We start from the raw sequence: 57,671 nt of genomic DNA, 5'->3' as shown, positions 1-57,671 counted from the left end.
GATCGCGGCTGGGCGCGAGCTATCTGTTGCGCGTCGTCGCCGCATCGGCTGATCCGCGCGCCAGAGGCGCAACCCGCTATCTCCGCCATGGCGCTGGCAAGGGGCTGTGGCGCAGCTTCCTGGGCCAGCTTGCACAAGAGCCGGTCACGTCGAGCAATCAAGTCCGAATGATCGCGAGTGCGCGCGAGGTGTTCGCGGTGTTTGCGATGGCGATGGCCTCGGCATGAACGAGCAGGTCAATCTCACCAATTGCGATCGTGAGCCGATCCATGTTCCCGGCAGCGTCCAGCCGTTCGGCTTTCTGCTGGCGCTGGTGTCCGACTTCACCATCTGCATGGCCTCGGAGAACGCGCCCGACTATCTCGGCGGCGATATCGGGGGGCTGCTGCAGAAGCCGATTGCGGCGGTGCTGTCACCGGCCGGGGTGGCTGCGATCCGGTCGCGGGTCGATTATCTGAGCGGTCCCGATGCGGTCGAGCGCATGTTCGGCATCGATCTGCTCGGCAAGGGCCGGCTGTTCGATCTCGCCATTCACTTCTCCGGCGCCTATCTGGTCGTCGAGGCCGAACCGAGCCTGATCGAGTCCGGGGCGAATTCCGGCGAACTGGTGCGGCTGATGCTGGGCCGCATTCGCAAGACAACGAGCATGGCCGATCTCGCCCAGGAGGCGGCGCGGCAGCTCAAGCTGCTGACGGGTTTCGACCGCGTCATGGTCTACCGCTTCCATCCCGACGGCTCCGGCGAGGTGATCGCGGAGGTTGCCGGGCCGGGTCTGGAGCCGTTCCTCGGGCTGCATTACCCCGCATCCGACATTCCAAGGCAGGCGCGGCAGCTCTATCAGCGCAATTGGCTGCGCATCATCGCCGACATCAACGCCGCGCCCGCGCCGCTGCTCTCGACGCCCGTGCATAATGCCGGTCTGCTCGACCTGTCGATGAGTGTGCTGCGCGCCGTCTCGCCCATTCACATCGAATATCTGCGCAACATGGGCGTGGCAGCCTCGATGTCGGTCTCCATTCTGCGTGACGGCAAATTGTGGGGGTTGTTCGCCTGTCATCATTACGCGCCGCATCATCTGTCGTTCGAGAAGCGCACGGCCGCCGAGCTGTTCGGCCAGATGTATTCCTGGCTGCTCGAGGCGCGCGAGCGTGAGACCGACATCGCCTATGAGACGCGCGCGCATCACATCCAGGAGCGATTGATCGAGCGCGCCGCCGCGCAGGCGCACAGCAAGCGCGCCATTCTCGATTTCGTCGCCGACTACCGGCAGATGATCGAATGCGACGGCATCGCCGTCTGGTCCGACGACGAGATCACGCTCGACGGCGAGACGCCGACCGAGGCGGAGGTGCAGGATCTGATCGGCTTCATCAACCGGACGTCGCCGGGGCGGATCTGCGCCAGTGCCGAGATCGCGAAGATCTACGCCGCCGGCGAGGCGTTTCGCGCGCGCGCCGCCGGCTTCCTGGCGATTCCGATCTCGCGGACGCCGCGCGACTGCCTGATCTTCTTTCGTCGCGAGATGCTGCGCTCGGTCAACTGGGCGGGCGATCCCCACAAGACCTACTCCGAGGGGCCGCTCGGGGCGCGGCTCACGCCGCGCAAGAGCTTCGAACTGTGGCAGCAGACCGTGGCCGGGCAGGCGAAGCCGTGGACCGCGGCCGATCTGCGCATTGCCGAGAGCCTCCGCGTGACACTGCTAGAAGTGATCCTGCAACTGTCGGAGCTCGCCGCGCGCGAGCGCCGTGGCGCGCAGGAGCGGCAGGAGCTGATGATCGCCGAGCTCAACCACCGCGTCCGCAACATCCTCAGTCTCGTGCGCGGACTGGTCGCGCAGAGCAAGGACACGGCGAATTCGGTCGAGGAGTTTGCCGCCATCCTGGGCGGACGGATCCAGGCCTTGGCGCGTGCGCATGACCAGATCACGAATCTGAACTGGGCGCCGGTGGCGCTGCGTCATCTGCTGGAGTCGGAGGCGGGTGCCTATCTCGGTGCGCGGGCAGGGCGGGTGCGGATGGAGGGACCCGACGTCGCGCTCGACCCCAAGGCGTTCGCGACGCTCGCACTCGTCGTGCACGAGATGATGACCAACTCAGCGAAATACGGCGCGCTGGCCGACTCCACGGGGCAGGTGCAGGTGATCTGGCGTCTCGATCCCGGCGCAAGCCTGGTGATCGACTGGAAGGAAAGCGGCGGACCGCCGGTGCAGCCGCCGTCGCGCCGCGGTTTCGGCACCACCATCATCGAGCGCTCGGTGCCGTTCGATCTCAAGGGCGACGCCGAGATCCGTTTCGATCTGCTCGGAGTTCAGGCCCGCTTTGTCATTCCCGCCAATTTCGTTCAGATCGTGCCGGCGATCACCGGCGCTCCGGCGCATCATCACGCGAAGCAGGAGTCGGCGCGATTGTCCGGCACCGTGCTGATCGTCGAGGACAATCTGATCATCGCAATGGGAGCCGAGGTGATCTTGCTTGAACTCGGCGCGCGCCACGTCGAGACGGCGGCCTCGGTCAATCACGCGCTGAAGGCGATCGAACGGGCGCTGCCAAGCTTCGCTTTGCTCGATATCAACCTTGGCGCGGAGAGCAGTCTCCCTGTCGGATACAGGTTGAAAGAGCTGGGTGTGCCCTTCATGTTCGCCACCGGCTATGGCGAGCGCGCGCCGCTTCCGGCCGAACTGTCGGACGCGCCGATTGTTCAGAAGCCGTACACGCGCGAACTGATCGAAAAGGCGTTGTCAAAGTTCAAGTGAACGCCGGAGGGCGGTACGCGACGTGTCGCGGCGGCTATCGGACAACATGAATCGGTGGATACGCCGCTCACATCCGCGTGTTGTCCCGACCGGAACGTTGCAGGACGGCGACCGCCACGTGGGATATTCCAGCTGTTGCTGCGACAAAACAGCCCAAAAAAATTAGAACGTATCAAAAGGACACCGCCGTTCTAACATTGTTTCGACAAATGGAACCTCCGCAGCCTTATTCCGAACGAAGTCATCGTCGAAACGGCGGATCGGGGCGTGTTCAATCGTCGGAGGTCTGATGACGAAGCGAACGACGAGTTTGTTGCCGTGCGTCGCTGTCGCCGTGTTGGCGGGAGTGGCTGCGACAACGATCGAGTTTCAACCGGCATCGGCTGCTGACGAATGCCTGACCAAGCCGAAGGAGACTCCGGCAGGCAAGCATTGGTTCTACCGGATCGATCGCACGACGAAGAAGCAGTGTTGGTATCTCCGCGATGACGACCGCGCGTCACAGGGCGCCTCGCTCGTGACGCGGAAATTGGCCTCGCATCGCGATCGTACAGAGCTGTCGCAGTCGGCCGCCGATGCGCGGGCGGAAATCCAGCCGTCGCCGAGCCAGGCTGCTGACGATGTCAAGGTCACGTCGTCGACCCCGAGCGCTGCCGCCCGGTCTTCGGCAATGTTCCCGCCGGTTGCCGCTGCGTCGGTTGTCACGCCGCCTGCGGCAATGGCGCCCGCAGCCGCCGCGCCGACGAATGCTGCTCCGGCCGCCGCGGTGGCCGACTCGGCCGCCGGCGATTCGGCGCTCACATCGCGCTGGCCGGATTCGTCAGGCACATTGCAGGCGCAGCCGGCGCCGGCACCGCGTTCGAATTCCTATACGCTTGCTGCGGCGTCAAGCGACGCTGGTCCGGCCGAGACCGTCGCGCCCACGGCGTCGTCCCAGACCGTGGCCGAGGCTGCGCCGACGGCGTCGACCGGCGCGGGGCTTGACGACCCGGCGCGGACGCGGCTGTTCGCGTTCCTCGGTGCCGTCGCCGTCGCCGGCTTTTCGACGAGCGTGCTGCTCGCGCGCGCCCGCGCCAAGCGGCAGCTGCGCCTCGAGCCGGTGGCCGCGCGGCGCGTGGCCCGCTGGCCGGCCGAGCCGGAGCTCGATCGGATGCATCTGCCGCCGGTGGATCGATTCCATCCGGCACTGGCGCGCGGCGAACAGCCGGTCAAGCGCGTGTCGCAGGTCTCGATGGTGCCGCGCGACGACGTCCGCTATGACGATCAGTACGAGGTCGAGGATCTCCTGGCGCGCTATTCCGGCCAGGCACGCCGGAAGTCTTGAGCGTCAGGCCGCGGACATCTCGGCGCGGATCTCGGCGCGAAGCTCGTCGATCAGCTTGAGGCCGCGCGTCGTCTCCACGTGCCAGAACGTCCAGCCGTTGCAGGCCGGCAGCCCCTGGGCGACCGCGCCGATGCGGTGGATCGAACCGACCTTGTCGCCCAGCATGATGGCCCCATCGGCGCGCACCAGCGCGCCGTGGCGCCGCTTGGAGTCGACGAGCTTCGTGCCCGGCGAGATCATGCCGCGCTCGATCAGCTCGGAGAAGGCGACACGCGGCGCCTCGCGCGCGGTCATGAACGGCGCCAGCGTCGCCTCGGGCAGCGGCTCGACGGCGGCGATGCGCCGCTCGGCAGCCTCGGCATAGGTCTTGTCGCGCTCGAAGCCGATGTAACGGCGACCGAGACGTTTTGCCACGGCGCCGGTCGTGCCGGTGCCGTTGAACGGATCGATCACGAGATCGCCGGGCTTCGACGATGACAGCAGCACCCGCGCCAGCAGGCCTTCCGGCTTCTGTGTCGGATGGACTTTCTTGCCGTCCGCATCCTTCAGCCGCTCCTCGCCGGTGCACAGCGGGATCAGCCAGTCCGAGCGCGCCTGCACGTCCTCGTTGGAGGCCTTCAGCGCTTCGTAATTGAACGTGTAGCCCTTCGCCTTCTCGTCGCGCGCCGCCCAGATCATGGTCTCGTGCGCATTGGTGAAGCGGCGGCCGCGGAAGTTCGGCATCGGGTTGGATTTGCGCCACACGATGTCGTTGAGGATCCAGAAGCCGAGATCCTGCATGATCGCGCCGACGCGGAAAATGTTGTGATAGGAGCCGATCACCCAGATCGTCGCGCTCGGCTTCATCAGGCGCCGCGCGGCGAGCAGCCAGGCGCGCGTGAAGTCGTCATAGGCGGCGAAGGAGGAGAACTTGTCCCAATCGTCGTCGACCGCATCGACCTGCGATTCGTCGGGACGCTTGAGCTCACCCTTGAGCTGCAGATTGTATGGCGGATCTGCAAACACCAGGTCGACGGATGCGCCTGGCAGTTTCGACATCTCGGCGACGCAGTCGCCGACGATGATTCGTTGCTCTTCAAGAGTCTGAAATTTAGTGCGGGGCGCCCTTGCAGACGCCCCGCGACGCGACTCAACCATGACTCAAGAACTCTGACTCAGGCGACGCTGTCGGCGACGCGGGACCTAACAACCGACTGCCCACACATTGACCCGGCAAAGTAAAAATGGACTTAATCGGGAAAATTTTTCGCATCTCAGCGCATGTTTTCATCACGCGCATGAGCGATGAAGAGCGGCCCGACCACGCGCGGCATCAGCCGCGCAACGCGACGATCGCGAAGGGTTTTTCGCGATGCTGCGCGCGAAAAGCGGTGCCAGCGGGTGCGGCGCCTGCGGCGGTTGATTTGCCGGCGCTAGGCAAAATTTGCCGGCCGGGTTATTGATTAACACAGTGGAAATTTTACCTGTTTGCCGCGTTGGCCATTTCGCGCAGAGCCGCGCAAGAATCGTGAGGAAAAGCCGCCATGCGTTACGATGATTTCCGTCGCAGCGACGACATCGACGACCGTCGCGACGAAGGCGGCGGGATGGGCGGCGGTATGGGTCTGCCGATCGGCGGCGGCGGGCTCGGCATCGGCACGATCATCGTGCTCGGCCTGATCGGCTACGCCTTCGGCATCGATCCGCGCATCCTGATCGGAGGAGCCGAGATGCTGAGCCATGGCAGCGCGCCGAGCTATCAGGCCGATCGCCGCTCGCCCGGTAAGACCGGGGCGCCGAAAGACGAGATGGGCGACATGATCGCCGGCGTCCTCGGCGAGATCGACGATCGCTGGAGCGAGATCTTCCAGGCCAGCGGCCAGAGCTATACCGGGCCGAAGATCGTGCTGTTCCGCAACAGCACCAATGGCGGCCGCTGCGGCATGGCGCAGTCGGCGATGGGGCCATTCTATTGCCCGCCGGACCGGCAGATCTTCCTCGACACCAGCTTCTTCCGCGAGGTGGAGACGCGCTTCCGCGGCTGCTCGGGCAACGCCTGCAAGTTCACGGCGGCCTACATCATCGCGCATGAAGCCGGACACCACGTGCAGAATCTGCTCGGTATCCTGCCGCGCGTGACGCGGATGCAGCAGCAGGTCGGCAGCAAGGCCGAAGCGAACGCGCTGCAGGTCAAGGTCGAACTGCAGGCCGACTGCCTCTCCGGCGTCTGGGTCAATCGCGAGGAGAAGAAGCGCCCGGGTTTCATCGAGGAGGGCGACATCGACGCCGCGCTGACCACCGCCTCCGCGATCGGCGACGACACGCTGCAGCGGAAGGCGACCGGGCGCGTGGTGCCGGATTCGTTCACCCACGGCTCGGCCGCACAGCGCAAGCGCTGGTTCATGGTCGGCTACCAGCAGGGCACGGTGCAGGCCTGCAATACATTCGGCGCCAATTCGCTGTAAGGAGTCGCGTGATGGCGATCGACGAGAGCAAGAGCTTCATCCCCCTCAACATCGCCGTGCTGACGGTGTCGGACACGCGTTCGCTCGCCGACGACAAGTCGGGCACGACCCTGAGCGACCGCTTGACTGCCGCAGGTCACAGACTGGCCGCGCGCGAAATCGTCACCGACGACGTCGAGAAGATCCGCACCGTGGTGCGGGCGTGGATCGCCGATCCCGGAGTCGACGTCATCATCACCACTGGCGGCACCGGCTTCACCGGTCGCGACGTCACACCGGAAGCGATCGAGCCGCTGTTCGAGAAGCGCATGGACGGCTTCTCGATCGCCTTCCATCTGCTGAGCCACGCCAAGATCGGCACCTCGACCATCCAGAGCCGCGCCACCGCGGGCGTCGCCGGCGCCACCTATATCTTCTGCCTGCCGGGATCCCCCGGCGCGTGCCGCGACGGCTGGGACGGCATCCTCGCCGCGCAACTGGATTACCGTACTCGGCCCTGCAATTTCGTCGAGATCATGCCGCGGCTGGACGAGCACCTGCGCCGGCCGAAAGCGCAAGGCGCGACGGCGTAGGGGCGCGCCGCCAGCACGAGACGGCCGGGCGGAGAGGTCAATCTCAACGCGTTGGCACGAATTCGAACGCGCCACCGCCTTCGATCGCCGCGCCGACCAGTCCTCCGACTACATTGGCTGCGTAATTCTTTGTTCGTGGTACGACGACCATCTTGTAGGTCTTTCCCGGAACAGCGGTGAAGCGATAGCTCGATGATCCCGGCGTGGACCAGGTCGACACCTTGATCTCCGTGGGGCCGGGGGCGATCGGACCGTTGAAGCTCTCGCCACGGCCGAGGCTCGCCACCTTCGTGCCGTTGATCTCGATCGCGGCCGGCGCGGCCAGAAAAAGCAGATCTGTCGAACGCGTGATGGCGACGGTCGCGCTGCCTTTGGGCGCGGCGTGAGCCGCTGTCGAGGCGGCATCTGCGACGGCAAGCACTGCGACTGCCAACAGCGCGGCCGCAATGGATCGACGCGAGAGTCTCATGGTTCAGATGCCCCCGTTCACATGCCTTCGAAAACGCCGGGCACACGACGTCGATATTGGAACTAATCAATCCCGAGATGAGTGTAGTTGTAGTCGGTGCGTTGAATTGCCTGCGGTTGAGCTCGTCGCCGGCGGCGCAGCGTTACAGTGTCAACGTCCAGGTCTCGCCGATGAGCTCGACGCCGAACGAGGCGTGCGGCTCCTCCGCGATCTTGCGGAAGCCGGCCCGAGCGTAGATGTCCCGCGCGGTGGTGAGAATGCTCTGTGTCCACAGCTCGATGGTCTTGTAGTGCCTGTCCCGGGCGAAGCGGATGCATTGTTCTGTCAGCGCCCGGCCGACGCCCAGCCCCCGGGCCTTCTTTTCGACCAGCAGCAGCCGTAGCTTGGCGATGTCGTCGCTGCCCTTGACCAGGAAGATCGAGCCGACCGGCTCGCCGGCGAGCTCGGCGATCCAGCAGTGCTCGCGGTCCGCATCGTAGGACCGGAGGAACTGCGCGCCGATCTCGGCGACCAGCGCCTCGAAACTGGCGTCCCAGCCATATTCCTCCGTATAGACGGCGCCGTGCCGCGAGATCACCCAGCCGATGTCGCCGGCGCGATGGCTGCGCAGCAGAACGGCTGGACGCGTCTGCGACGGCGGCTCCAGCAGGTCTTCGATCGTGGCCATTGCGCCGACGAGCCGCTGGCGCGAGGGCGCCGGCAGGTCCGCGAGCATTGCAGCGATTTCCTGCTGCGAGCTGCGGTCGAGCTTGGCAAAGGCCTGGCGTCCCTTGGCGGTGAGGCTGAGCTGCTGCTGCCGGCGGTCCGATGGCAGCGGCGTGCGGCTGATCAGGCCCTTCTCGTCGAAGCTCTGCACGATGCGGCTGAGATAGCCGGCGTCGAGACCAAGAAGAACGCCGATTTCCTTGGCGGTGGTCGTCTCGCGATGAGCGAGCTCATAGAGCACCCGCGCTTCGGCGAGCGAAAACGGACTGTCGAGCAGGTGCTGGTCGAGCGCGCCGAGCTTCCGCGTGTAGAAGCGGTTGAAAGCGCGAACGGCGGCGACGGAGTGGTCGGTCGGCTGAGCAGGCATGGTGCACCCTTTTCAATGCTTGCCATTGTCAACAAATCTGTTGACGTTGGCAAGTATTGTTTGGGGCTAGACCATGACGATCCGGCTGCGCAGCGTGGTGCGGGAGGCGCGGCCGAGCTGTCGCAACAGTCGCGTTTCGGCGCGTTTGGAGTCGGGCCTGTAGCCGCCGACCTGGCGGTAATGCTCGCGCGCGATCAGCAGGCCCTGGTCGCCCAGCGGGCCGATCACGACCCGTGCGACCGCCCGCAGGCGGTCGCGCAGGCTCACATTGGCGTAGGGGGAGAGGGCATAGCGGAACACGCCCGCGCGCGGCCGTCCGGCCGCTGCCACGCTCTGCACGAACTGCATGGTCTCATCGATCCAGCCGGGATCCAGCACGGCGCCTGCCGGCAGAAACATCAGCCAGGGCGCGCGCGCCTGCGCGGCACCGGCCGCGAGTGCGGCGGCGGGCGAGCCCAGGAACGTCATGAAGTTGCAGCCGGCGACGTCGGCGACGCGTTCCATGACGCTGGGGTCGGGAGAACGGTCGACCAGCAGCACCTCGCTGACCACGCCAGCGGCTGCTCCCGGCACCAGCGCGGAGAGGGTCGCGACCACCGGCTGTTCGGCTCCCTCGGTCGGGATGATCACGCTCAACATAGGCCTGGCATCGTTGTTTTCAGCACCTCTGCCAGAGTTGTTATCACTTTGTCATATGCAAATCAGCCCGTTGCAGTGCGGAATTTTGCGGCACCCCGGACGGAGTACCGCACGGAGCGAATGTCACGCCGACAGCCGTCGGACGGGCTGCAGGTCACCGCGGCGCCAGGCCGCGACCTCGGCGAGCTCGGCGTCCGGACGCGCGGTCACGATCTCCAGGCGGCCGCAATAGACGCGGCCCTGATCGCCGTCGATCGTGACCCAGTCGCCTCTGGCAATCGCGGTCGTGCCGAGCAAGGCACGCTCAGCGCCGCCGCTGACCGTCAATGCGGGACATCCGACGATGCAGGGCCGACCGAGCTGGCGCGCCACCAGCGCCGCATGCGCGGTGCGCGCACCGACCGTCGTCACGACGCCCGCGGCCGCCGCGAAGCCGGCGATATCGGCGGTCGAGGTGTCCGGGCGCATCAGGATGACCGGCTCGCCGCTGTCGGCCAGACGCTTTGCGGATTCCGAATCGAAGGCCGCGCGCCCCACCGCGATCCCGCCCGACGCCGCAATGCCGGTCGCGGCGGGTTCGCCGGCTGCGACCAGCGACGTCTCGACGAGTTGCTCCAGATCGATCTCTTCCAGACGCTGCAACGCCTGCTGCGGCGAGATCACCCGCTCATGCACTAAGTCGACGGCGATCTTCAGTGCCGCACGGGGGGTGCGCTTGGCGGCGCGGGTCTGCAGAATCCACAAGCGGCCGTCTTCGACGGTGAACTCGACATCCTGGACGTCGCCGAATTCCGTTTCGAGCCGTCGCAGCACCGCGACGAGCTCGGTCCGCAGGTTCGGCAAGGCGCGCGCGATGGTCTCCTCGCTGTCCGGCGTGCGGCGTCCGGACACGACATCCTCGCCTTGGGCGTCGAGGACAAGGTCGATCATCGGCAGTTTGGCCCCGGTCGAAGGATCGCGCGAGAACGCGACGCCGGCCCCCGAGGCGAGGCCGCCATTGCCGAACACCATGGCCTGTACCGTGACGGCGGTGCCCGGCAGGTGTTCGAGATTTTGCAGCTTGCGATAGGTCTGTGCGCGTTCGCTGGCCCACGACTGATAGACGGCGCGGGCCGCGGCATGGAGCTGGCCTTCGGCATCCTCCAGCCAGCCGTCGCTGCCGGTCTCGACCAGTGCCTGCTCGTCGGCGGCCAGCCGCGCGATGGCTTCGCTGTCCAATTCGCGGTCCGTGGCGACGCCCTCCTGCGTCACCAGATCGCGGCACAGCGCCGTCAGTCGCGTGGCCTCAAGGCCGAGGACGGTTTCAGAGAAGCTCTCGATCAGCCGGCGGCGGCAGTCGAAGGCGAGGCGCGGCCGTCCGGTGCTGCGCATCAGGCCGCGCGCGGCGGCTGACGTGCAGCCGACATTGAGGACGGTGTCGAGCATGCCGGGCATCGATCGCGCCGCGCCGGAGCGGACCGAGACCAGCAACGGCTGGCGATGATCGCCGAAGACGCGGCCGGTCGCCTGTTCCAGAAAGCGAATGCCGCTGCGCAGGCCGTCGCGTAGCCGCTGCTCGGCATCGGCCTGATTGGCGATGATGTCGGCACAGAGATCCACGGGAAGCACGAAAGCGGGCGGCACCGGCAGTCCCAGCGCGGCCATCCGGGCGAGATTGGCGGCCTTGGCGCCGACCGTTTCAGCCGAGCAGGGGACGGTGTCTTTGCCGAAGATGCGGACGATGGACATGGCAGTTCCTAACCTGCGAGATCGATCAAGATGTATTGGCGCAGCAGATGTCCGAAGCTGGCCATGCGGTCGGTGGCACGTTCGACGGCCCGCGCCAGCTCCAGCGCGGCCAGCGACGTCGCGACGTCGAAAGTGCCGGTGAAGACCAGGGTGGTGATCCTGCGCTCCTGTGCGTCGGCGGCGTGCTCGGCGTCCATCAGGCGCAGCACGGCGGCGAGCGCATCGTCGGAATCGACGCGCCGGCCCTCGGGTACGTCTGCAGCCGCGGCGAGGCCGCTCGCGGCCGCTTCGATCGCGCCGATCGCAACGTTGCAGAGGTCGGCCAGCGCGGCCAGCAGGTCGGCCGGCATCGCGGCCGGGGCGAGCGAGGCGATGAAGGCTGCCTGTTCCAGTTCGTCGACGGTCTCCTCGACCCGGTCGACGAGTTGCGCGATCAATGGCTCGGCGTTGAGGCGCGCAATCTCCTGGCGGGCCTCGATCGCAATGCGGTCGGCCTTCTGCTCGATCCGTGCGGCGCGGGCGGCCAGCAGTTCGCGTCCGCCGGTCAGCCCGGACTGAAACGCCCCGAGATCGCGGCTCAGTGCGGCGGCGATGTCATGCGCCAGCCCAAGCTGGCGCAGCACGATGCCGAGCAGCGCGCCGTCGGCCCGGTCGAGATGCCGCACCAGATCAGCCTCGATCTGGTCACGGACCACACGCACCGAGCGGCCGGCGAGCAAGCCCTCGGTGGCGTCGCGCAACGCCGCCTTGAGAAACTCGATCGCAGTGGTGCGGCCCAGGGCGCGGTCCAGGCGTTCGCCGAAGCCGATGCGGTTGGGCGCCGCGTTGCGCACTGCGCCGCCCAGCAACTCGCTGCCGCCGAGTTCGAGGAATGCGCGATGGCCGATCCGGTTGCGGGCCGCCCAATCGAGGATCTTGAGAGCGTCGTCCTTGGAGACCCACGTGCGCAGCAATTTGCGCGCCTTGTTCCAATCGATCAGAAACACCAGCGCGGCGCCGAGAGCTGCAAGGAACTCATCGCGCGCCTGCAGATCGGCACCATGAAATTGGCCGGTGACCAGCACGAAGGCGTTCTCGTCGGCCAGACCCGCCCCGGTGCGCCGATCGAGGCCGCTCCAGCTGGCCGCGAACGCATCGAACAGGCGAATGAAGAACTTCGCGCGCGCCTGATGCACGTCGGTGTAGGTGACGGTGACTGACCGTCCGTCGACCGCGATGACCATCACATGAGCGTCGGTCGTGCCGATGTCGTTCTGGATCAGCAGCCGGTCGCCGGAGCGGGTCGCCATCGTATCGAGGCCGGGGTGGTCGAATTTGAGTGCGCGCGTCGCGTTCAGGCCGCGCATGAAGGCGACAATGGCGCTCCTGTCTTCAGCCGCGACGCCGTAGACATGGGCGCCGTCGATGATTTCCTCGGCGCAGTCGGCGGCGATGCGGTTGAGGGCCTTGTGCAGGTCCATCACCAGCCGGTGCAGGCTGTCCGACTCGTCCTGAGCAGCGGTCAGCCACGCCACGCGCTCGAACGCGATATCGTCGCTCGCCGTCAGAAGACCGGCGCGCTGCATCGTGTCGAGCCGCCGCTCGGCCGCGTTGCCTTCGGTGCTCCGTCCGGCCTTGACCGCGCGGATCATGGCCCGCGTGTCGCTTTCAATGTCCTGGACCAGCCGGGCAAGACCGGGCGCAGCAAAGCGACCGGATGTGGTGGCATGCGCGCCGCCGATCAAACTCGCGAGCTCGGCCGGCGCGATGTTGGCGGCTCGGCACTCGGCCGAGAGATCAGTGGGCCGCGGCTCCGGCGCATGCGCATGTTGCGCGGCGGCTTGCAGCGCGCTCAGGCGCACCTTGACGCGGTCGTTGGCGGCGAGTCCGTCGGCGATCAGCGACGGCAGCAGGATGTCGGCTTGGCCGAGCTCCTTGATGATCTGAGATTTCATGACGACATCGATCAGGTTTCGATGCCGTCATGGTGTCGCAACGCCACATCGCGGGCATTGCGCTAGATCATTCATGAAAACGTCACATCAGTAGGCGCTGCTACTCAGTCGCCAGCCTCCGCCGGAGTCGTTCCGCCTGTACTGTTGGGCCAGACCCAATCGCGGATCGCAGGCATGTCCTCGCCGTGCTCGCGGACATAGCGCGTGTGTTCGATCAGCGCGTCGCGGAATGTCTGCTTCACATGGGCCGCCGAGACGCTGAGCCCCGGCACGCGCTCGATGACTTCGATGGCAAGGTGGAAACGATCGAGTTCGTTGAGCACCACCATGTCGAATGGCGTCGTCGTGGTGCCTTCCTCGATGAAGCCGCGCACATGCATGCCGGCATGATTGGTGCGGCTGTAGGTCAGGCGATGGATGAGATGTGGGTAGCCATGATAGGCGAAGATGACGGGCTTGTCGGTCGTGAACAGGCTGTCGAAATCGCGGTCGCTCAGTCCGTGCGGATGCTCAGTGTCGGGCTGCAAGGTCATCAGATCGACGACGTTGACGACGCGGATCTTGAGCTCGGGCAGCGCCTTGCGCAACAGGTCGACGGCGGCGAGGGTCTCCAAGGTCGGGATGTCTCCGGCGCAGGCCATCACCACGTCGGGCGCTGCGTCGGCCGGCTCGGTGCCGGCCCATGACCAGATGCCGATGCCGGCATCGCAATGCGTCGCCGCCTCCTGCATCGTCAGCCATTGCGGTGAGGGCTGCTTGCCGGCGACGATCACGTTGATGCGGTCATAGGTGCGCAGGCAGTGGTCGGCGATCCACAGCAGCGTGTTGGCATCGGGCGGGAAGTAGATGCGGACGATATCGGCCTTCTTGTTGGCGACGAGGTCGACAAAGCCGGGGTCCTGATGGCTGAAGCCGTTATGGTCTTGGCGCCAGACGTGAGAGGTCAAGAGATAGTTCAGCGACGCGATCGGCCGGCGCCACGGCAGATGGCGCGACACCTTCAGCCATTTGGCGTGCTGGTTGAACATCGAATCGATGATGTGGATGAAGGCTTCGTAGCACGAGAACAAGCCGTGGCGGCCGGTGAGCAGATAGCCTTCCAGCCAGCCCTGGCAGAGATGTTCGCTCAGCACCTCCATGACGCGGCCGTCATGGGCGAGGTGGACGTCGTAGGGCTCGATGCCTTCCATCCAGACCCGCTCGGTGACGTCGAACACCGCATCCAGCCGGTTCGAAGCGGTCTCGTCCGGGCCCATGATGCGGAAGTTTCTCGCATCCGCATTCAGCGTGATGACCTCGCGCAGGAATTTTCCGAGCTCGCGCGTCGCCTCCGCGATGGTCTCGCCCGGGGCGCGCAGCGCGACGGCGAAAGCGCGGAAGTCCGGCAGCTTGAGCTCGCGCTTCAACAGCCCGCCATTGGCGTGCGGATTGGCGCCCATGCGGCGCGTGCCCTTCGGCGCCAGCGCCTGCAGTTCCGGCACCAGCCGGCCCTGCGTGTCGAACAGCGTCTCCGGCTGATAGCTCTTCATCCAGGCTTCGAGCAGCGCGAGATGCTCCGGCTTGCCGCGCGGATTGGCGATCGGCACCTGGTGCGCGCGCCAGAAGCCTTCGACCTTGAGGCCATCGACCTCTTTCGGCCCGGTCCAGCCCTTCGGGCTGCGCAGCACGATCATCGGCCAGCGCGGGCGGTGGATCACCGCATCCGGCAGCCGCGCATTCTGCTGGATCGAGCGGATGCTGGCGAGCGCGACATCGAGCGCGTCCGCCATCTGCCTGTGCATCGCCTGAGGCTCGTCACCCGCGACGAACAGCGGCGCATAGCCATAGCCTTCGAACAGGCATTTGATCTCGGCGTCGCTCATGCGGCCGAGCACGGTCGGGTTGGCGATCTTGTAGCCGTTGAGATGCAGGATCGGCAGCACCGCGCCGTCATGGGCCGGGTTGAGGAACTTGTTCGAATGCCAGGACGCGGCGAGCGGGCCGGTCTCGGCCTCGCCATCGCCGACCACGCAGGCGACGATCAGGTCGGGATTGTCGAACGCGGCGCCATAAGCATGGACCAGCGCATAGCCGAGTTCGCCGCCTTCATGGATCGAGCCCGGCGTCTCCGGCGCCGCATGGCTGGGGATACCGCCGGGGAAGGAGAACTGCCGGAACAGTTTTCGCAAGCCGTCCGCGTCGCGCGTGATGTCCGGATAGATCTCGCTGTAGGAGCCTTCGAGATAGGTGTTGGCGACCATGCCCGGGCCGCCATGGCCGGGGCCGCAGACATAGATGACGCTGAGATCCTGCATCCGGATCGCGCGGTTGAGATGCGCGTAGATGAAGTTGAGGCCTGGTGTCGTGCCCCAATGGCCGAGCAGCCGCGGCTTGATGTGCTGCGGCTGCAGCGGCTCGCGGAGCAGCGCGTTGTCCAGCAGGTAGATCTGCCCGACCGAGAGATAATTCGCCGCGCGCCAATAGCGGTCGAGCAGGTCGAGGTCGTCGGCCGTGTGGGTCTGCTGGGGAGAAGTGGTTTGCATGGGAGCTCGCTTGCCATTCGTTTCGCGCCTGCGGGAGAGTGCATTAGAGTAACGCCGCACCGTCCCGTTCCAGCCCGGCTGCAGGATAGAACGGGAATGTGATGGCTGGCCTTGCGCCGCCTCAGACGTCCGCTGCGGGGATTGTTCTTTATTGTTCTTGTAATGTTCTTCTTATGTGCTATGTCTTGGCCATGAGCCGAGCATCTTCACATGCCCTCAAGCGCCCGCCGGTCCCGGTGCCCTCCGAGCCGGTGGGCGCGCCTTCCTCGGGTCTTGAAAAAAGCAGTCCCGAGAAGGACTTTCCCGAACTCGCGGTCGCCATCGAACGGGGCCGGCGCCGTGGCCGGGGAGCGCAATCCAATGCGAGCGGCCGCTATGAGGCGGAGGCCCGCGTTGTGTTCGACGACGGCTGGCAGAGCCTCGAGGACTTGCCGCCGTTCAAGACGACGGTCGCGACCGACACGTCGCGCAAGGTCATCACCCGCAACGACTCGCCGGACATCGGCTTCGACCGCTCGATCAATCCGTATCGGGGCTGTGAGCATGGCTGCGTTTATTGCTTCGCGCGGCCGACCCACGCCTTTCTCGGCCTCTCGCCGGGCCTCGACTTCGAATCCAAGCTGTTCGTCAAGCCGGATGCGCCCGCCCTGCTGGAGAAGGAACTGGCGGCCAGCGGCTATGAGCCGCGGATGATCGCGATCGGCACCAACACCGATCCCTATCAGCCGATCGAGCGTGAGCGGAAGATCATGCGCGGCATCCTCGAGGTGCTGGAAAAGGTTGGCCATCCCGTCGGGATCGTGACCAAGTCGGCGCTGGTGATGCGTGATGCCGACATCCTGGCGCGGATGGCCAAGAAGAACCTGGCGAAGGTTGCGATCTCCGTGACCACGCTGGATCCGAAGCTGGCGCGCACCATGGAGCCGCGGGCCTCGACACCCTCGAAGCGGCTGGAGGCGCTGCAGGCGCTGTCGAAGGCGGGCATCCCGACGACCGTGATGGTGGCGCCGGTGATTCCGGCGCTCAACGACAGCGAGATCGAGCGCATCCTCGATGCCGCCGCCCATGCCGGTGTCAAGGAAGCCGCTTATGTGCTGCTGCGGCTGCCGCTGGAGGTGCGCGACCTGTTCCGCGAATGGCTGCTCGAGCATTATCCGGATCGCTACCGCCACGTCTTCACCTTGATTCGCGACATGCGCGGTGGCCGCGACTACGACTCGCAATGGGGCACGCGGATGAAGGGGACCGGACCGATGGCCTGGATGATCGGCCGCCGCTTCGAGATCGCCTGCGAGAAGCTCGGCCTGAACAAGCGCCGTACCAAGCTGACCACCGATCATTTCGTGCGGCCGAAGGGCGGCGGCCAGCAGCTGAGCCTGTTCTGAGGTGGACGGAGGTCGCGCCATGAGTGCACAATCCGTCGTCCCGCGCTTCACCGTCATCACGCTCGGCGTGGCCGAGATGCGGCGGAGCATCGCCTTCTACGCGTCGCTTGGGTTCGCCAGGAAATTCCAAGCGACGGGCGAGGCGGTGGCTTTCTTCGACACCGGGGGAACGGTGCTGGCCTTGTACCCCTGGGACGCGCTCGCGCACGATGCGGGCGTGCCGGACGCGCCGCGGCCACAGGCGTTTCGCGGCGTCACGCTGGCCTGGAACTGCCGCTCGGAGGCCGAGGTCGATGCGGCGCTTGCGTCGGCGGTGGAAAAGGGCGCGAACTTGCTGAAGTCGGGGCAGCAGACCGATTATGGCGGTTACAGCGGCTATTTCGCCGATCCGGACGGTCATGTCTGGGAGGTGGTGACGGCGCCGGGGATCGATGTCGGCGAGGATGACCGGGTGCATCTGCCGGCCTAGCCGGTCCGCGGACAGGGTGCGAATAGCGGGGAATTGAGCCGCGTTCGGGTTGCGTCGCCGCGGGCCGTTCCGCACCATCACGGCCATGATTCGAGACCAAGCCAAAACGCCGGGCAGGGCGAAATCGGCCGCTGCTGCAAAGGCCAGTCCGGCTGCGAAAGCCACCGGCAATCAGGCCGCCCAAAGCGCTGCAGGCAAGCCCGCCGCCAAGCCCGCCACCAGCAAGTCCGGCAAGGGCGTCATCGCCGTGGCGCCGCCGAGCTTCCGGCGCGAGCGCGCGCTGTTGAAGCAGGGCATCTGGCCGGTGGCCGGGTGTGACGAGGCCGGCCGTGGTCCGCTGGCCGGCCCCGTGGTTGCGGCCGCGGTGATTCTTGATCCCAACCGCATCCCGAAGGGCCTCGACGATTCGAAGCGGCTGAGCGCCGAGCAGCGCGAGGCGCTGTTCGACAAAATCTGCAAGACATCGGCGTTCGCGGTCGCCTTCGCCTCGCCGGCGCGAATCGATCGCGACAACATCCTGCGCGCGTCGCTCTGGGCGCTGTCACGCGCGGTGAGGGCGCTGCCCGAGGCACCCAAGCACGTGTTCGTCGATGGCCGCGACCGAATCGACGTCGACTGCCATTGCGAGGCGGTGATCGGCGGGGATGGGCTGGTGATGTCGATCGCGGCGGCCTCGATCGTCGCCAAGGTCACGCGCGACCGGCTGATGTGCGCCTTGGCGCAGGATTGCCCGGGCTACGGCTTCGAGCAGCACAAGGGCTATGGCGTGCCCGAGCATCTCGCCGCGCTGGATCGGTTGGGGCCCTCGGTACATCACCGCAGCCTGTTTGCGCCTGTAGTGGCGGCGCGGCGCAAGCATCAGCCCTGGGCCGACGTGCCGGAGCCCGATCTCTTCGCGGACGTGACGGTGGTGACATCCAGCGAAATCGCGCTTGGCGCCTGATGCCGGTTGCCTCGACGGCGCCGCGGTCTTAATAGTTTTGCCAGCCAACCAGCACGAAGTGTCACTCCTCGCAGCGGGGGCGGTGTTGTGCGCCTCGATCATGCGGTATCGATTGCGGGCGTCGGACAACGCGGCTGCGGATGAGGGACGGTCCTGCCGGCCTCCTCGACGTCCCAAGCGATCCAGCCGTTCATGCGTTTCACGTCACTGGTTGTCGAACTGATCCGCGCGCGGCCTCGGCTGGTCGTCGTCATCGTGGTGCTGTGTCACGCCCTTCTCTGGCTGGGCATCGCGCTGCTGTTCTACCGCAGCCCTCCCGGCCAGCTCGCGATGTCGATTGCCTTCGGACGGGAGTACCAGGTCGGCACCGATCTCGGGCCGCCGCTGCCGTTCTGGCTCGCGGATATCGCCTATCGCTTCGCCGGCAATCATCTGTTCGGCGTGTATGTGCTGGCCGCGCTGTGCTCGGCCGTGACCTTCTGGGTGATCTATCTGCTCGCCCGTGCCATCGTCGGCGGCCAGCAGGCGGTGCTTGCGGTGCTGTTGACGATGACCGTCACGGCGTTCGGGGCGCCGACACTTGAATTCGGGCCGGACGTGCTCGCGCGCCCGCTGTGGGCGCTGCTGCTGCTGCATAGCTGGCGGATCCTCGGCCAGGGCCAGCGCAACGCCTGGTTTGCATGGTCGATCGAGGCGGGTCTGCTGCTGCTCACCACGCCCGCCGCCGCCGGCCTGCTGCTGCTGCTCGCGGTCTTCACGGTGTCGACCGCCGAGGGCCGGCAGGTGCTGCGATCGTTCGATCCGCTGTTCGCGCTGCTGGTCGTGCTGGCGCTGGCGCTGCCTTACCTCATCTTCGTGTTGCGTTCCGACAGCGTGGGGCTTCCGGCCCTGCCGGTGCTGGCGGAGCTCTCGGCGCGCGCCTGGCATTGGCTCGCTTTGGCCGGCGGATTGCTGCTGGCGATCTCCGCCGTGCTGCTCCTCGTGGTGCTCGACGCCGGCTGGTTCGCCCGCGGTGAAGCCGATTCTCCGATCATCTACCGCCGGTCGGTGCCGGCGCTGGCCCGCGACTTCGCCTATTGCTTCGCGATCGCACCTGCCTTGGTCGGCAGCCTGATCTCGGCCCTGTTCGGCCTTCCCACCGTGTTGGGCGGGACCGCCGTCGCCCTGACCATGGTCGGCCTCGCCATGGTGGTCGCCTCGGGCGATCTGATCTATCTGCGGCGCCAGCGGCTGCTGCGCAGCGTGTGGGCCGCAGCCGTGGCCGCGCCCGCAATCCTGGTCGCCGGCAGCGCGGTGATCGTCCCGTTGCTCGGCGATGGCGAGGTCGCGACCGCGATGCCCGCGCGCGACATCTCCCGCTTCTTCGTCGAGAGCTTCGAGCGCCGCACCAATCAGAAGCTGCAGGCCGTGGCCGGCGATCCGCAGCTTGCCAGCCTGATTGCGCTCGGCCGCCGCCGCGCGCATCTGTTCCTGGACGCCACGCCGCAGCGGACGCCGTGGATCAGCCCAGCCAGGTTTGCCGAAACCGGAGGCGTCGTGGTGTGGCGTGCCTCCGACACGGTCGGCACGCCGCCGCCGGAGCTTGCCCAGCGCTTTCCAGGCCTGGTGCCGGAGGTGCCGCGCAGCTTCGACTGGCTGATCAACGGTCGCCAGCCGCTGCTGCGGATCGGCTGGGCGATCGTGCGGCCGAAGGCGCCGTAGCCTTTCCGCCAGCGACGTCCGGCGAGCGGACCGTAATGCTCTCCGCGTCATTGCTTCGTCGCTTCGCTCCTCGCAATGACGGCGAAGACGGTCGTCAGACCGCCATCACCTTCGCGATCGCGCGCAGGTCCTGCCAGGACAGCCGCTTGTAGGACGGCGAGCGCAACAGATAGGCCGGGTGGAAGGTCGCGATGGCGCGGATGGTGCGCTTGCCGGTGTCGTAGTCACGCCATTTGCCGCGGCTGCGCATGATGCCCTCGGTCGTACCGAGGATCGCCTGGGTCGACGGGTTGCCGAGCGTCACCAGCACGTCGGGATCGACCAGCTCGATCTGGCGGCGGATGAAGGGCAGGCAGATCTGCGTCTCCTGCGGCGTCGGCGTGCGGTTGCCGGGCGGCCGCCATGGAATGACATTGGCGATGTAGACCTTGCTGCGGTCGAGCCCGATCGCGCCGATCATGCGGTCGAGCAGCTTGCCGGAGCGGCCGACGAACGGCAGCCCTTCGATGTCCTCGTCACGGCCCGGCGCCTCGCCGACGAGCATGATGCGCGCCTGCGGATTGCCGTCGGCGAACACCAGCCGCGTCGCGGTCTGCTTCAGCGCGCAGCCATCGAAATTCTCCAGCAGTTCGCGCAGCGCCTCCAGGGTCGGCGCCGTCAGCGCCGCCTCGCGGGCAGAGGCAATGGCGGCCTCCGGTGGGGGCGGCGGTTCGCCGCGTGGCGGAATAATCGCCGGTGCCGGCAACCGGCCGGCTGGCGACGCTGCCGCCGGACGAGCCACGGCTGCGGCAGGCGCCGGCGCCGCCTCGGGCTCGACCAGGCGATTGATCGGCTCGTCGGCCAGCGCGCAGTCGACGCCCGCCTCCAGATAGAAGGCGAGCAGTTGCCGGACGTCGGGGAGGGGCTCGGGGATCATCATGATGGTCTGTTGCAACAGTCTACGCCGCCTTGGCGCATGGCGGAATGCATTTACGTGGTTGTCCTGCCCCGAAAAATCGGAAACAAGAGCTTGGAATAACCCAAAAAAGGGACGGAACGCCCTAGTGTTCCGGCGCCAGCCTCCGCTCCCCTTCAGGATCACCTCCAGCGGACGGCCAACGCCTTCGGAACCCTAGTTAAGTCATTGTCGCTATTGCAGCTCTCCGGGTTTGACCTTTGCTTGCGCCAGGGGGCTGCAAAGGCCACATCCACTGCACCAGCCGGGCCTGAGATCGAAAAGACATGAGCACCGAAGAATTACCCGAGCGCGAATCCATGGAGTTTGACGTCGTCATCGTTGGCGCCGGCCCCTCGGGCCTGACCGCCGCGATCCGGCTGAAACAGCTCAATGCCGACCTCACCATCGTGGTCGTCGAGAAGGGCTCCGAGGTCGGCGCGCATATTCTGTCGGGGGCCGTGATCGATCCGCTCGCGCTGGACAAGCTGATCCCGGACTGGCGGTCGGACGACGATTGCCCGCTGAAGACCCAGGTCAAGGACGACAAGTTCTTCTGGATGACCGAGAGCGGCGCGATCAAGCTGCCGGGCTTTGCGATGCCGCCATTCATGGACAATCACCATTGCTACATCGGCTCGCTCGGCAATGTCTGTCGCTGGCTGTCGCGCAAGGCCGAGGCGCTCGGCGTCGAGATCTATCCGGGCTTCGCGGCAACCGAGGTGCTGTATGACGAGCAGGGCGCGGTGCGCGGCATCGCCACCGGCGACATGGGTATTGGCAAGGACGGCAAGCCGAAGGCCTCGTTCACGCGCGGCATGGAGCTGCTCGGCAAGTACACGCTGTTCGCGGAAGGCGCGCGCGGCAGCCTGTCCAAGCAGCTGATCGCGAAATTCGCCCTCGATGCCAAGAGCGAGCCGCCGAAATTCGGCATCGGCCTGAAGGAAGTCTGGCAGATCGATCCCGCCAAGCACCAGAAGGGACTGATCCAGCACTCGTTCGGCTGGCCGCTCGACATGAAGACCGGCGGCGGCTCGTTCCTCTATCACTACGACGACAATCTGGTCGCGGTCGGCTTCGTCGTGCATCTGAACTACGACGATCCTTACCTGTCGCCGTTCGAGGAATTCCAGCGCTTCAAGACGCATCCCTCGATCCGCGGCGTGTTCGAAGGCGGCAAGCGCCTGGCCTATGGCGCGCGTGCCATCACCGAGGGCGGCTATCAATCGGTGCCGCGGCTGTCGTTCGCCGGCGGCGTGCTGATCGGCTGCGCGGCAGGCTTCGTCAACGTGCCGCGCATCAAGGGTGTGCACAATGCGATGGGCAGCGCCATGCTGGCGGCCGAGCATGTCAATGCGGCGCTCGCGGCCGGCCGCGCCAATGACGAACTGGTCGACTACGAGAACGCCTGGCGCTCATCGCCGGTCGGCGAGGACCTGTTCAAGGTCCGCAACGTCAAGCCGCTGTGGTCGAAATTCGGCACCGTGCTCGGCGTCATCCTCGGCGGCTTCGACATGTGGTGCAACACGCTCGGCTTCTCGCTGTTCGGTACGCAGTCGCATGCCAAGCCGGATCGCGCGACGCTCGATCCCGCCAAGGCGCACCAGCCGAAGCCAGTGATGAAGCCGGACGGCAAGCTGACCTTCGACCGGCTGTCGTCGGTATTCCTGTCCAATACGAATCACGAGGAAGACCAGCCGGTGCATCTGAAGGTCGCCGACATGGCGCTGCAGAAGAGCTCCGAGCACGACGTCTATGCCGGCCCGTCCAACCGCTATTGCCCGGCGGGCGTCTATGAGTGGGTCGAGGACGGTGCCAGCCCGCGCTTCGTCATCAACGCGCAGAACTGCGTCCACTGCAAGACCTGCGACGTCAAGGATCCCAATGGCAACATCACCTGGGTTCCTCCGGAAGGCGGCGGGGGGCCGAACTACGAAGCCATGTAGCGCAATTCACGCACGATTGCGTGAGGCGGTCGCCCCTGCGGGGGCGACCGGCCACGATACGGCCATACTGCCGCGGTTTGACGCAGGTCACCTTCGTCAAAGGGGCTCGCGGCTGACCCGAATATCCTGCAAATCCTTGCGGTTGGCCGCCAAACGCGGCATTGTCGGCGCCTTGAAGAGCGGCCGACCGGGTTCGCGTCCGATACGACCATTCCTTTCCAACAACCAGAGCGCACCGTGATGTTATCCATTCGCAATCGCTGGACCGCAATTGCCGTTGCCGCCGTGCTGCTTCCGGGCGCCGTTCTGGCCCAGACGCCAGATCACCCGTCGGATAACAGCGCGAAGTTTCCCACCGGCGTCGATCTGAAGTCGCTCACCACCTCCGGCAGCTATCTGGCGGCCCGCCATGCCAGCGTCGAGCGCGATGCCGCTTCCGCCGCCGCGTTCTACCGTTCCGCGCTGCGCAGCGACCCCAAGAACAACGAGCTGCTCGATCGCGCCTTCATCTCCTCGGTTGCCGATGGCGACATCGAAGAAGCGGTCAAGCTGGCCGAGCGCATCCTCACCGTCGACAAGTCGAACCGCATCGCGCGTCTCGTCGTCGGCGTGCAGGACATCAAGCAGAAGAAATACGCGGCCGCGCAGACCAACATCAATCAGTCGGTGCGTGGACCGATCACCGATCTCGTCGCGACCCTGCTGTCGGCCTGGGCCGCGGCCGGCGCGGGTGACGCCAAGACCGCGGTCGCCAATATCGACAAGCTGACCGGTCCGGAATGGTATCCGCTGTTCAAGGATCTGCATGCCGGCATGATCCTGGAGCTGGCCGGCAAGGAGAAGGAGGCCGGCACGCGCTTCGAGCGCGCCTACAAGCTCGACGATTCGATGCTGCGGATCACCGAGGCCTATGCGCGTTGGCTGTCGCGCAACAAGGATGCCGCATCCGCCACCGCGATCTATGAGGCGTTCGACAAGAAGCTCGCCCGTCATCCGCTGGTGCAGGAGGGGCTGCGCGACACCAAGGCAGGCAAGAAGCTGCCGCCGCTGGTCGATTCGGCGCAGGCCGGCGCCGCCGAGGCGCTGTACGGCATCGGCGCGACCTTGAGCCGCCGCGGCGGTGAGGATCTCGCGCTGGTCTATCTGCAGCTCGCGCTGCACCTGCAGCCCAGCCATCCGCTGGCGCTGCTGTCGCTCGCCGATCTCTACGAGACGGTGAAGAAGCCGCAGATGGCGATCAAGGTCTATGAGCGGGTGCCGGCGAGCTCGCCGCTGAAGCGCAACGCGCAGATCCAGCTCGCCACCGATCTCGACAGTGCCGACCGCAGCGACGAGGCGATCAAGATCCTCAAGGACGTGATCGCGCAGGATCCGAAGGATCTCGAGGCGATCATGGCGCTCGGCAATATCGAGCGCGGCCGCAAGAAGTTCGCCGATTGCGCCAAGACCTATTCGCTCGGCGTCGACTCGCTGCCGGCCAACAACGACAAGGCCAACAGCGTCTATTACTACTATCGCGGCATCTGCCTGGAGCGCTCCAAGCAGTGGCCCAAGGCCGAGGCCGACATGCGCAAGGCGCTCGAGCTGCAGCCCGACCAGCCGCATGTGCTGAACTATCTCGGCTATTCCTGGATCGACCAGGGCGTCAATCTCGACGAAGGCATGAAGATGATCAAGCGCGCCGTCGAGCAGCGCCCCGACGATGGCTACATCGTCGACTCGCTCGGCTGGGCCTATTACCGCATCGGCAATTACGAAGAGGCGGTGAAGCATCTCGAGCGCGCGATCGATTTGAAGCCCGAGGATCCGACCATCAACGACCATCTCGGCGATGCCTATTGGCGCGTTGGCCGCAAGCTGGAAGCGAAATTCCAGTGGGCCCATGCCCGCGATCTGAAGCCGGAGGCCGAGGAGCTGCCGAAGATCGAGGCCAAGATCCAGAATGGTCTGACCGACGATCCGGCGCCTGCGGCGGCGAGCGCGGACACCAAGGACGCGCCGTCCGACGCCAAGAAGGACGACGGCAAGGGCGGTTAGTTCGTCCGATCATGGTTTGAGCGCGATTGCGGGCTCCTCGGTTTGCCGGGGAGCCCGGATGATTTTGATGGAGCATGTGGCGGTGCTGGCCACGCTCGTTTCGGCCGCGGGCCGAGAGCGACACCGGACCCCGCCACCGAGAATGTTGGGGGCATTGCGCCGATGTTGGCGTCCACGGTCACCGGCGCGCCGCTGCAGGAGCAGGGCCGTGCCAAGGTCAATCTGACATTGCGGGTCGTCGGCCGCCGCGTCGACGGCTATCACGATCTCGAAAGCGTCGTCGCCTTCGCCGATTGCGCGGATCAGCTCACCCTGGTCCCTGGGCCGGAGCTGACGCTGACCACCACCGGGCCTCTTGCCGCGGCCTGCGGTGAGACCTCCGACAATCTGGTGCTGAAGGCGGCGCGCCTGCTGGCCGAGTCCGTTCCCGGCCTGAAGCTCGGTGCATTCGAATTGGAGAAGGTGCTGCCCGTCGCGGCCGGCATCGGCGGCGGCTCGGCGGATGCGGCCGCCGCGCTGCGGCTGCTCGCCAGACTGAATGGCCTCTCGCTTGATGATCCGCGTCTGCAGGCGGTGGCGCTGAAGACCGGGGCCGACGTGCCGGTCTGCGTGCCCTCGCGGGCCTGCACCATGACCGGCGTCGGCGAGAATCTGCAGCCGCTCGCGCTGCCTGTCCTGCCCTGCGTGATGATCAATCCGCGCGTGCCGGTGGCGACCAAGGACGTGTTCCAGGCGCTCGGTCTCAAGCCGGGTGATCTCCTGGTTGGCGTGACCGACGTTCTCACCGCGCCGTCCTGGCCAACGGCTGGGGCGTCCATCGGCGATTGGGTCTCCGCGCTCGACCAGGTCAAGAACGATCTCGAGCCCCCGGCGCTCAAAGTGCAACCGATCATCGGCACCGTGCTCGGCGCGCTGCGCGCAAGCCACGGCGTGCTGCTGGCCCGGATGTCCGGCTCCGGTGCGACCTGCTTTGCGATCTATGGCAGCGAGGCCGATGCAAATGCCGCGGGCGCACAAATCAGCGCTGATCACCCGGAGTGGTGGGTGCACGCGGGCACTCTGAGTTAGCTTGCGCAGCCGTCATTGCGAGCGAAGCGGCTAAGCGAAGCAATCCAGAATCTTTGTCGCGACCCTGGATCGCTTCGTCGCTTCGCTCCCCGCGATGACGGTGAGTGGAGCTACGGTGCTCGTCAATCAGCCCAGCCGTCGCCCGGCTTGACCGGGCGATCGAATATTCCAGAGGCTGTCGTGTCGATCGAGACAGGGCGGCGTAGTGGAGACCGCGCCTGCGCGTGGCATGACCCCCGCGATGGAGGCGGCAGGCGAACGAACTAATGCGACCTCGCCAGACAGAACGCGACGACCTGCTCGAGTGCGGTCTTCATCGGCGAGGCCGGGAACAGCGCCAGCGCGTCGACGGCCATGGCGCCGTAATGATGGGCGCGGCTGATCGTGTCCTCCAGCGCGCGGTGCTTGTTCATCAGGCCGATGGCGTGGTCGAGATCGGAATCACTGATCTCGCCGCGCTCCAGCGATTTGATCCAGAAGGCACGCTCACTGTCGCTGCCACGGCGGAAGGCGAGCACCACCGGGAGCGTGATCTTGCCTTCGCGGAAATCGTCGCCGACATTCTTGCCGAGCTTGGCGGCCTTGCCGCCATAATCGAGCACGTCATCGACGAGCTGGAACGCAATGCCGAGATTCATGCCGAACGAGCGCGACGCGGTCTGCTCGGCCTTGGGACGATCGGCGAGCACCGGGCCGACCTCGCAGGCGGCGGCGAACAGCTCGGCGGTCTTGCCGCGGATCACGGCCAGATATTCATCCTCGGTGGTCGCGGTGTTCTTGGCGGCGGCGAGCTGCATCACCTCGCCCTCGGCGATCGTGGCCGCCGCAGCCGACAGAATGTCGAGCGCGCGCAGCGAACCGACTTCGACCATCATGCGGAACGCTTGGCCGAGCAGGAAGTCGCCGACCAGCACGCTGGCCTCGTTGCCCCAGAGCATGCGTGCGGACAATTTGCCGCGGCGCATTTCGCTCTCGTCAACCACGTCGTCATGCAGGAGCGTCGCGGTGTGCATGAATTCGACCGCCGCGGCGAGCTTGACATGGCCGTCGCCGGCATAGCCGGTGAGATGCGCCATCGCGAGCGTCAGCATCGGCCGCAGCCGTTTGCCGCCCGAGGAGATCAGGTGGTTGGCGACCTCGGGAATCATCGTCACGTCCGAACCGGTGCGTGACAGGATCGTGGCGTTGACCCGTTCCATGTCGGCTGCGACCAGGCCGACCAGCCCATCGATGGAAGCGCCCGATGGACTCTCGAAAGGTACGATAACCGCCACGCTGGTCTCCAATTTTGCTATTCTGTGTCCGACAATAGAAACTGCGGCCGCAGGCGGCAAGGGCGGACACGGAACCTTGACCCAACCCCACCCAGCCGTGACCGAAGCCTGCACGGAGACATAACGGTTGAAGGAATTGGTTCGGACCAACGATATCGTGCTGGTTTCGGCTGTTGGCGCGCTGCTCGACGGCGCTGATATCCACCATCTCGTGCTCGACCAGAACATGAGCATCATCGAGGGCTCGCTCGGCATTCTGCCGCGACGGATCCTGGTTCACGAGGACGACAATCTGCAGGCCCGCCGGCTTCTCACCGACGCAGGGCTCGGGCATGAACTCCGTCCCGATGAGTGACGCGGCCGCGATTTCCGAAGATGCCGTGCTCGGCGGCCGATTGCGGTTGAGGCAGCCGACCTCGGGTCATCGCGCCGGTCATGACGCCATCCTGCTGGCCGCGGCAACCGCCGCGCGTCCCGGCCATCGCGTCGTCGATCTCGGTGCGGGCGTCGGAACCGCCGGGCTGGCGCTGGCATGCCGCATCGGTGGTGTCGCCCTGACGCTGGTCGAACGCGAGCCTGAGCTGGCGCGCCTGGCACAGCACAATGCACGCGCCAATCAATTGCCTGCTGATGTGGTCACGCTGGAAGTCGGCGCGGACGCTGCGGCCTTTGCCGCGGCTGGGCTCGGCCCCGACAGTGTCGATGTCGTGCTGATGAATCCGCCGTTTCACGACGCCGCGCGTCACCGCGCCTCGCCGGACGTTGCGCGGGCGACGGCGCATATGGCGACGGCAACGACATTGGAGGTCTGGACCCATGCCGCGCGCCGGATGCTCAAATCCGGTGGCGTGCTGACCTTGATCTGGCGGGCCGATGGTCTCGGTGAGGTGCTGGCGGCGCTGGCGCGTGGCTTCGGCAGCTTCGGGGTGCAGCCGGTGCACGGGCAGGCCGGGAGGCCGGCAATCCGTATCCTGGTCAGGGCCGTTAAAGGAGGGCGGGCACCCCTCCAGATCTGGCCGGGGGTGATGCTCAATGAGGCAGCAGGTGTGCCTCATGCAGATGCTGTGCGTGTGCTGGAGGGGCAGGGGGCGCTGGCCTTGGCTGGCCTTGGGGCCCCCTGAACGGTTGATCGAGGTCGCGCGTTATTGCGTCTGCGCTTCGGATGGGCGTTCAGTTACCGTCGTGAAACGGATCGCAGTCAAGAGAGTACCGATCAGCAGCATCAACAGGTAGACCTTCATGCATTCCTCCGCCGCACTCTGCAACTTGGCTCGCCGTGCAATTGCCCAGGGGATTGCAAGGCTCGTTCCAGCCCATTGAATGGCAGTGCCGCGATAAAAAGTGGTTAATCCGAGGTAACAGAATGGTGGACAATTTGACACAAGCCGGCGCTGCAGAGGGGCCTTTGGATCGGTTGAAGGCGCTGCTTCCGGCGCGGCTGCGCGGCGCACCGGTCGTGCCCGTTGTCCGCCTCTCCGGCGTGATCGGCGCGGTGACTCCGCTGCGTCCCGGGCTGACGCTGGCGGGGGTCGCCAAGATGCTGGAGCGCGCGTTCGCGATGCGCAACGCCAAGGCGGTGGCGCTGGTGATCAATTCGCCCGGCGGCTCGCCGGTGCAGTCGCGCCAGATCTATCTGCGGATCCGGCAGCTCGCGGCCGAGAAGAAGCTGCCGGTGCTCGTCTTCGTCGAGGATGTCGCCGCGTCCGGCGGCTATATGATCGCTTGCGCGGGCGACGAGATCTTCTGCGATCCCTCGTCGATCCTCGGCTCGATCGGCGTGGTCAGCGGCTCGTTCGGATTGCAGGACCTGATCAACAAGATCGGCATCGAACGTCGGCTGTATACGGCCGGCGAGCACAAGGCGATGCTCGATCCGTTCCTGCCCGAAAATCCCGACGCCGTGGCGCGGCTGAAGAAGATCCAGCGTGAGATCCACGCGCTGTTCATTTCGCTGGTGAAGGAGAGCCGCAACGGCCGGCTGAAAAGCGCCGACGACGTGCTATTCACCGGCGAGTACTGGGCCGGCGATACGGCGGTGACGCTCGGTCTTGCCGACGGCATCGGCGATCTCCGCGCCGTGTTGCGTGCCCGGTTCGGCGACAAGGTGGCGATGCCCGTGGTGGCGCCGGCCGCCGGATTGTTGTCCGGGCTGCTCGGACGCCGGTCGCCGGGGGCCGGCAGCCTGGCCTTCGGCTGGGCCGGATTCGCCGAGGAACTGATCTCGGCCGCCGAAACCAGGGCGATCTGGGCCAGATTCGGGTTCTAGGCCGTCGTCCCGCGCTGTTTTGCCCCCCCGCGATCCGGATTGCAGCGGGAACCGGGATCGGCGAGAATACGAATCGGGGGTGGCACTCATGATGGACAAGGATCGACCAATGCCGCCGTTCGTTGCATTCGCAGGTATGGTGGGCGGGCTTGCCGTGGTTCGCTGGGCCTACAAGACCGCGCAGAAGATCAACCGCGAGCTCGAAGAAGCGCGGCTGTCGCGCGTCGCCGAGGCGGCCCAGACCGCCGAGATCAAGACCCTGCGCCGCGATCCGGTCACGGGCGCCTATCGGCCCGGCTGACCTCACGACCTGAGCCCGACTGGCGGCACGCTGGCCGCCCGGCCACGATTCCTATTGCCTTGATTCCTGGTGGCCTCGCCGATACGGTCCGCGCGCTTTTCCGACCCCCGCGCGAAAGACCGATACCGACGATGGATTCGCTGCCTCAGCACATGCGCCCGGAACGTTCGTTCCAGGGCTTCATCCTGGCCCTGCAACGGTTCTGGGCCGAGCAGGGCTGCGTGATCCTGCAGCCCTATGACATGGAGATGGGTGCCGGCACCTTCCATCCGGCAACGACCCTGCGCGCGCTCGGCCCGAAGCCGTGGAATGCCGCCTATGTGCAGCCGTCACGGCGGCCGAAGGACGGCCGCTACGGCGAGAATCCGAACCGGATGCAGCACTACTACCAGTTTCAGGTGATCATGAAGCCGTCGCCGCCGAACCTTCAGGAATTGTACCTGAAGTCGCTCGGCGCAATCGGCATCGACGCCGCCGTTCACGACATCCGTTTCGTCGAGGACGATTGGGAGAGCCCGACTTTGGGCGCCTGGGGGCTGGGCTGGGAATGCTGGTGCGACGGCATGGAGGTGTCGCAGTTCACCTATTTCCAGCAGGTCGCGGGCTTCGAATGCGCGCCGGTTGCGGGTGAGCTGACGTATGGGCTCGAGCGTCTGGCGATGTATGTCCAGGGCGTCGACCGCGTCTATGACCTCAACTTCAACGGCCGCGACGGCTACGCCAAGGTCACCTATGGCGACGTCTTCCTGCAGGCCGAGCAGGAATATTCACGGCACAATTTCGAGCATGCCGACACTGAGATGCTGTTCGAGCAGTTCAAGATGGCCGAGGGCGCCTGCCGCAAATATCTCGCCGCCGGCTGGCAAGACAATTCAAAGCTGGGCAACCGCAAAGAACATCTGATGGCGCTGCCGGCCTACGACCAATGCATCAAGGCCAGTCACGTCTTCAACCTGCTCGACGCGCGCGGCGTCATCTCCGTCACCGAGCGCCAGAGCTACATCCTGCGCGTCCGCGAACTCGCCAAGGCCTGCGGCGAGGCGTGGCTGCATACGGAAGCGGGCGGGGCTGGCGCGTGATCCTGGAAGCGCAGAGGCTGACTCTTCACCCTCCCCTGGAGGGGGAGGGTCGGCACGCAATCGAGCGAAGCGAGATGCGTGCCGGGGTGGGGTGATCTCTCGGCTGGAACACTGTTGATCATGGATAGACTGTCACCCCACCCCGATTGCTCATGCGAATGCATGAGCAATCGACCCTCCCCCTCCAGGGGAGGGTGGCCCTGCGCTCGTGGGTGGACGTGATATGTTCACCCTCTGGAGGGGGAGGGGCGCTCGCCTTGGATACGAGAGCATCGCTGGGCAAGCGGGGTGGCGTGAACGTGCCAGATGGGCAAACGGCCGATCAGCGATTTCAAACGCCGAACCGCGAAGAAGCTTCGCGAAAACACCACCGGCGCTGAAGACATCCTATGGCGCCACCTGCGGCGCTTCGAGATCGAAGGGACCCACTTCAGACGACAAGTCGTCATCGGTCCCTATGTTGCTGATTTTGCCTGCCTGGCCCGGCGCCTCATCATCGAGGTTGACGGGGCGCAGCATGGAGAGGATGCGAACATCCAGCGCGACGAAACCCGCACGCGTTGGCTCAACTCGGAAGGCTATCGCGTTTTGCGATTTTGGAACAACGACGTTATGACCAGGACTGAGGCGGTGCTCGAAGCCATTCACGCGGAGATCGCGGTCACCTCACCCCGCCTGCCAAACGCAGGCGACCTTCCCCCTGGGGATGGTGGTTCTTCGTGCAGAGAGACTTGAGACATGCCCGATCTTCTCCTCGAACTGTTCTCCGAAGAAATCCCCGCGCGCATGCAGGCCAAGGCGGCTGAGGATCTGCGCCGCATGGTCACCGACAAGCTGGTCGCCGAGGGCCTCGTCTATGAGGGCGCCAAGGCGTTTGCGACGCCGCGGCGGCTGGCGCTGACCGTGCACGGCATTCCGGCGCGGCAGGCCGACCTGAAGGAGGAGCGCAAGGGCCCGCGCGTCGGTGGCCCCGATGCTGCGATCCAGGGCTTCCTGAAGGCGACCGGCCTGTCCTCGCTCGAGGAGGCGACGATCCAGCGCGATCCGAAGAAGGGCGATTTCTACGTCGCGCTGATCGAGAAGCCGGGCCGCGCCACGCTCGACGTGCTCGCCGAGATGCTGCCGGTCATCGTGCGCACCTTCCCCTGGCCGAAATCGATGCGCTGGGGCAAGCGCTCGGAAAAGCCCGGCGCGCTGAACTGGGTCCGGCCGCTGCATGCGATCACCGCGACTTTCGGCCTGGAGACCGAGGAGCCCGACGTGGTGAGCTTCTCGGTCGACGGCATCGAGGCGGGGCAGACCACCTATGGCCACCGCTTCATGGCACCGGCTGCGATCTCGGTGCGCCGCTTCGAGGACTATGAGGCCAAGCTGCTCGACGCCAAGGTCGTGCTCGACCCGCAGCGCCGCAAGGACACCATCGTCACCGACGCCAAGCAGCTCGCGTTTGCGCAAGGCTATGAGCTGGTCGAGGACCCCGTGCTGCTCGACGAGGTCTCAGGCCTCGTCGAATGGCCTGTCGTGCTGATGGGCTCGTTCGATCCGGAGTACCTGAAGGTTCCGGCTGAGGTGATCCGCGCCACCATCCGCAACAACCAGAAATGCTTCGTGGTGCGCGACCCCAAGACCGGCGGCCTCGCGCCAAAATTCATCCTGACCGCCAACATCGAGGCGACCGACGGCGGCAAGACCATCATCGCCGGCAATGAGCGCGTCATCCGCGCCCGGCTGTCGGACGCGAAGTTCTTCTATGAGACCGACCTGAAGACGAGGCTCGAGGATCGGCTGCCGAAGTTCGAGCAGATCGTATTCCACGAGAAGCTCGGGACGCAGGCCGCGCGCATCGCTCGCATCGAGAAGCTCGCCGCCGAGATCGCGCCGCTGGTCGGCGCCGATGCGGCGAAGACTGCGCGCGCCGCCAAGCTCGCCAAGGCCGACCTGCTCACCGAGGTCGTCGGTGAGTTCCCGGAAGTGCAGGGCCTGATGGGCAAGTACTACGCGCTGGCCCAGGGCGAGGACGTGTCTGTCGCGGCTGCGTGCGAGGAGCACTACAAGCCGCAGGGGCCGGGCGATCGCGTGCCGACCGATCCGGTATCGGTGGCTGTCGCGCTCGCCGACAAGCTCGATACGCTTGTCGGCTTCTGGGCGATCGATGAGAAGCCGACGGGATCGAAGGATCCGTATGCGCTGCGCCGCGCGGCTCTGGGCGTGATCAGGCTCATCACCGAGAATTCTCTGCGGCTGTCGCTTTTGCAGGTGGCGGGCTCGGCCTTGGCCGGACTGCACGTCAAGAGTGAGCTGGACGCCGGGAAGCTCAGCGCCGATCTGCTCTCCTTCTTCGCCGACCGCCTCAAGGTCCAGCTCCGTGAGCAGGGCGCGCGGCATGATCTCGTCGACGCGGTGTTCGCGCTCGGCGGCCAGGATGATCTGCTGATGGTCGTGCGCCGCGTCGAGGCGCTCGGCAAATTCCTCGAGACCGACGACGGCAAGAACCTGCTTGCCGGCACCAAGCGCGCCTCCAACATCCTCGCCATCGAGGAGAAGAAGGACAAGCGCAAGTTCGACGGCGCGCCCGATGCGGCGCTCTACAGGCTCGACGAGGAGAAGGCGCTGGCCAAGGCCATCGGCGAGGTCGGCTCCGAGGCAGGCGCTGCCGTCGCCAAGGAGGACTTTGCCGCGGCGATGCACGCGATGGCCAAGCTGCGTCCGGCGGTCGACGCGTTCTTCGACAAGGTCAAGGTCAACGACGACGACGCGGCGATCCGCGAGAACCGGCTCAAACTGATGAATGAGATCCGAAGCGCCACGCGCGCGGTGGCCGACTTCTCCAAGATCGAGGGCTGAGTTTGCAGGCCGTCGCGGGGCGGGCCTGACAGGACNCCAAGATCGAGGGCTGAGTTTGCAGGCCGTCGCGGGGCGGGCCTGACAGGACAGACTGTCTGCGCAGCCCCTGGATCGCGTCGCTGACGCTCGCAATGACGGTCGTGGTCACTCACCGCTGTCAGGCCCGCGCATGCGGGCATCCGATACGCCGCGGCGTCTCGGTGGATCATGGCCGTCTCGAGATACTGGATCGCCCGGTCAAGCCGGGCGATGACGGCTGTGGGTTACGCGACCAAGCTTGCCACAGGCGTCATTGCGAGGCGCGCTTGCGCCGAAGCAATCCAGGGGCCGCGAACAGAGACTGTCCACGTGGCCCCTGGATCGCGTCGCTGACGCTCGCGACGACGACGGAGAAGGCTACAACCTCCAATGTCACCCTCGCGCAGGCGGCATCCGGACGCGGCGGCCTCTCGGTGGATCACTGCCGTCTCGGGATACTGGATCGCCCGGTCAAGCCGGGCGATGACGGCTATGGGTTAAGCGACCAAGCTCGCCACAGGCGTCATTGTGAGGCGCGCTTGCGCCGAAGCAATCCAGGGGCCGCGAACAGAGACTGTCTGCGCAGCCCCTGGATCGCGTCGCTGACGCTCGCGATGACGAGGGGGACGGCTACAGCCTCCGCTGTCATGCCGGCGCAGATGACGGCGGAAAAAGTAAGCCCCGCCCGGCGGGGGGGACCGGGCAGGGCCTTTACATCTGGCCGCTTGCGGGGGCGTTGGCGACCAAATGCAGCTCGATAACTATTCAACCACCTGAATGATCCGTCGCGATCGGGGTTCGACCAGAACAGTTTCGCCGTTCACCACCGTGTAGCGATAAGGTGTCGCACCGAAGCGCTGCGGCACGTCGTAATATGTAACACCGGACTCCGGGAGAACGGTCCCAACAACCACGCGATCGGGGATCACATAGTTGGGAACATGCTCCCGCACGACATATTCGCGGAATTCCGGGCGCCGCTCGACGGTGATGAGCGGCGCGTCCTCTTCGACGACGACGCCGCGACCCACGGTATAGGACTGCGCGCCGGCCGCCACGGGGATCACGAGTGCGGCCACCAGGCCTGCAAGGGTGAGATGGGTTCGCATGAACGGAGCTCCTCGCTGTTGATCCGCTGACATTCAAGGCCGGCACATCCGGCACCTGCCTCCCAATGCCACCGGCTGCGCATCGTTCCGAGCCGGCGCGACCGAGGCCGAAGGCATTTTCGCGGCAGTTCCAGACGGCGGGGAACCGGAACCGCTACTGTTGCGTCTCCTATTCCGCCACGATGAGCCGGGATAAAGTCCGGCCCACTCGAATCGCTCACCTCCTCTTTCCATCAATTCAGAGTTCGCCGATGACCCTGACCGTTGCCCATATCTCGCCGATCATGTCCGTGATCGCCGGCGTGCTCATCCTGATCATGCCGCGGCTGTTGAACCTGATCGTCGCGATCTTCCTCATCCTGAACGGCCTGATCGGCATGGGCCTTCTGAAGTGGCTCCATTTCTAGTCTTCCGGCCCGTCTAGTCCCAAGGTCGGGAACCTCTGTGCTTGCGCCGCAGCGCCCAAAGTGGTGTAAGGCGCGCGATTTCTCCTCCCCATTTGCGGATCGAACCATCTCATGGCCAAAGCGGTAGCGAAGTCTAAGAAAGTTGCAGCGAAATCAAAGCCTTCCAAGCCGGGCAAGGCGAAGGCCGCTCCGCTCGCTCCGCCGCGCAAGGCGCTGAAGACGGCGCCGAAGCCGGCCGCCAAGGCCCCGGCCAAGGTGGCTGCGAAGGCGGCGCCCAAAGCGCCGGTGAAAACCGCTCCGAAGAAGCCGGCCAAAACGGTCGCCAAGCCGGTTGGCAAGCCTGCCAAAGCCTCGGCTGCGAAGCCCGCGGCCAAGAGCGCGGCGACCGCGATCAAGCCGAACAAGTGGGTCTATACCTTCGGTGACGGCAAGGCCGAGGGCAAAGCCGGCCTGCGCGACCTGCTCGGTGGCAAGGGCGCCAATCTCGCCGAGATGGCCAATCTCGGCCTGCCGGTGCCTCCGGGCTTCACGATTCCGACCTCGGTCTGCACCTACTTCTACGCCAACGACAAGACCTATCCGAAGGAGCTGCAGGCGCAGGTCGACAAGGCGCTCGATTATATCGGCAAGCTCACCGACAAGACGTTCGGCGATCCGGAAAACCCGCTGCTGGTCTCGGTGCGCTCCGGCGCCCGCGCCTCGATGCCGGGCATGATGGACACCGTGCTCAACCTCGGCCTCAACGACCAGACGGTGGAGGCGCTGGCGTCGCTGTCCGGCGACCGCCGCTTCGCCTTCGACAGCTACCGCCGCTTCATCACGATGTATTCCGATGTCGTGCTCGGCTTCGAGCACCATCATTTCGAGGACATCCTCGACAGCTTCAAGGACAGCCAGGGCTATCAGCTCGACACCGATCTCTCGTCCGAGGATTGGGAGATGCTGGTCGGCAAGTACAAGGAAGCGGTCGCCACTGAGACCGGCAAGGAGTTCCCGCAGGATCCGCATGACCAGCTGTGGGGCGCGATCGGCGCGGTGTTCTCATCCTGGATGAACGCGCGCGCGGTAACTTATCGCAAGCTGCACGACATTCCGGAGTCGTGGGGTACGGCCGTCAACGTCCAGGCGATGGTGTTCGGCAACATGGGTGACACCTCGGCCACCGGCGTCGCCTTCACCCGCAATCCCTCGACGGGTGAGAGCAAGCTGTATGGCGAGTTCCTGATCAATGCCCAGGGCGAGGACGTCGTCGCCGGCATCCGCACCCCGCAGGACATCACCGAGGACGCGCGCATCGAGTCCGGCTCCGACCGGGCTTCGATGGAAGTCGCGATGCCCGAGGCGTTCAAGGAGCTGACCCGCATCTACACACTGCTCGAAAAGCACTACCGTGACATGCAGGACATGGAGTTCACGGTCGAGCGCGGCAAGCTGTGGATGCTGCAGACCCGCAGCGGCAAGCGCACCGCCAAGGCGGCGTTGCGCATCGCCGTCGAGCTCGCGAATGAAGGCCTGATCTCGGAGAACGACGCCGTGCTGCGCGTCGATCCGGCCTCGCTCGATCAGCTGCTGCATCCGACCATCGATCCCGCCGCCAAGCGCGACGTGGTCGCGACCGGCCTGCCGGCCTCGCCGGGCGCAGCCTCGGGCGAGATCGTGTTCTCCTCGGACGAGGCGACCAAGCTGCAGGCCGATGGCCGCAAGGTCATCCTGGTCCGCATCGAGACCTCACCGGAAGACATCCACGGCATGCACGCCGCGGAAGGCATCCTCACCACGCGCGGCGGCATGACCTCGCATGCAGCGGTGGTCGCGCGCGGCATGGGCAAGCCCTGTGTCTCCGGCTGCGGCACCATCCGCGTCGACTACGGCCGGGGCACGATGAGCATCGGCGGGCGCACCTTCAAGACCGGCGACGTCATCACCATCGACGGCTCGGTCGGCCAGGTGCTGGCGGGACGCATGCCGATGATCGAGCCGGAGCTGTCTGGCGAGTTCGGTACGCTGATGGGCTGGGCGGATGCCGTGCGCGAGACCGGCGTGCGCGTCAATGCAGACACCCCGGAGGATGCGCGCACCGCGATCAAGTTCGGCGCCGAGGGCATCGGCCTGTGCCGCACCGAGCACATGTTCTTCGAGGAGACGCGCATCCGCACGGTGCGCGAGATGATCCTCTCCGAGGAGGAGCAGGAGCGCCGCGCTGCGCTTGCCAAGCTGTTGCCGATGCAGCGCGCCGACTTCGTCGAACTGTTCGAGATCATGAAGGGCCTGCCCGTCACGATCCGCCTGCTCGATCCGCCGCTGCACGAGTTCCTGCCGCACACCCAGGCCGAGGTGGAGGAGGTCGCGCGCGCGATGAACACCGATCCGCGCCGGCTTGCGGACCGCGCCCGCGAACTGTCGGAGTTCAATCCGATGCTCGGTTTCCGCGGCTGCCGTCTTGCGATCGCCTATCCGGAGATCGCCGAGATGCAGGCACGCGCGATCTTCGAGGCGGCCGTCGAGGCGGAGAAGCGCACCGGCGAGGCTGTCGGCCTCGAAGTGATGGTGCCGCTGATCGCCACCAAGGCCGAGTTCGATCTGGTCAAGGCGCGCATCGACGCGATGGCGCAGGCCGTCATCCGCGAGACCGGCGCCAAGCTGGAATATCAGGTCGGCACCATGATCGAGCTGCCGCGCGCAGCCCTGATGGCGGGCCAGATCGCGGAGGCCGCCGAGTTCTTCTCGTTCGGCACCAACGATCTGACGCAGACCACCTACGGCATCAGCCGCGACGACGCCGGCAGCTTCCTCGGCGCCTATGTCGCGAAGGGCATCCTGGAGATCGATCCCTTTATCTCGATCGATCGCGACGGCGTCGGCGAACTGGTCAAGATCGGCGTCGAGCGCGGCCGCGCCACGCGGCCCAACCTCAAGGTCGGCATCTGCGGCGAGCATGGCGGCGATCCGGCCTCGGTCGCGTTCTGCCACAAGATCGGCATGAACTACGTGTCGTGCTCGCCCTATCGTGTGCCGATCGCGCGCCTCGCCGCCGCGCAGTCTGCGCTCGGCAAGGAGATCGCCAGCCAAGCCTGAGCTTGCTGCAATCGAACTGATCTGATGAAGGCCGGCAGATGTTGCCGGCCTTTGTCGTTTGAGGACCTGAGCTTGCCGATGCGGCGCGCGTGAGTGGATCGAGGCGAGTGGCTCGCCCCCACTGCCGTCATTCCGGGGCATTCGCGCGCAAAATGGCAAAGCCATTTTGAGGCAGCGCGCAAGAGCCTCGACTCCATAACCACGAACGGTCATTGTTACGAAGACGAGCGCCGCGCACATCTCGCGTCTCATAGCGGCCTGTGGCTATGGATTCCGGGCTCGCGCCGCGCGCGCCCCGGAATGACGAGGAGCGAGCCTGATTGGATCGCAGCTCGATGTCTGAGATACCGCCGGCGGGAACCTCCGCTTCATATGCGGTTGATTTTCATTCACCGCTTTCGTTGACCGAATGTTCACTGCTCTTGTCGGTGCGCCATTTACCACGCGCATCGATCGCATCACGCTGTGCAACTTCGCCGCTTGCATGTTTCGATCCTGCAACGCGGGTTAACTCCTCAGCAACCTAAACCCGATACGAAGATGACAGATCGAATTGCACGGAAGCACTGTCGTTCGGTCGAGTGAGTAGCGTAGCGTTGCGTTGAGCGTATCGATGGTAGTTCTGCGTCCCGGTCCGAAGGGCGCGCGGTTTGCGTCCTTCGGACTCGGTCTCTGCGTCTTCGCTCTGATGCCGACAGAGACCGGGTATCAAGATATCGCTTCCCTGCTCGCCCGCCAGCCAGGCGTCGCCGAGCGCTGGCAGAAGCGTGTTTTCTCGGCCGCTGCCTCGGTGCAGCTCGCCACCTACAGCTTTGGTCGTCCGATTGGAACCTCGGCGCCGCAGGCGTGGAGCATCCGCCTGGCAAGCCTGGACGGCCGTGACTTCGACATCACCGGCTCGACGCCGCGCAATCCGGCGCTGCAGGTCCCGCCGCGCTATCAGGCCTCGGATTTTCCGAAAGTCGACCGCACGCTGAAAGGTGATCGCCTCGTCGTGCGCCCTCCGTCTCAGCCGCAGCCATCGTCGGTGCCGACCGAGGCCGCCGAACCGGCTCCCGCGCCGCCCGAGCCCGCGCCGGCGATGTCGCCCGCGCCGACGGATTCGAATTCGTCGGTGTTCGGCGCGAAGACCACTGAAGCGCCGGTGGCGCCGCTGCCGGCGCCGCGCGCTGCACTCGATCCTGAATTGCAGGAAGCTTTGAGCGCCCCGCCGCTCGCGCAATATGAGTCGGCGAAACCCGAGATACAGCCCTCGGCTGAACTCAAGCCCGCGACGGATGCGGCTGCCGTCGACAGTGCGGTCAGCTATGACGGCCTCACGATCAAGACCTCCAACCTCTATTTCGGCACGTCATCGCTGGGCGGTGAGGCCGGAACCATGGAGACCTGGCAGCCCGGCGAGGCGCCCTTGATCGTCATGCCGGATCCGGACCTCAAATCGATGGCGGCGCTGTCGCAGCCGGCTGGCGAAGGCACCAAGACCGGGGATGGCGGCGAGAGCATCGCGGCCAAGGGCGAGGTCAACACCGACAATCAGCGGGCGCGGACGCCGGCCGAGCGGTTGGGACTCACCGATGAGAAGTCACGCTTCAAATCGGAAAAGTGCCTGGCCGAGGCGGTCTATTTCGAATCCCGCGGCGAGGCGGTGCGTGGCCAGATCGCGGTGGCCCAGGTGGTGTTGAACCGCGCTTTCTCCGGCTATTATCCGACCACGGTGTGCGGCGTCGTCTACCAGAACAAATACCGCCACTTCGCCTGCCAGTTCACCTTCGCCTGCGACAACACCGCCGACGTGATCCGCGAGCCCGACATGTGGGAGCGCGCCAAGAAGATCGCTGCGGCCATGCTCGACGGACAGATCTGGCTGCCGGAGGTGGGCAAGTCGACCCACTATCACGCCTATTGGGTGCGGCCGTCCTGGGTTGCCGAGATGAAGCGCATGTACAAGTTCGGCGTCCACACCTTCTACCGGCCGAAGAAATGGGGCGACGGCAGCGACGCGCCGAGCTGGGGCACGCCGCAGCAGACGGCGGCCATTTCGGCCGAGCTGGCCGAGGCCGCCAAGAGCGAAGCCGAGATCAATCCGAACTGGACGCGGCGATAACAGCGCGCGGCGTCTCGCGCTATGCGCTCAGCGGCCGCGGCAGGCGTATCGACGGCCGATCGGCGAGCTGGTCGGCGATCTCGCGCGCGGCGGCCAAAGTCGTCATCGTGCGCTGCGCGAAGCTTGGATTCTCCGCAGGGCAATCGGCGCGGCAATGCGCCCCGCGACTCTCGCGCCGGCTCCAGGCGGCCGTCGCGATCAGCAGCGCCGCTGTAGCCATGTTGCGCAGGGTGGAATTGCAGCCGTCACGCTCGAGCCTGGCAATGACGGCGATGGCGTCGACCAGCAGTTCCTCGTCGCGGATCACGCCGACCTGGCTGGTCATGATCTCGCGCAACGTTCCCTCGGTGAGCGTGGGGTCGGCGCCGCCCGGCTCGGCGAAGGCGATCCTCTGCAGGTTCGATGCGGGGGCGAACGTTCGACCGGAGATGTCCGTGGCGATCCGGTTGGCGAAGACAAGCGCGGCCAGCACCGCGTTGCCGGCGATATGGTTGGCGCCGTCCGTCGCGGTCGCGGCAACCTCGCCCGCAGCCCACAGGCCCTCGATCGAGCTGCGGCCGCAGGCATCGATCGCGATGCCGCCCATGTGGAAGTGCGCCGCCGGCGCCACCGGAATCGGCTGCCGGGTCGGATCCAGGCCGCGCGCCACACAGGCTCGATGGAGGATGGGGTAGCGCGCAGCGACGTCGTCGTCGAGCACGTCGCGGGCATCGAGGAAGGCGCCGCGACCGGCCGAGATCTCGGCCATGATGCCGCGCGCGACGGTGTCCCGCGGCGCAAGATCCACCAGGGGATGCCGTGGCAGCATGAAACGCTGACCGCGCCGATTGACGAGGATCGCGCCGGCGCCGCGCAGGCTCTCGGTGACGACAGGCGCGGGATCCCTGCCGCCTGTCATCGCCGTCGGATGAAACTGGACGAATTCAGGATCGGCGATGATGGCCCCGGCGCGCGCGGCAATCGCCATGCCGATGCCGTTGGCATGAGATGGATTGGTCGTGGTGGCGAACAGATGGCCGATACCGCCGGTCGCGAGCACGACAGCGCCCGCCGCGATCAGCAGGGGCGCGGCAGATCCATCCTCAGAGCTGCGCAATTTCAGGCCGCGCACGACGCCGTGCTCCGTCAGCAGCGCATCGACGACATGGTTCTCGATCACGCGGATCGAGGGCGTCGCGCGCACGGCGTTGGTCAGGGCCGTCACGATCGCCTGCCCGGTGAAGTCGCCGCGGACGCTCAGGATGCGTCGCACGGAATGGGCCGCCGCGCGGGACGTCGCCAACTCCCCCCTGTAATCGCGATCGAACGCGACGCCGAGCCGGATCAGATCCTCGATCCGCGCCGCCGCATCAGTGGCGAGCTCCAGCGCCGCAGCCGCCTCCACCAGGCCACCCCCGGCCGCGATCATGTCGGCGGCGTGAGCTTGCGGAGTGTCGTCGGCAGAAATGGCCGCCGCGATGTCGGCCTGCATGGTCGAGCCGAAGGAGTCCTCGCCGAGCGTCGTTGCAGAGATCAGCGTGACAGGTTGCGGCGCGAGCTTGAGGGCGCAGAACAGTCCGGCAATGCCGGCGCCGACGATCACGACATGGCCTGACGGCTCGATCTGGTGGTGGTTCATCTGCTGTCCAATTCCACATTCCGAGCATATGTCTACGGCGCTACTTGTTAGTTCTTCTTCAGGGACTTCCTTCGTTGTTTAGCGGTGTTTGGTGACAAATCGCGGCTGTTCTGCAAGTCACTCCCGCGGAGGCTGAAATGTCTCTGCTGACTCGCGTGAAAAGACGTTTGACGGGCCGCACACATCACGTGTGAGTTCCACATGCGGAACTCGTTCCGCTGAGGTTGCGCTCTGTCGGCATCTACCAACTCGCCATCTGCCACTATTTTTCATGGCTGGGTTCCGCTTTTGGGCTTGGGATTTCAATGCAAATGCATTAATCCGTGGACAGCGAACCGGACAACACGGCGCGCGTCAGGAGGACACCCATGTCGATTCAGGCAGGCGATCTCGCGGCCTCCCGTGCCGCGGGCTGGCGAACGCCGCTCGTCATCATCGTTTGCGGCTGCGCCATTGCGCTCCTGAGCTTCGGTCCGCGTTCGAGCCTGGGCTTCTTCGTGCAGCCGATGAGCCGCGAATTCGCCTGGGGCCGCGACGTGTTCGCGCTGGCGGTCGCCGTGCAGAACCTGCTCTGGGGGCTCGGCCAGCCGCTTGCCGGCGCCATCGCCGATCGTTTTGGCGTCATGCGCGTGATCTGCGTCGGCGCGCTGCTCTATGCTGGCGGCCTGCTGATGATGCGCTATTCCACCTCGCCGCTGTCGCTCAACATCGGCGCCGGCGTGCTGGTCGGCTTCGGCCTGTCGGGTTGCTCGTTCAATCTCATTCTGTCAGCCTTCAGCAAGCTGCTGCCGCCGGAGCGGCGCGGTGTGGCGCTCGGTGCCGGCACGGCCGCGGGCTCGCTCGGCCAGTTCCTGTTCGCGCCGTTCGGCGTCGCCCTGATCGATCAGTTCGGCTGGCAGAGCGCGCTGATGGTGTTCGCAACCTTGATGCTGTTCATCGTGCCGCTGTCGCTCGCAGTCGCAACACCGCCGGCCGCCGAGGCCAAGCCGACGGATGCCGAGCAGCAGTCGTTCACGACCGCGCTGATGGAAGCGTTCGGCCACCGCTCTTACGTGCTGCTGGTGCTCGGCTTCTTCACCTGCGGCTTCCAGCTGGCCTTCATCACCGTGCACCTGCCGGCATTCCTGGTCGATCGCGGCCTGTCGGCGCAGGTCGGCGGCTGGGTGATCGCAGCGATCGGCCTGTTCAACATCATCGGCTCGCTCAGCGTCGGCTGGCTGCAGAGCCGGCTGCCGAAGCGCTACATCCTGTCCTTCATCTACTTCACCCGCGCGCTGGCGACGCTTGCCTTCATCTCGTTCCCGGTCACGCCGGCCACCGCGATCGCCTTCGGCGCGGTTTCGGGGCTCGCCTGGCTTTCCACGGTGCCGCCGACCTCGTCGCTGGTCGCGATCATGTTCGGCACCCGCTGGCTCGCCACGCTGTACGGCTTTGCGTTCGTCAGCCACCAGGTCGGTGGCTTCCTCGGCGTCTGGCTCGGCGGCCTCGTGTTCGAGCGCTATGGCTCATATACCCCGATCTGGTGGCTCTCCATCCTGTTCGGCGTGCTGTCGGCGCTGATCAACCTGCCGATCGTCGAGAAGCCGTTGGCGCGGGCCGTGCCCGCGACCTGAGTTGCGCCGCCGATCCGATCGGCTAAACATGGCGCGAGACGAAGAAAGCGCAGGGAGTGCCGCTGTGGGAACGTTCAAGGCGATCCGGATCGACAAGGCCGACAAGGGGACGACAGCGACGCTGACGCAGTTCGACGAAGCCGAACTGATGGATGGCGACGTCACCGTGAAGGTCGAATGGTCGACGCTGAACTACAAGGACGGGCTGGCGCTGACCGGGAAGGCGCCGGTGGTCCGCCGCTTCCCGATGATCGCGGGCATCGATTTCGCAGGCACGGTCGAGCAATCGTCTCATCCGCAATGGAAGCCCGGCGATGCGGTGATCTGTACCGGCTGGGGCATGGGCGAGACGCATCTCGGTGCCTATGCCGAAAAGGCCAGGGTCAAGGGGGATTGGCTGGTCGGCCTGCCGCCGGGCCTCTCGGCGCGCGATGCGATGGCGATCGGCACGGCCGGCTTCACCGCGATGCTCGCAGTTCTGGCCCTTGAGAAGCATGGGCTGACACCGGCGAGTGGCCCGGTGGTCGTGACCGGGGCGGCCGGCGGCGTCGGCTCGGTGGCGACGGCGGTGCTTGCCAAGCTCGGCTACCACGTGATCGCCTCGACCGGACGGCTCGCCGAGGCGGACTATCTGAAGTCGCTGGGCGCCGCCGAAATCATTGACCGCAACGAATTATCCGGGCCGGCCAAGCCGCTGGCGAAGGAGCGCTGGGCAGGGGGCATCGACAGCGTCGGCTCCAATACGCTCGCCAACCTGCTGTCGATGACAAGGTATGGCGGTGCCATTGCCGCCTGCGGTCTGGCGGCCGGGATGGATCTGCCGTCTTCGGTCGCACCGTTCATTCTGCGCGGCGTGTGCCTTCTGGGCATCGATTCGGTGATGTGCCCGCTGCCGGCCCGGAAAGCGGCCTGGTCGCGCCTGGCTGCCGATTTGGATCGCGCAAAACTATCTGAAATTACTCACGAAATTCCCTTGGATCAGGTCGCCTCGCTGGGGCCGCAGATCCTCGCCGGCCAGGTCCGCGGCCGCACGGTGGTAAGAATATCCTGAGGTTGTTCAGACTTTTCAAACCATGCTGCTCCATTGTTGCCATGGTTGGTATGGTAAGCATGGGGTAAAGATACCGCCTTACCCGCTGCGTGGGGTTAAGTGGAGTTTGATGCATGCTCGGGCGTTTTTTGCTGGGGACCGTGACGGCCGGAGCCGTGGTCGCTCCCGCGATCGCAGGATCGATGACAGCCGATGAGGCGCGGAAATTCGTCGCGGGGAAAGTGTTCGCTTTCACCTGTGTCGACGGCACCCGCGGTGCGGGGCGGATTCTCGATGATATGGGGGCTGCCGGTGCGGTGCAGTTCTCGGGCTCGGGCCCGGTCCGTCACATCCGCCTGCCCGGCAACACCCTGCAGATCCGCGGACAGAATGTCTGTGCGTCGATCAAGGGCATGCCGTTCGAACCCTGCTTCAACCTCGACAAGAAGGATGAGCGCAGCTTCCGCGGTTCGGTCTCCGGTCTCGGCGCCTTTGCCTATTGCGACTTCCAGCATCAGGGCGGCGCCACGATGCTGATGGCGCGTGCCGTGGCGCGGCCGCGTGCGACGCGTGCCGCAGCGCCTGCTGCCGATCCGTCTCACACCGAGGTGGCGGCGCGCGTCGAGACGCCGCGCGTGGAGCGGAGCAAGGTGGAGCCCGTGAAGGCGGAGCCTGCGAAGGTCGAAACGAAATCCGAGAGCGCAAAGTCCGACGTCGCGCCGGAACTGCGTCGTTCGACTGATTAGTTGTTAGCTCGGTGGTCGTTCAAACCGCCGCTCCCGCTTAACATAAAGCAACATTTCTCCTGGTGACCGCACGCTAGCGGTCATTGCGCCGTAGTCGTACGGACGGCTAGATTCATGCCTCGGTAGCGACTCGCGATGCAGTTTGCGACCGGGGGGTGGCCCACAGAGAGGGTCGATTATGTCGCTTTATTTCTTCCGTATCAGCCAGGGTCGTTATTCCGGCGCGGCTGATCAGCCTTACGAATTTGCCAATCGGGAATCGGCCTGGAAAGAGCTGACCGCGGTCTGCTCCGATCTGATTGGTGGCATCTCGCGCACGCTGCAGCAGGGGACTGAGTGGCAGATGGAACTGCTCGACGAATCCAAGCAGCCGGTGTTTCGAATCCGTCTGGTCTCGGAAGCCGTCAGCTGAGTCTCGGCTACGCCATCGCGCCGTGTGGGCAACTCCGATTGCCCCTGTGCTGATCGCAGCTTGTTTCGGGGATCCTGTGAGCGCTCGATGTCATCGCGTCGGGCCGAAGATCCTCAAGCTCTCGCCCTGAAAGGCGTTCCATGCCTTCGGGCCGCGGCCGTGTCAGCCAGCTCCTGGACGGCCTCCTGCTCATCGCCTTGCTCCGCCGAACCTGGGCCGGCATCGGCGATACAGGACCGTCATGCCTACCTACACCTTTGGCGCGATGTTGCACAAAATACATGCAGTGGTAGTAACTCGCTTTTAAGAGCCCTGGCATACCAATAAAACCTGCAGATGTGTCCCTGCGGCCTGCAGCATCAGGCCTCCAGCAGCATTGGGCGGTTGGCCCGTCGACACCCTTGTGCCCACCGGCGGCGCAGGGGCGATGGCTGCGTTCCGTATTAGTACGGGCCGTAAGTTTAACGGATGTTTGGCTTGTTTTTCCCCAAATGGTTCCAATCGGGGAACGATCTTTCTCAGCCCTGATCGAAGCACTGTGCAACGCCGCACACACACACGGATCCGTTTCCGTATCGAGCGTTGGCAGAGAGCGGTGAGAACCGCACAGCCATCCGGGGTCACCAGTGTCCAAACTGTCCATCCGTACGAAGATCATATCAGTCATCGCCTTCATGCTCGTCACGATGTGCGGGCTCGGCGTTCTCGCGGTGACCAGCATGCGATCGATCAACGCGAACACGGTCGACATCGCCACCAACTGGCTGCCGAGCGTGCGTGCGATCGGCGAGCTGCGCTCGGATATCAACCTGCTGCGCGTCGCGCTACGCTCGCATGTGATGGCGGAAACGGCGGAGGCCAAACAGGCTGTCGACCAGCGGATCACCGGCATTCTCGAGACGATCAACAAGGATCGGAAGAACTACGAGCCGCTGATCACGTCGCCGCAGGAGCGTGCGATCTATGACAACTGGGTGCAAGCCTGGGAGAAGTACGTCGTCGTCATCAAGCAGGTGATGGACGCGTCCAATAACAGTGTCGGACGGCTTCCGCGCGAGGCCACCGATCTGCTGGAGAAGTCCGCAGCCGCGATCGCGCGCGATGCCGACAAATACTTTGTCCAGGACATCGAGTTCAACAACAAGGGCGCCGCCGACGCGACCCGGGACGCCGCCGACAGCTACTCACGCGCGATGTGGCTCGTCGTCTCGATCATCGCGGCGGCCGTCATCGCCGGCGTCGCCGTCGGCTTCTATCTGGTGCAGAACGTCTCGCAGGGCATCGCCTCGATCATCAAGCCGATGCAGGAGCTGGCCAAGGGCGACCTGGGTGCGGAGGTGACGCATCGCGGCGAGCCGACCGAGATCGGCGCCATGGCGGACACGCTGCAGGTCTTCAAGGAAGCCTTGATCGCCAAGAAGGCAGCCGACGAGCTCGCTGCGCGCGATGCCGAAGCCAAGATCGAGCGTGGCCGCCGCGTCGATGCCATCACGCGCCAGTTCGAGGCGACGATCGGCGAGATCGTGCAGACGGTGTCGTCGGCGTCGACCGAGCTCGAGCATTCCGCCGGCGCGCTGTCCTCGACGGCAAACCGCTCCCAGGAAATTTCGACCGCGGTCGCAGCGGCCTCCGAGGAAGCATCGACCAACGTGCAGTCGGTCGCCTCCGCCACCGAGGAGCTGTCCTCGTCGATCACCGAGATCAGCCGTCAGGTGCAGGAATCGGCGCGCATGGCCAATGAGGCGGTCGAGCAGGCACGTATGACCAATGATCGCGTCGGTGAGCTGACCAAGGCCGCCGCGCGCATCGGCGACGTGGTCGAGCTGATCAATACGATCGCAGGCCAGACCAACCTGCTGGCGCTGAACGCGACCATCGAGGCCGCCCGTGCCGGCGATGCCGGGCGCGGCTTCGCGGTCGTCGCGTCCGAGGTGAAGGCGCTGGCGGAGCAGACTGCCAAGGCCACGGACGAAATCGGTCAGCAGGTGTCCGGCATCCAGGCCGCGACGCAGGAATCGGTCGGTGCGATCAAGGCGATCTCGACGACGATCGAAAAGCTGTCCGAGATCTCGTCGGCGATCGCCGCCGCGGTGGAAGAGCAGGGCGCCGCCACCCAGGAGATCTCGCGCAACGTCCAGCAGGCGTCACAGGGCACCCAGCAGGTGTCCTCGAACGTGGTCGACGTGCAGCGCGGCGCTACTGAGACGGGAACGGCGTCGTCGCATGTGCTGTCCGCAGCGCAATCGCTGGCGTCCGACAGTGACCGCTTGAAGCGTGAGGTCGCCTCATTCTTGCAATCAGTCCGCGCAGCCTGATCTGCTGCAGGAATCGATGCTGCCGAACCCGTATTCGTACGACGTTCAGCATTAACGGAACTTTGCTGAGAAAGCGGCAGGCTGGCGTGAGGCAGCCGCCGCTTTTGTCCGTTTCGCAGCGGCGCGCCGGGCGCCGCAACACTGCTGTCGGCCGTGCAGATGCGATCGGCCGTGCGAGACGTTTTTCGCGGAGGATCAACGGACGTGTCCAAGCTTTCCATTCGCCTCAAGATCATTGCCGTCATCGCACTCCTCCTCGTGGTGATGTCCGGCATGGGCGTGCTGGCGCTGCGCAGCATGCAGGGCATCAACGCACGAACGGTCGACATCTCCACCAACTGGCTGCCGAGCGTGCGGGTGCTCGGCAACCTGCGCGCCGACATCAACGTCTACCGGCTCACGCTGCGCGCCCACGTGATGGCGCTGACCCCGGAGGCGAAAGCCAACAACGACAAGCGCATTGCCGATGTGTTCGACAAGGTGAAGAAGGACATCAAGGCCTATCAGCCGCTGATCTCGACGGCCGAGGAGCGCAGCATCTACGAATCCTGGACGCGCGCTTGGGACAAATACACCGCCGAGGCCGAGAAAGTGCTCGAGGTCTCGCGCAAGAGCATCGGCAAGCTGCCCGACGACGTCGATGCGCTGTTCAAGCCCGCCGGCGCGGCGGCGGCCGCGCAGGAGGAGATTCTCACCAAGGCGATCGACTATAACGACAAGGGCGCGGAGACGGCCACGCGCGACGCGGCCGACAGCTACAATGTCACCTTCTGGGTCGTGACCTCCATCATTCTCGGGGCTCTCGCAGCCGGCGTCGGCGTCGGTTTCTATCTCGTGCACGACGTCTCCTCCGGCATCGCCTCGATCATCAAGCCGATGCAGGCGCTCGGCGAGGGCGATCTCGCGGCCGAGGTGCCGCACCGCGGTGAGCCGACCGAAATGGGCGCGATGGCCGACACCCTGCAGGTGTTCAAGGAGGCGCTGATCGCGAAGCGAGAGGCCGATGCGCTCGCCGCGCGCGACGCCGAGGCCAAGATCGAGCGCGGCCGTCGCGTCGACAACCTCACCCGCCAGTTCGAGAATACGATCGGTGAGATCGTGCAGACAGTGTCCTCGGCGTCCACCGAGCTCGAGCATTCCGCCGGCGCGCTGTCGTCGACGGCGACACGCTCGCAGCAGATCTCGACCCAGGTCGCAGCCGCCTCGGAGGAAGCCTCGACCAATGTGCAATCGGTCGCCTCGGCCACCGAGGAGCTGTCATCATCGATCACCGAGATCAGCCGCCAGGTGCAGGAATCGGCGCGCATGGCGCAGGAGGCCGTCTCGCAGGCACGCCAGACCAACGATCGCGTCGGCGAATTGTCGAAGGCCGCGGCCCGCATCGGCGACGTCGTGGAGCTGATCAACTCTATCGCCGGGCAGACCAACCTGCTGGCGCTGAACGCCACGATCGAGGCGGCACGCGCCGGCGAGGCCGGCCGCGGCTTCGCGGTGGTCGCCTCCGAAGTGAAGGCGCTGGCCGAGCAGACCGCGAAGGCGACCGACGAGATCGGCCAGCAGATCGGCAGCATCCAGGCTGCGACTCAGGAATCTGTCGGCGCCATCCGCGACATCTCGGGCACCATCGAGCGGCTGTCGGAAATCTCCTCGGCGATCGCCGCTGCCGTGGAAGAGCAGGGCGCGGCGACCCAGGAGATCGCGCGCAACGTCCAGCAGGCCTCGCACGGCACGCAGCAGGTGTCGTCCAACGTGGTCGACGTGCAGCGGGGCGCGGCGGAGACCGGCCAGGCGTCGACGCATGTGCTCGATGCCGCGAAGTCGCTGGCCTCCGACAGCGATCGTCTGAAGCGTGAGGTGGCGAGCTTCCTCCAGTCGGTGCGCGCAGCGTGAGGTCTACGCCACCGGCGCAGCAGGCGGAGCCTGCTGCTGCCGGCGGAACAGCACCTTCTGGTACAGCCAGCCGATGGCGACCAGCACGAGGCCAAGGCCGATGAACGACAGCGCGCGCCAGACCCCGGTGAGCGCCGACATGTCGACCAGGAAGGCCTTCAGGATCGTCAGCGCGATCACGATCGCCGACGCAAGGCGGGCGCGCTGCGACTGCACGATGACGCCGATCCCGAGCAGCGCCACGCCGAGGATGAGCCAGACGATCGAGTAGGTGTACTGCTCGGCCGCGCTGGTCGGCCCGCTGGTCAGGTCGGGACCGTGATAGATCCGGCGGATCTCGAGGCTCACATAGGACAGCGCCAGGATCAGCGCGCCGGCTGCGAGCGTATTCCCGTAGGCCGGGGGGCGGCGCCCCGCCACCGCATAAGACAGCAGCAGCATCAGCACCGCCGGGAACGCGTAGGCCAGGATGAGGATGTTGAGCAGGCCGCCTTGGATCGTGACGTCCGAGATCATTGGATTCTCGAGCAGCAGCAATCCGAAGAGGGTGGCGCCCCCGGCAAAGCCGGTCAGGATCACAGCGCTGACATTGTGAACCACGCTGCCGCTCTGCGCGCGCAGCCGCTCCAGCCCGATCGCCAGCGCCAGCGCGACGCAGACATCCAGCCCGATCTCCGCGAGCGAGGGCACCGCCAGCATGTCGCCGTCATTGACCGCGTGGCGGATCTCCAGAAAGGCGAGCAGGGTGGTGAACAGGATCGCGGCGGCCTCGACGGCGCGCAGCGGCGCGTCGTCGCCATAGCGGCGCATCAGATAGCTCGCGCCCCAGAACGACGCCGCTGGCACGCCATAGCCCCAGAGCAGCCAGTTCAGGATCGGCGTGGTGCCGACATCGGCGCCGACAATCCGCGGGTCGTAGCCGATGCGGAGCACCACGAGCCCGGCAAAGGCCGCGGCCAGGATGCGCAGGAATGGGATCGGCCGGTGCTCGAAGATCCAGGCGGTGCCAAGCGACATCAGGGCGAGCGCGATCGTCAGCCAGCCCTTCTCCAGCGCAAAGGTCAGCGCCAGCGCCAGCGCGCCCAGCGTGCCGGTCGCGAACAAGGCGATCGAGAAACTGAGGCCGGGCCGCTCCTCCCGCCGGGTCAGCGCCTCGGTCGCCACGGCCAGGGTTGCTGCGAGCACCACCGCCAGAATCGCGAACGGAATGGAGCGATCGAGATGGGCGATGCGCGCGTACAGGGCGACCAGCAGTGCGAGCGGTGTGAACACGCCGGCCGCCGACCACACCACCGGCACAACGGCATTCTCCGAGCGCCCCTGCGCCAGGAAACCGGCGGCGCCGAAGCCGATCGCGAAGATCGCCGCCGTCACCAGATGCCACGACACCGACGCCCCGAGCGGGTTCGGTCCCATCGAGGGCAGCGCGCCGCCGGGCAGCACCAGGAGGTCGGGATTGTCGCGCAGCGCCCATTCGGCGAACACCAGGAACACCGTGGCGGCCGCCGCGCCGACTGCGCCGCTCGCGCTCGGAGCGCGCCAGGCCACCGCGAGCGTCGCCGCGACCAGCACCGTGAAGCCGATCAGCGCGAGGCCATCATGGAAGCTCGCCAGCACGACCAGCATCGCGCCCAGCAGGTAGACGGCCAGCGCGGCTGATGAAATCGGCTCGGCGTCGTCGTTCTCGGCGGCCGGTCCGAACACGAAGCCGCAGACGACGATCAGCGCCGCCAGCGCAAAGCCGGCGATGACGTGGAACACGTGCGGCGCGACGGTCTCGATGCCCATGTCGAGCCCGGGCAGCGTCCACAGGAACGACAGCCCGATGGAGGTCATCGCGAGCCAGCGCCACAGCCGCACGCGGGCCAGCGCGAAAGCGGCGGCCGTGACGATGGCGAGATAGATATACAGCGCCCAATAGTTCGGCTCGCCGGTCGACACCAGCACCGGTGTCGTGAACGCCGCGACGAGGCCGAGCCCAGCCAGCGCCGGACCATGCAGGAGCGCGGCCGCCAGCGTACCCAGCGCCACCAGGCCGAGCAGCACGAAGGCGAAGGCGGGCGGCAGGAACCCGTACAGCGCATAGGCCGCGTAGACGGTGGCGAAGGCCACCGCGGTGCCGGCGGCGGTCAGGATCGCCGGAATATTGGCGATCGGCAGCGCGGCGATCTGCGAGATGCTTTCCTTGCGCCTGGTCCACTCGCCGGCGGCGAGCAGCGCGGCGGCGAACAGCGCGCCCAGCGCGACGCGCACCTCGGGGCCGACCAGGCCGGCCTCGATCGAATAGCGCACCATGAAGAAGCCGCCGAGGGCGAGCGTCAGCCCGCCGATCCACACCACCCAGCGGGTGCCGATGCGCTCCTCGAAGCCGGCCACCGGCTGGGGCAGCGGCGGCACGGCCGGGGGGCCGGGGTCGGCCGTCTGGTCCGCCGTGACGGCTGCGGGCTGCAAAGCGGGCTCCGTCACCTCCGGCAGTGGCGGCGGCACCGCCGGGGCTGTGGCGGGCTCCTGCAGCGGGCTCAGCGGCGGTGCGCCGGGGACCGCCGGTGCGATCCCAATCGGGCGTGCAGCCTCCAGCTTGGCCAGCCGGGCCTGCACCTCGGCCAAGCGATCGGAGGTCTTGCGGGCGAAGGCGAGCGCCGCAAACGCGACCAGCAGTGCAATCCAGTCCAGGGGCCAATCGAACATCACGCCGAGGAGTCCTTATTGATCAGTGGCGCCCGCCGGCGTCGTGGAAAGGCAACAGGGCCGGTCGGCCCGCGATGGCGCAGCTGGTCGCCGGGCGGCACGCGCGGGCCGCCACGATGGCTGCAGTTCCTTGAGTGTCAAACGGCGGAGTTGAAGTTCAAGCGAGGTGGCAGGCTACCCGGCGCGCCGTCGCGACCGGCTCACTCCAGATCGATCCGAAACGGCACGCTGTCGACCATCATGGCGCCGGGGCCGATCGCATCCAGCGCCCGGACCATGCGGCCGTCGCGGCCGAGCGCCTTGTCGGCGAGGCTGACGATCAGCCGATTGGGCGAGGCGATCGGGGAGGCGGCCCGGATCGCCTGGGCGATCTGCAACTCGTCGCGATGCGGATTGAGCGCGCAGGCGGCCGCGAAGGCGCTCGCGGTGGAGCGGCTGATGCCGGCATAGCAGTGGATGACCAGCGGCGCAGCCCGATCCCAGCCGCGGACGAAATCCAGCACCTGCGTGACATGCTCCTCGCAGGGCGCCACGAAGCCCGCGAGCTGCTCGGTGATGTCGTCGACCGAGACCCTGAGGTGGTTCTCGGGCCGGATCGTCTCCGGCCGTTGCACCTGCTCGACATTGGCCATGATCGTCAGCACATGGCTGGCGCCGGTGAGGCGCACCGTTTCGGGCAAGGCGGCAAGCGAGCAGACGTGGATCATATCGGGCCTTTGAAAGCCCGATTATACGATCGCGGGCCCGCACACAAAAGCGGCTTTCGGGGGGCTGCGGCGTCGATCGTGCCAAGCGCGGGTTGGACCGCGGCCGGCGCCTCGGGGGCGCAGAGATGGCGGCTCAGCGGCTGTTCTTGAACTGCCGCAGCTCCTGGCGGGCGAGGTGGGCCTTGCCTTCGATCTCGGCATTGATCCGGTCGAGCCGGTCCACCAGACTGTCGCGCAGCCCGTCGCGCCGGGACGGCGGCTGCACCGGACGCTCGACGGCCGGTTCGGCCCACGGCCGACGCAGGACAATCGCGTAGAGCCACACCATCGCGGCCACCGCGAGCGGCATGCTCAGAGCATAGATCTGACCGGTCGTCATCGGAGCCCTCCAAGGACCCATTGTCCTCCCAAATGTAGGAGCAAACCGGCACCGAAGCAAATCGGGGCGGACACATAGACCAGCGTCGGATCGGTATTTTGCGGCAGGAAGCCGTAGACTTCCTGCCCGATCGGCACGAAAACGCCGACCGAGACGATCGCGGTGGCGAGCGTATTGGCCCAGTTGGCCAGCAGTTTCAGCCGCTCGTTGTGGCGCTCATCCGGCGTCAACGGCATGGCTCAATTCCCCGAATGGGTTGCGTCCCCGAGCACCAGATTGAAGCGGGTCAGGAACCGCTTCTCGGCCTTGGCCGCGCTCCACGGCGTCAGATAATCCATGACCGTGGCCTCGGGGAGGCCGGGATCGCGGCCGAACAGCTTCTTCGCCTCGGTCTCGGCGAAGCCGGCGAGCCTCGTCGCCTCCAGGAAGGCGGCGCCGCGATCGGCGGCCTTGATCTGGCGCTCGATCTCGGGCGCGAGCTCCGCCGGCAGGCCGAAGCGGATGTGGATCGCGCCGAGCAGCCGCTTCTCGACGCTCTTGTAGCTGCCGCCCAGCACCGCCTTGAACGGCGAGATCATGTCGCCGATGACGTATTCCGGCGCGTCGTGCAGCAGCGCCGCGAGCCGCAGCCTCGCATCGATGTTCGGCTTGCGCGCGCGCATCACCGTCTCGACCAGCAGCGTGTGCTGCGCGACCGAGAAGATGTGCGCGCCCGAGGTCTGGCCGTTCCAGCGCGCCACGCGCGCCAGCCCGTGGGCGATGTCGGTGATCTCGACGTCGAGAGGCGAGGGGTCGATGAGGTTGAGCCGCCGGCCGGACAGCATGCGCTGCCAGACGCGGTCCTGCCCGTTCGGGGCGGTCTTGGTGGTCATTTGATCTTGAGGCGCGGGGCGCGGCGCTTGCCGCTGCAGGTCTCGTGGCAGAAGCAGGTGACGAGATGGTCGTTGACCATGCCGGTCGCCTGCATGAAGGCGTAGACGATCGTGGGTCCGACGAATTTGAAGCCGCGCGAGGCCAGCTCCTTCGACATCTTGACCGACAGCGGCGTCGAGGCCGGCACGCTCGCGGTGGTCTTGAACGCGTTGACCTTCGGCGTGCCGTCCATGAAGTCCCACAGGAACTTCGAGAAGCCGTCGCTCTCCTCCTGGATCTTCAGCCAGGATCTGGCGCTGAGAATCGCGCCCTCGATCTTGGCGCGGTTGCGCACGATGCCGGCATCGTTCATCAGCGCGTGGATCTTCTTGTCGGAATAGCGCGCGATCTTGTCCGGCTGGAAGTCGTCGAAGGCGCGGCGGAAATTGTCGCGCTTGCGCAGGATCGTGATCCACGACAGCCCGGCCTGGAAGCCGTCGAGGATCAGTTTCTCATAGAGAGCGCGGTCGTCATATTCCGGCACGCCCCACTCGGTGTCGTGATAGGCGACATAGAGCGGGTCGCTGCCCGGCCAGGGGCAGCGGGTCAGACCATCCGGATGGACGACAGCGGCGCGACCCATCTCGATGCGCTCAGGCGACCGTCTGCTTCGGCGCGCCCTGCAGGGCCTCGAGATCCGCAACACGCAAGGTGAGCCCGCCCGCCGTCAGCGGCGTGCCGGCTTCCATCGCCTCGGTGGCGCGGTCGATGCGCAGCAGCGCCATGCCTTTCTGCTGCGACGCCGAGCCCATGGTGCCGACACTCTTCTCGCCGGCGAGGATCGGCGTGCCGGGCTCGGGGCTCGGCCCGTCGAGCAGCACCTTGGCCGTCCGCGTCCGCGTGGTGCCGCGATGATGCATGCGGCTCACGACCTCCTGGCCGACATAGCAGCCCTTGCCAATGTCGACGCCGTGCAGCCGGTCCATGTTGGTCTCGTGCGGGAAGGCATCGCCATACATGAAGTCGAGCCCGCCGCGCGGCACCGCGCAGTCGATGCGATGCGCTTCATAGGCGTCGGCCGTCACGACCTCGGCGCCGAGCCCTCCGGCGATGTCCTGAAGCGCTCCCTGTGACGCAATGACGCGCGCGCCGAGGCTCTCGTGACGCGGATCGGTGAAGCTCGGCTCCGGCGTGGCGCCTACGGCGCCGTCCCAGACCGCGATCACGCCGAGCTGGTCGGAGAGATTGCTGACCGCGACCTTGGCGCGGAGCTTGTAGACGTTGAGCTTGTCGGTGAGCGCCTGCGCCAGCGCGCGGGGAACGTCGAGCAGGAAGCGCTCGCCGCCGTTGGTCGCCGGCACCTGGGTGACCAGGAAATCGACGATGATCTTGCCCTGCGGCGTCAGCAGCGCGCCGAATCGGGCCTCGCCCGGATGCAGCTTGCTGACGTCGGTGGTGAAGAGCCCGTTGAGGAACTTGCGTGCATCGTCGCCGCTGACCTGGACCACGCCCCGGTCGTCGAGAAACGTCGCTTTCATTCGAAAAACCTCTTGCGACAGGCCGCACTGAAACGTAAGCCGCCCTGGCATAAACCACAAGGCTGAAACGCCCCCACGCGGTGGCTTCATTCTAAAGATCAAGGCGGGCGCTGCCGTACAGGCCAGTAAATGGGCAGGCGCGCAGCATGATCGATCTGTCTTGGGGTGGTGAGGAGAATGAAATCCTATGAGGGCTTCATGAGCGCGCGCTTCGACGTGATTCTGAAATCCGGCACCGTGGTCAATCAGGATGGCGAGGGCGTCCGCGACATCGGCATTTCAGCCGGCCGCATCGTCGAGATCGGCGATCTCGGCACGGCTTCCGCCGCCGAGATCATCGACTGCAAAGGCCTGCACGTGCTGCCCGGCGTGATCGACACCCAGGTACATTTCCGCGAGCCTGGCCTCACGCACAAGGAAGATCTCGAGACCGGCTCGCGCAGCGCCGTGATGGGCGGCGTCACCGCCGTGTTCGAGATGCCCAACACCAATCCGCTGACGGTGACCGAGGAGGCGTTCACGGCAAAGGTCGAAGCGGGCCGGCATCGCATGCATTGCGACTTCGCCTTCTTCATCGGCGGCACCCGCGAGAATGTCGAGCAACTGCCGGTGCTGGAGCGCGCCGAAGGCTGTGCGGGTGTGAAAGTGTTCGTCGGCTCCTCCACCGGATCGCTGCTGGTCGAGGACGATGACAGCCTGCGCCGCATCTTCCAGGTGATCCGCCGCCGCGCCGCGTTCCATGCCGAGGACGAATACCGCCTCAACGAGCGGAAGGGCCTGCGCGTCGAGAACGATCCGCGCTCGCATCCGGTGTGGCGCGACGAGGAGGCGGCGCTGCGCGCCACGCAACGCCTCGTCAATCTCGCGCACGAGACCGGCAAGCGCATCCACGTGCTGCACATCTCGACCAAGGAAGAGATCGTGTATTTGCGCGACCACAAGGACGTCGCCACCGTCGAGGCGACGCCGCATCACCTCACCTTGGCGGCGCCCGAGTGCTACGAGCGGCTCGGCACCTACGCGCAGATGAATCCGCCGGTGCGCTCGGCCGACCATCGCGACGTGATCTGGTGGGGCGTGCATCAAGGCATCGTCGACATCCTGGGCTCCGACCACGCCCCGCACACGGCCGAGGAGAAGGCCAAGACCTATCCCGCTTCGCCGTCCGGCATGACCGGCGTGCAGACGCTGGTGCCGATCATGCTCGACCATGTCAACGCCGGCCGGCTGTCGCTGCAGCGCTTCGTCGACCTCACCAGCGCCGGCCCCGCCCGCATCTACAACATCGCCCGCAAGGGCCGCATCGCCGCCGGCTATGACGCCGATCTGACGATCGTCGATCTCAAGCGCAGCGAAACCATCACCAACAAATGGGTCGTCTCGAAAGCCGGCTGGACGCCCTATGACGGCGTGCGCGTGACGGGCTGGCCGGTCGGCACGTTCGTGCGCGGCCAGCGCGTGATGTGG

At 66.2% G+C, this 57,671-nt stretch carries 47 protein-coding genes (2 of these 47 only partly in view); 29 read left to right on the top strand and 18 right to left on the bottom strand.

Going from position 1 to position 57,671, the window contains the following annotated elements:
* From HL671_RS23940 to HL671_RS23930, 3 genes are all read left to right on the top strand, one after another.
* On the top strand, positions 1-227 hold the end of the coding sequence (locus tag HL671_RS23940; protein ID WP_172239299.1) for a biliverdin-producing heme oxygenase. The gene continues 364 nt to the left of window position 1, outside the view; the window shows 227 of its 591 coding nt (coding positions 365-591); the start codon falls outside the window, past its left edge; it ends in the stop codon at positions 225-227.
* Entirely contained in the window at positions 224-2,752 is a 2,529-nt protein-coding gene (locus tag HL671_RS23935; protein ID WP_172239278.1) for an HWE histidine kinase domain-containing protein, read from the top strand. Before HL671_RS23940 ends, HL671_RS23935 begins: the two co-directional genes overlap by 4 nt.
* A gap of 289 nt (positions 2,753-3,041) precedes the next feature.
* Positions 3,042-4,076 (top strand): hypothetical protein, encoded by a 1,035-nt coding sequence (locus tag HL671_RS23930; RefSeq protein ID WP_172239275.1) that lies wholly within the window; start codon positions 3,042-3,044, stop codon positions 4,074-4,076.
* 3 nt (positions 4,077-4,079) lie between these two features.
* On the opposite strand, the gene HL671_RS23925 is transcribed toward HL671_RS23930, so the two are convergent.
* Positions 4,080-5,213: a site-specific DNA-methyltransferase gene (locus tag HL671_RS23925; protein WP_172239272.1), complete on the bottom strand. Its 1,134-nt coding sequence runs from the start codon at positions 5,211-5,213 to the stop codon at positions 4,080-4,082.
* Positions 5,214-5,599: 386 nt separating this feature from the next.
* Between HL671_RS23925 and ypfJ the strand changes: the two genes are divergently transcribed.
* Together ypfJ and moaB are read left to right on the top strand one after the other, a co-directional pair.
* Complete coding sequence (gene ypfJ / locus HL671_RS23920) at positions 5,600-6,520, top strand: KPN_02809 family neutral zinc metallopeptidase (RefSeq protein WP_041750549.1); 921 nt, start codon at positions 5,600-5,602, stop codon at positions 6,518-6,520.
* An 11-nt stretch (positions 6,521-6,531) separates the two neighbouring features.
* Positions 6,532-7,092: a molybdenum cofactor biosynthesis protein B gene (moaB, locus tag HL671_RS23915; protein ID WP_012042534.1), complete on the top strand. Its 561-nt coding sequence runs from the start codon at positions 6,532-6,534 to the stop codon at positions 7,090-7,092.
* 43 nt (positions 7,093-7,135) lie between these two features.
* Here the strand turns inward: moaB and HL671_RS23910 are convergent, their stop codons facing one another.
* From HL671_RS23910 to HL671_RS23885, 6 genes are all read right to left on the bottom strand, one after another.
* Positions 7,136-7,561 carry a hypothetical protein gene (locus HL671_RS23910; protein ID WP_210264056.1) on the bottom strand — a complete coding sequence of 142 codons (426 nt, stop codon included), beginning with the start codon at positions 7,559-7,561 and terminating at the stop codon, positions 7,136-7,138.
* 142 nt (positions 7,562-7,703) lie between these two features.
* On the bottom strand, positions 7,704-8,633 hold the full coding sequence (locus tag HL671_RS23905) for a bifunctional helix-turn-helix transcriptional regulator/GNAT family N-acetyltransferase (protein WP_172239269.1): 930 nt from the start codon (positions 8,631-8,633) through the stop codon (positions 7,704-7,706).
* 66 nt (positions 8,634-8,699) lie between these two features.
* Entirely contained in the window at positions 8,700-9,272 is a 573-nt protein-coding gene (locus tag HL671_RS23900) for a glycosyltransferase family protein (protein WP_012042537.1), read from the bottom strand.
* Between the two features lie 123 nt (positions 9,273-9,395).
* The gene (locus HL671_RS23895) at positions 9,396-11,000 is read right to left on the bottom strand and encodes a PEP/pyruvate-binding domain-containing protein (protein WP_172239266.1); all 1,605 of its coding nucleotides are present in this window, start codon (positions 10,998-11,000) and stop codon (positions 9,396-9,398) included.
* An 8-nt stretch (positions 11,001-11,008) separates the two neighbouring features.
* Positions 11,009-12,934, bottom strand: coding sequence for a hypothetical protein (locus HL671_RS23890; protein ID WP_172239263.1), 1,926 nt, complete (start codon positions 12,932-12,934; stop codon positions 11,009-11,011).
* A gap of 104 nt (positions 12,935-13,038) precedes the next feature.
* Positions 13,039-15,456 carry a phosphoketolase family protein gene (locus HL671_RS23885; protein ID WP_172239260.1) on the bottom strand — a complete coding sequence of 806 codons (2,418 nt, stop codon included), beginning with the start codon at positions 15,454-15,456 and terminating at the stop codon, positions 13,039-13,041.
* A 191-nt stretch (positions 15,457-15,647) separates the two neighbouring features.
* On the opposite strand from HL671_RS23885, the gene HL671_RS23880 reads away from it, so the two are divergent.
* From HL671_RS23880 to HL671_RS23865, 4 genes are all read left to right on the top strand, one after another.
* Positions 15,648-16,841 carry a PA0069 family radical SAM protein gene (locus HL671_RS23880; RefSeq protein ID WP_041751372.1) on the top strand — a complete coding sequence of 398 codons (1,194 nt, stop codon included), beginning with the start codon at positions 15,648-15,650 and terminating at the stop codon, positions 16,839-16,841.
* 19 nt (positions 16,842-16,860) lie between these two features.
* Entirely contained in the window at positions 16,861-17,310 is a 450-nt protein-coding gene (locus tag HL671_RS23875; RefSeq protein ID WP_172239257.1) for a VOC family protein, read from the top strand.
* Between the two features lie 85 nt (positions 17,311-17,395).
* Complete coding sequence (locus tag HL671_RS23870) at positions 17,396-18,253, top strand: ribonuclease HII (protein WP_172239254.1); 858 nt, start codon at positions 17,396-17,398, stop codon at positions 18,251-18,253.
* A gap of 192 nt (positions 18,254-18,445) precedes the next feature.
* A complete protein-coding gene (locus HL671_RS23865) occupies positions 18,446-19,954 on the top strand; it encodes a glycosyltransferase family 39 protein (protein WP_012042544.1) in 1,509 nt (502 codons plus the stop codon).
* Positions 19,955-20,048: 94 nt separating this feature from the next.
* Here the strand turns inward: HL671_RS23865 and HL671_RS23860 are convergent, their stop codons facing one another.
* Positions 20,049-20,870 carry a uracil-DNA glycosylase gene (locus tag HL671_RS23860; RefSeq protein ID WP_172239296.1) on the bottom strand — a complete coding sequence of 274 codons (822 nt, stop codon included), beginning with the start codon at positions 20,868-20,870 and terminating at the stop codon, positions 20,049-20,051.
* A gap of 305 nt (positions 20,871-21,175) precedes the next feature.
* On the opposite strand from HL671_RS23860, the gene HL671_RS23855 reads away from it, so the two are divergent.
* From HL671_RS23855 to HL671_RS23845, 3 genes are all read left to right on the top strand, one after another.
* Positions 21,176-22,834: an electron transfer flavoprotein-ubiquinone oxidoreductase gene (locus HL671_RS23855; RefSeq protein WP_172239251.1), complete on the top strand. Its 1,659-nt coding sequence runs from the start codon at positions 21,176-21,178 to the stop codon at positions 22,832-22,834.
* Between the two features lie 240 nt (positions 22,835-23,074).
* On the top strand, positions 23,075-24,871 hold the full coding sequence (locus HL671_RS23850; protein WP_085972597.1) for a tetratricopeptide repeat protein: 1,797 nt from the start codon (positions 23,075-23,077) through the stop codon (positions 24,869-24,871).
* A gap of 162 nt (positions 24,872-25,033) precedes the next feature.
* Complete coding sequence (locus HL671_RS23845) at positions 25,034-25,939, top strand: 4-(cytidine 5'-diphospho)-2-C-methyl-D-erythritol kinase (protein ID WP_172239248.1); 906 nt, start codon at positions 25,034-25,036, stop codon at positions 25,937-25,939.
* Between the two features lie 263 nt (positions 25,940-26,202).
* On the opposite strand, the gene HL671_RS23840 is transcribed toward HL671_RS23845, so the two are convergent.
* The gene (locus tag HL671_RS23840) at positions 26,203-27,213 is read right to left on the bottom strand and encodes a polyprenyl synthetase family protein (protein ID WP_012042549.1); all 1,011 of its coding nucleotides are present in this window, start codon (positions 27,211-27,213) and stop codon (positions 26,203-26,205) included.
* Positions 27,214-27,340: 127 nt separating this feature from the next.
* Between HL671_RS23840 and HL671_RS23835 the strand changes: the two genes are divergently transcribed.
* The 7 genes from HL671_RS23835 (at position 27,341) to glyS (ending at position 33,703) form a co-directional block, all read left to right on the top strand.
* Complete coding sequence (locus HL671_RS23835) at positions 27,341-27,568, top strand: putative signal transducing protein (RefSeq protein ID WP_012042550.1); 228 nt, start codon at positions 27,341-27,343, stop codon at positions 27,566-27,568.
* Entirely contained in the window at positions 27,561-28,334 is a 774-nt protein-coding gene (locus HL671_RS23830; RefSeq protein WP_172239245.1) for a tRNA1(Val) (adenine(37)-N6)-methyltransferase, read from the top strand. The genes HL671_RS23835 and HL671_RS23830 overlap by 8 nt, the downstream gene beginning before the upstream one ends.
* Positions 28,335-28,576: 242 nt before the next feature.
* Positions 28,577-29,479: a S49 family peptidase gene (locus HL671_RS23825; RefSeq protein ID WP_041750551.1), complete on the top strand. Its 903-nt coding sequence runs from the start codon at positions 28,577-28,579 to the stop codon at positions 29,477-29,479.
* A 109-nt stretch (positions 29,480-29,588) separates the two neighbouring features.
* On the top strand, positions 29,589-29,780 hold the full coding sequence (locus HL671_RS23820; RefSeq protein ID WP_012042553.1) for a hypothetical protein: 192 nt from the start codon (positions 29,589-29,591) through the stop codon (positions 29,778-29,780).
* 131 nt (positions 29,781-29,911) lie between these two features.
* Positions 29,912-30,859 (top strand): glycine--tRNA ligase subunit alpha, encoded by a 948-nt coding sequence (locus tag HL671_RS23815; RefSeq protein ID WP_172239242.1) that lies wholly within the window; start codon positions 29,912-29,914, stop codon positions 30,857-30,859.
* Between the two features lie 306 nt (positions 30,860-31,165).
* On the top strand, positions 31,166-31,594 hold the full coding sequence (locus HL671_RS23810) for an endonuclease domain-containing protein (protein WP_012042555.1): 429 nt from the start codon (positions 31,166-31,168) through the stop codon (positions 31,592-31,594).
* Between the two features lie 3 nt (positions 31,595-31,597).
* Positions 31,598-33,703: a glycine--tRNA ligase subunit beta gene (gene glyS, locus HL671_RS23805; protein ID WP_172239239.1), complete on the top strand. Its 2,106-nt coding sequence runs from the start codon at positions 31,598-31,600 to the stop codon at positions 33,701-33,703.
* A 779-nt stretch (positions 33,704-34,482) separates the two neighbouring features.
* Here the strand turns inward: glyS and HL671_RS23800 are convergent.
* Positions 34,483-34,830: a DUF1236 domain-containing protein gene (locus HL671_RS23800; RefSeq protein WP_172239236.1), complete on the bottom strand. Its 348-nt coding sequence runs from the start codon at positions 34,828-34,830 to the stop codon at positions 34,483-34,485.
* A gap of 251 nt (positions 34,831-35,081) precedes the next feature.
* Here HL671_RS23800 and HL671_RS23795 point away from each other — a divergent pair, with 251 nt between their 5' ends.
* From HL671_RS23795 to HL671_RS23785, 3 genes are all read left to right on the top strand, one after another.
* Entirely contained in the window at positions 35,082-35,237 is a 156-nt protein-coding gene (locus HL671_RS23795; RefSeq protein WP_012042558.1) for a DUF3096 domain-containing protein, read from the top strand.
* A gap of 111 nt (positions 35,238-35,348) precedes the next feature.
* Positions 35,349-38,312, top strand: coding sequence for a pyruvate, phosphate dikinase (ppdK, locus tag HL671_RS23790; RefSeq protein WP_012042559.1), 2,964 nt, complete (start codon positions 35,349-35,351; stop codon positions 38,310-38,312).
* A gap of 613 nt (positions 38,313-38,925) precedes the next feature.
* Positions 38,926-40,416: a cell wall hydrolase gene (locus HL671_RS23785; protein ID WP_172239233.1), complete on the top strand. Its 1,491-nt coding sequence runs from the start codon at positions 38,926-38,928 to the stop codon at positions 40,414-40,416.
* 19 nt (positions 40,417-40,435) lie between these two features.
* Here the strand turns inward: HL671_RS23785 and HL671_RS23780 are convergent, their stop codons facing one another.
* Positions 40,436-42,034, bottom strand: coding sequence for an L-aspartate oxidase (locus HL671_RS23780; protein WP_172239230.1), 1,599 nt, complete (start codon positions 42,032-42,034; stop codon positions 40,436-40,438).
* A gap of 368 nt (positions 42,035-42,402) precedes the next feature.
* On the opposite strand from HL671_RS23780, the gene HL671_RS23775 reads away from it, so the two are divergent.
* From HL671_RS23775 to HL671_RS23750, 6 genes are all read left to right on the top strand, one after another.
* The gene (locus HL671_RS23775; RefSeq protein ID WP_172239227.1) at positions 42,403-43,647 is read left to right on the top strand and encodes an MFS transporter; all 1,245 of its coding nucleotides are present in this window, start codon (positions 42,403-42,405) and stop codon (positions 43,645-43,647) included.
* A 64-nt stretch (positions 43,648-43,711) separates the two neighbouring features.
* Entirely contained in the window at positions 43,712-44,698 is a 987-nt protein-coding gene (acuI, locus tag HL671_RS23770) for an acrylyl-CoA reductase (NADPH) (RefSeq protein ID WP_012042563.1), read from the top strand.
* Positions 44,699-44,811: 113 nt separating this feature from the next.
* Entirely contained in the window at positions 44,812-45,423 is a 612-nt protein-coding gene (locus HL671_RS23765) for a hypothetical protein (RefSeq protein ID WP_172239224.1), read from the top strand.
* Positions 45,424-45,601: 178 nt separating this feature from the next.
* Complete coding sequence (locus tag HL671_RS23760) at positions 45,602-45,835, top strand: DUF6894 family protein (RefSeq protein ID WP_012042565.1); 234 nt, start codon at positions 45,602-45,604, stop codon at positions 45,833-45,835.
* A gap of 626 nt (positions 45,836-46,461) precedes the next feature.
* On the top strand, positions 46,462-48,150 hold the full coding sequence (locus HL671_RS23755; protein WP_172239221.1) for a methyl-accepting chemotaxis protein: 1,689 nt from the start codon (positions 46,462-46,464) through the stop codon (positions 48,148-48,150).
* A gap of 204 nt (positions 48,151-48,354) precedes the next feature.
* Positions 48,355-50,040: a methyl-accepting chemotaxis protein gene (locus HL671_RS23750; RefSeq protein ID WP_172239218.1), complete on the top strand. Its 1,686-nt coding sequence runs from the start codon at positions 48,355-48,357 to the stop codon at positions 50,038-50,040.
* A 3-nt stretch (positions 50,041-50,043) separates the two neighbouring features.
* On the opposite strand, the gene HL671_RS23745 is transcribed toward HL671_RS23750, so the two are convergent.
* From HL671_RS23745 to ygfZ, 7 genes are all read right to left on the bottom strand, one after another.
* On the bottom strand, positions 50,044-52,728 hold the full coding sequence (locus HL671_RS23745) for a DUF2339 domain-containing protein (protein ID WP_172239215.1): 2,685 nt from the start codon (positions 52,726-52,728) through the stop codon (positions 50,044-50,046).
* Positions 52,729-52,928: 200 nt separating this feature from the next.
* Positions 52,929-53,435 carry a tyrosine phosphatase family protein gene (locus HL671_RS23740; RefSeq protein ID WP_012042569.1) on the bottom strand — a complete coding sequence of 169 codons (507 nt, stop codon included), beginning with the start codon at positions 53,433-53,435 and terminating at the stop codon, positions 52,929-52,931.
* Positions 53,436-53,568: 133 nt separating this feature from the next.
* On the bottom strand, positions 53,569-53,814 hold the full coding sequence (locus HL671_RS23735) for a hypothetical protein (protein ID WP_041750552.1): 246 nt from the start codon (positions 53,812-53,814) through the stop codon (positions 53,569-53,571).
* On the bottom strand, positions 53,811-54,050 hold the full coding sequence (locus tag HL671_RS23730; RefSeq protein WP_012042570.1) for a hypothetical protein: 240 nt from the start codon (positions 54,048-54,050) through the stop codon (positions 53,811-53,813). Before HL671_RS23730 ends, HL671_RS23735 begins: the two co-directional genes overlap by 4 nt.
* A gap of 3 nt (positions 54,051-54,053) precedes the next feature.
* The gene (locus HL671_RS23725; protein WP_012042571.1) at positions 54,054-54,686 is read right to left on the bottom strand and encodes a YfbR-like 5'-deoxynucleotidase; all 633 of its coding nucleotides are present in this window, start codon (positions 54,684-54,686) and stop codon (positions 54,054-54,056) included.
* On the bottom strand, positions 54,683-55,309 hold the full coding sequence (locus HL671_RS23720; RefSeq protein ID WP_012042572.1) for a DNA-3-methyladenine glycosylase I: 627 nt from the start codon (positions 55,307-55,309) through the stop codon (positions 54,683-54,685). The genes HL671_RS23725 and HL671_RS23720 overlap by 4 nt, the downstream gene beginning before the upstream one ends.
* 10 nt (positions 55,310-55,319) lie before the next feature.
* Complete coding sequence (ygfZ, locus tag HL671_RS23715) at positions 55,320-56,204, bottom strand: CAF17-like 4Fe-4S cluster assembly/insertion protein YgfZ (protein WP_172239212.1); 885 nt, start codon at positions 56,202-56,204, stop codon at positions 55,320-55,322.
* Positions 56,205-56,402: 198 nt separating this feature from the next.
* Between ygfZ and HL671_RS23710 the strand changes: the two genes are divergently transcribed.
* Positions 56,403-57,671 carry the 5' portion of a dihydroorotase gene (locus HL671_RS23710; RefSeq protein ID WP_172239293.1) on the top strand. Its footprint extends 66 nt past the window's final position, so 1,269 of the gene's 1,335 nt are visible here — the first part of the coding sequence; it begins with the start codon at positions 56,403-56,405; its stop codon lies beyond the right edge, outside the window.

The sequence above is a fragment of the Bradyrhizobium denitrificans genome, from assembly GCF_013179005.1.
Classification (GTDB): Bacteria; Pseudomonadota; Alphaproteobacteria; order Rhizobiales; family Xanthobacteraceae; genus Bradyrhizobium; species Bradyrhizobium denitrificans.
Note: the sequence above shows the minus strand (reverse complement) of the source record. Positions and strands in the feature narration are given on the sequence as shown.

Excerpts from the sequence above, each read along its gene's own strand:
- HL671_RS23935 (WP_172239278.1), top strand. The coding sequence starts at position 224 with ATGAACGAGCAGGTCAATCTCACCAATTGCGATCGTGAGCCGATCCAT.
- HL671_RS23930 (WP_172239275.1), top strand. The coding sequence starts at position 3,042 with ATGACGAAGCGAACGACGAGTTTGTTGCCGTGCGTCGCTGTCGCCGTG.
- HL671_RS23925 (WP_172239272.1), bottom strand. The coding sequence starts at position 5,213 with ATGGTTGAGTCGCGTCGCGGGGCGTCTGCAAGGGCGCCCCGCACTAAA.
- ypfJ (WP_041750549.1), top strand. The coding sequence starts at position 5,600 with ATGCGTTACGATGATTTCCGTCGCAGCGACGACATCGACGACCGTCGC.
- moaB (WP_012042534.1), top strand. The coding sequence starts at position 6,532 with ATGGCGATCGACGAGAGCAAGAGCTTCATCCCCCTCAACATCGCCGTG.
- HL671_RS23910 (WP_210264056.1), bottom strand. The coding sequence starts at position 7,561 with ATGAGACTCTCGCGTCGATCCATTGCGGCCGCGCTGTTGGCAGTCGCA.
- HL671_RS23905 (WP_172239269.1), bottom strand. The coding sequence starts at position 8,633 with ATGCCTGCTCAGCCGACCGACCACTCCGTCGCCGCCGTTCGCGCTTTC.
- HL671_RS23900 (WP_012042537.1), bottom strand. The coding sequence starts at position 9,272 with ATGTTGAGCGTGATCATCCCGACCGAGGGAGCCGAACAGCCGGTGGTC.
- HL671_RS23895 (WP_172239266.1), bottom strand. The coding sequence starts at position 11,000 with ATGTCCATCGTCCGCATCTTCGGCAAAGACACCGTCCCCTGCTCGGCT.
- HL671_RS23890 (WP_172239263.1), bottom strand. The coding sequence starts at position 12,934 with ATGAAATCTCAGATCATCAAGGAGCTCGGCCAAGCCGACATCCTGCTG.
- HL671_RS23885 (WP_172239260.1), bottom strand. The coding sequence starts at position 15,456 with ATGCAAACCACTTCTCCCCAGCAGACCCACACGGCCGACGACCTCGAC.
- HL671_RS23880 (WP_041751372.1), top strand. The coding sequence starts at position 15,648 with ATGAGCCGAGCATCTTCACATGCCCTCAAGCGCCCGCCGGTCCCGGTG.
- HL671_RS23875 (WP_172239257.1), top strand. The coding sequence starts at position 16,861 with ATGAGTGCACAATCCGTCGTCCCGCGCTTCACCGTCATCACGCTCGGC.
- HL671_RS23870 (WP_172239254.1), top strand. The coding sequence starts at position 17,396 with ATGATTCGAGACCAAGCCAAAACGCCGGGCAGGGCGAAATCGGCCGCT.
- HL671_RS23865 (WP_012042544.1), top strand. The coding sequence starts at position 18,446 with ATGCGTTTCACGTCACTGGTTGTCGAACTGATCCGCGCGCGGCCTCGG.
- HL671_RS23860 (WP_172239296.1), bottom strand. The coding sequence starts at position 20,870 with ATGATCCCCGAGCCCCTCCCCGACGTCCGGCAACTGCTCGCCTTCTAT.
- HL671_RS23855 (WP_172239251.1), top strand. The coding sequence starts at position 21,176 with ATGAGCACCGAAGAATTACCCGAGCGCGAATCCATGGAGTTTGACGTC.
- HL671_RS23850 (WP_085972597.1), top strand. The coding sequence starts at position 23,075 with ATGTTATCCATTCGCAATCGCTGGACCGCAATTGCCGTTGCCGCCGTG.
- HL671_RS23845 (WP_172239248.1), top strand. The coding sequence starts at position 25,034 with ATGTTGGCGTCCACGGTCACCGGCGCGCCGCTGCAGGAGCAGGGCCGT.
- HL671_RS23830 (WP_172239245.1), top strand. The coding sequence starts at position 27,561 with ATGAGTGACGCGGCCGCGATTTCCGAAGATGCCGTGCTCGGCGGCCGA.
- HL671_RS23825 (WP_041750551.1), top strand. The coding sequence starts at position 28,577 with ATGGTGGACAATTTGACACAAGCCGGCGCTGCAGAGGGGCCTTTGGAT.
- HL671_RS23820 (WP_012042553.1), top strand. The coding sequence starts at position 29,589 with ATGCCGCCGTTCGTTGCATTCGCAGGTATGGTGGGCGGGCTTGCCGTG.
- HL671_RS23815 (WP_172239242.1), top strand. The coding sequence starts at position 29,912 with ATGGATTCGCTGCCTCAGCACATGCGCCCGGAACGTTCGTTCCAGGGC.
- HL671_RS23810 (WP_012042555.1), top strand. The coding sequence starts at position 31,166 with ATGGGCAAACGGCCGATCAGCGATTTCAAACGCCGAACCGCGAAGAAG.
- glyS (WP_172239239.1), top strand. The coding sequence starts at position 31,598 with ATGCCCGATCTTCTCCTCGAACTGTTCTCCGAAGAAATCCCCGCGCGC.
- HL671_RS23800 (WP_172239236.1), bottom strand. The coding sequence starts at position 34,830 with ATGCGAACCCATCTCACCCTTGCAGGCCTGGTGGCCGCACTCGTGATC.
- HL671_RS23795 (WP_012042558.1), top strand. The coding sequence starts at position 35,082 with ATGACCCTGACCGTTGCCCATATCTCGCCGATCATGTCCGTGATCGCC.
- ppdK (WP_012042559.1), top strand. The coding sequence starts at position 35,349 with ATGGCCAAAGCGGTAGCGAAGTCTAAGAAAGTTGCAGCGAAATCAAAG.
- HL671_RS23785 (WP_172239233.1), top strand. The coding sequence starts at position 38,926 with ATGGTAGTTCTGCGTCCCGGTCCGAAGGGCGCGCGGTTTGCGTCCTTC.
- HL671_RS23780 (WP_172239230.1), bottom strand. The coding sequence starts at position 42,034 with ATGAACCACCACCAGATCGAGCCGTCAGGCCATGTCGTGATCGTCGGC.
- HL671_RS23775 (WP_172239227.1), top strand. The coding sequence starts at position 42,403 with ATGTCGATTCAGGCAGGCGATCTCGCGGCCTCCCGTGCCGCGGGCTGG.
- HL671_RS23765 (WP_172239224.1), top strand. The coding sequence starts at position 44,812 with ATGCTCGGGCGTTTTTTGCTGGGGACCGTGACGGCCGGAGCCGTGGTC.
- HL671_RS23760 (WP_012042565.1), top strand. The coding sequence starts at position 45,602 with ATGTCGCTTTATTTCTTCCGTATCAGCCAGGGTCGTTATTCCGGCGCG.
- HL671_RS23745 (WP_172239215.1), bottom strand. The coding sequence starts at position 52,728 with ATGTTCGATTGGCCCCTGGACTGGATTGCACTGCTGGTCGCGTTTGCG.
- HL671_RS23740 (WP_012042569.1), bottom strand. The coding sequence starts at position 53,435 with ATGATCCACGTCTGCTCGCTTGCCGCCTTGCCCGAAACGGTGCGCCTC.
- HL671_RS23735 (WP_041750552.1), bottom strand. The coding sequence starts at position 53,814 with ATGACGACCGGTCAGATCTATGCTCTGAGCATGCCGCTCGCGGTGGCC.
- HL671_RS23730 (WP_012042570.1), bottom strand. The coding sequence starts at position 54,050 with ATGCCGTTGACGCCGGATGAGCGCCACAACGAGCGGCTGAAACTGCTG.
- HL671_RS23725 (WP_012042571.1), bottom strand. The coding sequence starts at position 54,686 with ATGACCACCAAGACCGCCCCGAACGGGCAGGACCGCGTCTGGCAGCGC.
- HL671_RS23720 (WP_012042572.1), bottom strand. The coding sequence starts at position 55,309 with ATGGGTCGCGCCGCTGTCGTCCATCCGGATGGTCTGACCCGCTGCCCC.
- ygfZ (WP_172239212.1), bottom strand. The coding sequence starts at position 56,204 with ATGAAAGCGACGTTTCTCGACGACCGGGGCGTGGTCCAGGTCAGCGGC.